This is a genomic window from Arthrobacter zhaoxinii (assembly GCF_025244925.1).
In the GTDB taxonomy this organism is placed as follows: domain Bacteria; phylum Actinomycetota; class Actinomycetes; order Actinomycetales; family Micrococcaceae; genus Arthrobacter_B; species Arthrobacter_B zhaoxinii.
On sequence record NZ_CP104275.1, the window covers coordinates 969195 to 1026865 of the forward strand.

The window sequence follows — 57671 nt, forward strand, 5'->3', positions numbered from 1 at the left end:
AAGCAATAACGTCTGCGGCGCTGATTCCGGCTCCGGCGGCCTTGCGCTGGAGCAGGAGCCGGTGGGCGAGGACAGGATCCGCCAGCCTCGTGACGTCGTCGGGCAGTACGAAATCCCGGCCCTCGAGCGCTGCATATGCCTTGGCCGCACGGAGCAGCTGCAGAAGAGCACGCGGACTGGCGCCCAGGCGCAGATCCGGATGTTCCCGGGTGGCACGGCCCAGGGCGACCGTGTACTCTTTGACCGCAGCCGAAACGTAAATATCCCGGACCCGGGCGATCATTGCCGACGCCTCGCGGATCCCCACCACGGGGGTGATGCCGTCCAGGGGCGAGCCGGCCTGGTGGTGGTCCAGCATGTCCACCTCCGAGCGGGCATCGGGGTAGCCAAGGGAAAGCCGGGCCATGAATCTGTCCCGCTGTGCTTCCGGCAACGGATAGGTCCCCTCCATCTCGATGGGGTTCTGCGTGGCCACCACCATGAAGGGCGCCGAGAGTCGGTGCGTGCCGCCGTCGACGGTCACCTGGTGTTCCTCCATGCATTCCAGCAGGGCGGACTGGGTCTTGGCCGAGGCCCGGTTGATCTCATCGGCGATCACCACGTTGGCGAAGACCGGACCCTGGCGGAATTCGAACCGGTGGCTGTCCTGGTTGTAGATGGACACCCCGGTAACGTCCGACGGCAGCAGATCGGGGGTGAACTGGATGCGGCTGACGGTGCAGTCGATGGTTCGGGCAAGCGTTTTCGCGAGCATCGTCTTGCCGACGCCGGGAACGTCCTCCAGCAGCACGTGCCCCTCGGCAAGCAGGACCGTAAGCACCAGCCGGGCAGCTTCTTCCTTGCCGTCTATGACGGTGTTGACCGCGGCGAGGATACCGTCGGCCGCAGCGGCGAAGGACTCTGCGTCAATGGTGGAGGAGGAGGACTGGAGAGTGGTGGGGGATTGCCGGGAAGGAAAGCCGTTGAGGGACGCTGCGGCGGCAGGGGAGAGCGGAGCGTCCATGGACACCTTCCATGCTCGGCGGTGGCTGCTGCAACACGCGGGGCGCCCGCGGGATAGACAGGCTGGGATACAGGCTGAAATGTCCGTGCGGTGAAGGCAGACAGCGGTTTGTCCCCTCAGGCTACTAGCTCACCTAGGCTTAAGAACATGAGTAATCGAAGTGGATTTGTCCCGGGAAGCATACCGGCGGCCTACCTGCCGCCGGCCGAAGACGCCGGATCCGTCCGGCACAAGGGCAAAGGATATCCGCCGGCGCCTGAGCCGCTGCCGGTGCCCGTCATGGATAACCACACGCATTTCGACTTCCCGGCCGACAACGGCGGAGGCGGTTTTACGGCCGCCCTTGCCGCTGCCCTGGATGCGGCGGAAGCCGCGGGCGTCTCCGGTGCCGTCCAGGTGGGAACCGATCTCGAGTCCTCCCGGTTCACCGCTGCCGCCGTCGATTCCGATCCGCGCCTGCTCGGTGCGGTGGCCATCCATCCCAACGATGCCCCCGTGCTGGCCGGGGAGGGGACGCTGGAGCCGGCGCTTGCCGAGATCGAGGCGCTCGCCGCCCATCCGCGGATCCGGGCCATCGGGGAAACCGGGCTGGACTATTTCCGGACCGGGGAAGACGGCAGGGAACAGCAGCATTATTCCTTCCGCCGGCACATTGACATTGCCAAGCGCCTGGGGCTTGCCCTGCAGATCCACGACCGCGACGCCCACGACGACGTCGTCCGCCTGCTGAAGGAGGAGGGAGCTCCCGGCACGGTGGTCTTCCACTGCTTCTCCGGGGACACCGAGCTGGCACGTATCTGCAACGACAACGGCTGGTACATGTCCTTCTCGGGAACGGTGACTTTCAAGAACTCGCACAATCTCCACGAGGCGCTCGCGGTTGCGGACCGGGAGCTGCTGCTGGTGGAAACGGACGCGCCGTTCCTCACACCCCATCCGCACCGCGGGCGTCCGAATGCGAGTTACATGGTGCCTTACACGGTGCGTTCCATGGCCGCCCGGCTGGGCGCGGACCTGTCGGAGCTGGGAGCGCAGCTTTCGGCAAACACGGTTCGGGCCTACGGATCCTGGGCCGAGGCATAGCCCTCCCTCCACAGGCGCCGGAGGCAGAAGCGCGGAGCAGGTGTGCGGGTAGCTCCGGACAGCGTGTTTGCCACCACATCACGGTTCGGTTACGGTAGGGAACAATTAGCCGGGGTCGGGGAAGGCATCCGGACTATCACTTGCATTTTTTGCGGGACTGTGCCGTTCAGCGGTGCGGACCTGTAAACCCGCAGGGGGCAGCACAAGTCTGCTGCCCTCCACGGGTTGCGTTCCGCCAAGCCTGTGCCTGGCCGCGTTCCATTCACACTGCCCCCGGGCAGCGTGACCTGGACTGCGGATGGCGCTTCAAGTCCCCGTGCCCGGATTCTTTGACCGTTTGGAATCTCGTGGCAAGTTCACTCGCAAAGCGTGGGGTAAAGATCGTCGGCCAGGCAACCGTGATGGTCTGCCTCCTGTTGGGACTGGTCGCCTTTGTCGGCGCCAGCAAATCGGTGGTGCTGACTGTCGACGGCGAAACCCGGAAGGTGCAGACCTTCGACGGCACCGTTGCCGACGTCCTGGAAAAGGCCGATGTCTCCGTCTCCTCCGCTGACCGCGTGACCCCCGAACCGGCGGCCGCGGTGGAGGACGGCACCACCATCGAAGTCGAGCGTGCCCTCGCCGTGGACGTGACGGTGGACGGCAAGGGGACCACGGTCCACACCACGGGGGAGACCGTGGAGGACCTGGTCTCGGAGCTCCGGGTCTCCACCAACTCCGCCGTTTCCGCCCCGCTGGACAGCTCGCTCGAGGGGTTGAACGGCAGCATTTCGATCTCCACTCCCAAGACCGTGTTCGTCACCGTGGACGGGAAAACCCACGAGCGCAGCACCACCGCGGGGACCGTCCGGGACCTGCTGAAGGAATCAGGGGTGAAGCTGGGCGCAGCGGACCAGGTGTCGGCGCCGCGCAGCGCCGGCCTGGTGGACGGCATGGGCCTGAAGGTTACCCGCGTCTCCGCCGGCGTGGAGGAAACGGTCACGGAGCCGGTGCCGTTCACCAGCGCCGAGGTTCCGGACGCCACCCTGGTGGAGGGCGAAAAGAAGGTGACCACTGCCGGAGTGAACGGCGAACGGACACGCATCTTCTCGGTCACCGTGGTGGACGGCAAGGAAATCAGCCGGACCCTCGTCAAGGAAAGCGTCACGAAGGAACCGGTGGCCGAAGCCGTCGCGAAGGGCACCAAGAAGCGCACCGAAGCCAAGCCCGCCACGCCGCCGGCAGCCACCCCGCCGGCTGCCGGAAGAGGCGGGGAAGCACCCGCTTCCGGCACCTGGGCCGCACTGGCGCAGTGTGAATCCGGTGGAAACTGGCATATCAACAGCGGCAACGGCTACTACGGCGGCCTGCAGTTCAGCTCCGGCAGCTGGCTTGGTGCCGGTGGCGGCGCCTACGCACCGGTGGCCAGCGATGCCACTCCGGAGCAGCAGATTGCCGTGGCTGAGAAGCTGCGGGCCAACGGCGGATGGGGCCACTGGCCGTCCTGCGCCTCGAAGCTCGGCCTGCTCTAAGCGGGCTCAGCTCAGCAGGCAGCAATCCGGTGGGCCAGGGCAGCGGCGTGCGCTGCCCGGTCCCCGGCCCCGGCCGAGCGGAAGGACCGTTCGCTGTCCGCCAGATAGGCGGAACCGGCGTCGGCCCGGCCGGTCCGCGCCAGGGCGAGGCCCAGATGGAGGGCGAGTTCGCCCGAATCCTGGGGAGACAGTTCGTCCCGGTGGCTGTAGACGTCCGAGAGCATTCCGACCGCCCGGGAGTGCTCACCCAGCAGGTCCAGCAGGAGGCCCCGGCTGTGGGCCAGTTCCAGCTGTTCGGGACCGGACAGCCCCACCACCGACATCGCCGCCTCGGCATGCTCGATACAGGCAAGTGTCTCGTCGTCGGAAATGCCCGCGGCGAGGCGCATGGCCGCCGTCGCGTTGTTGAACCGGGCCCACAGCTCGACGTCGGTCCCCGGCTGCAGCAGGTCCCCGGCAGCGCGGTGGTGCAGCAGCCCGGTGCGTATGTCACCGCGGCGGAACGCTACGGTGCCCACCGCCCAGAGGGCCTTGCCCCTGGTCCGGCGGCCCACCCCCGACTCCAGCAGCGGCAGGATCAGGGTGCGGCAGTAGCCCCAGGCCTCTTCGATCCGGCCGGCCTCGGCCAGGGCGGCAACTAGTCCCTCGCACGCTTCGAGGAAGGCCGCACCTCCAACCGCTGAGCCCTGCACCTTCGCCACGGCCCTGCGGGCATGGGCAACTGCCGCCTCCAGTTCTCCGGCGCCCTGGTGGGCGGCGGCGAGCAGGGTTTCGGCCTGTGCCGCCCGGGCAGGGTGCTCCGACGCCAGGGGATGGCGGGCCAGGCTGAACGCTTTTCCGATGCTGTCCCGATAGGCGTGGACGGTGCACAGACAGCGGGCGGCCAGATAGGTCAGCTCCCACCAGGCAGGCAGATCTCCCTCAGCCAGCGCAGCTTCCGCCCCTGCTCCCGCCAGGAAACACGCCGTACCGTAGTCCCGCTCGTCCACTGCCTGACGGGCGGAGAGTTCAAGGAAAAGGGCGGTCTCGTCTCCGGTGCGGCCCCCGCCCCGGCTCCCGGTACTGCCGGGGGCAAGCCGCTCGCACAGCAGCCGGACCGCGCCCGGTGCGGGTTCCCTCCGCCCGGTTTCCAGCAGGGAGATTTCCCGCGGCGGAAGGATCCCGTCGCCCAGCTGAGTCTGTGTCAGGCCACGCTGCTGCCGCTCCGACCGCAGCTTGTCACCGAATGATTTACCCATCGTCGATACCGCCGATCCCAGGGGTGCGGCACACTGTCGCCGGTGCCGGCAATGCGGTCGATGCTACCGGCGGGAGTCCGCCCTCGGCAGAGCAGGCCGCTGTTCCGGGCGGCAAAACAGCGAAGTCCCCGGCATCCCCGTAACGTCCGGTGCGTGCGTCGGGGAACCGGGTCCGGGGGACTGTCCCGGAACGACCAGCAGCCGGATGCCCGCACCCGGCTGCTGCGCCCGCTCGGCTAGTATTACTGGGTGAGAGAATCCGAACCCGCCCCCCGAACACCCGTCCCCGCGCTCCTTGGCGCCTCGGATATCCGGGCGCTGGCGGAGGAACTCGGAGTCCGCCCCACCAAGACGCTGGGCCAGAACTTCGTCATTGACGGAAACACCATCCGCCGGATTGTGGCCGCAGCCGATATTGCGCCCGGTGAAACGGTGCTGGAAGTAGGCCCGGGACTGGGGTCGCTCACCCTGGGCCTCCTCGACGCAGCCGAATCAGTGGTGGCTGTGGAGATTGATCCAGTCCTTGCCGGCAAGCTGCCTTCCACCGTGGCCGAACGGCGTCCGGAAGCGGCGGACCGGCTGCACGTTGTCCTCGGCGACGGCATGCGGATTCGGGAACTGCCTAGGGAGCCCACCGCGCTGGTGGCGAACCTGCCCTATAACGTTGCGGTCCCCGTGGTGCTGCACCTGCTGGAGCACTTCCCGTCCCTGCAGCACGGCCTGGTCATGGTGCAGGACGAAGTCGCTGACCGGATGGCCGCCAAACCCGGCTCCAAGACGTACGGCGTACCCTCCGTGAAAGCGGCCTGGTACGCACAGATGCGCAAGGCCGGCGTGATCGGCATGAACGTGTTCTGGCCGGCGCCGAAGATCGCTTCCGGGCTGGTGGGGTTTGTCCGGCATGAACCGCCGCAGACCCGTGCCACCCGCGAAGAGGTGTTTGCCGTCATCGACGCCGCTTTTGCCCAGCGCCGCAAGACGCTGCGCGCCGCCCTGGCCGGCTGGGCGGGCAGCCCCGCGGAGGCGGAGAAGGCGCTGCGTGCAGCAGGGGTGGACCCCAGCGCCCGCGGCGAGGTCCTGGACATTGCCGCTTTCGCCCGCATTGCCGAGGCACGGAAGCCGCTCATTGCCTGAGGAAAAGGAACCCGTTGAGATGTCCGTCGCGCGTTCCGTCCGCGTCCGGACCCCCGGGAAGATCAACGTCTCCCTGAAAGTGGGCCCGCTGCGCCCGGACGGCTACCACAGCGTGGCCAGCGTCTACCTGGCCGTGTCCCTTTTCGAGGAAGTAACGGCCACGGAGCTGCCCGCGGATGAGATTCGGCTGACGCTCAGCGATCCGGAGGGCCGCCTCCCGGAGGCCGGGATTCCGCTGGACGGGGACAACCTTGCCGCCCGTGCCGCCCGGGCGGTTGCGTCCCGGGCGGGCAGGGACCGCGCGGGTGTGCACCTGCACATCACCAAGCGCGTACCGGTGGCCGGCGGGATGGGCGGCGGCTCGGCGGACGCCGCGGCCGCCCTGGTCGCCTGCAACGAACTCTGGAACGCAGGCCTGGGGCCGGCCGATCTGGCGGATCTGGCTGCAGGCCTCGGAGCCGATGTGCCGTTCGCCCTGCTCGGCGGCGCTGCAGCCGGGCTGGGGGTGGGGGACCGCCTCACCCCGGTCCCGGCACCGCAGCAGCTGCACTGGGTCCTGGTGCCGGCTGCCTACGGACTCTCCACCCCGCAGGTCTACGCCGCCGTCGACCGGCTCCGCGACGGGGCCGACGTCGCCGAACCCATGGAAGCGGACCCGACGGTCCTCGCCGCCCTGGCAGACGGGAACACCGCCGCGCTGGCAGGCGTTCTAGGAAATGACCTGCAGGCGGCCGCACTGGAGCTTGCCCCCGGACTCCGGTCCGTGCTGGAGGCGGGGATCCGGCTCGGTGCCCTCGCCGGCATGGTCTCCGGCTCCGGACCTACCCTGGCCTTCCTGGCAGCCGGCGAAGCCGCCGCGTCCGCCCTGGCTGCCGCCCTGCGCGCCGAAGGGTATGACGCCCTGGCCGCCTACGGGCCGGCCGAGGGCGCCGTCGTGCTTCCGGCCGCCGAAACCACCGCACCTCAGACGTACAGAAAGTAGTACCGATTGGCACACCTGCTTGGCGCTGAGAACCTCAGCATTTCCTTTGGCACCCGCACGATCCTGGACGGGGTTTCCCTGGGCCTGGAGGAGGGGGACCGCATTGGCGTCGTCGGCCGCAACGGCGACGGCAAGTCCACCTTGATGCGCCTGCTGGCCGAACGGCAGACGCCCGACGAGGGCCGGGTCACCCGCCGCCGCGACGTCACTGTCGGCTACCTGGACCAGTCCGACGTGCTGGACGGCGACCTGACCGTGGGCCAGGCGATCGTTGGCGACGCCGACGACTATGAGTGGGCGTCCAACGCACGGATCCGCGACGTGATGAGCGGGCTGATCCAGGAAGTGGACTGGAACGCCTCCGTCTCCTCGCTCTCCGGCGGGCAGAAGCGCCGCGTGGCACTGGCCAAGCTGCTCACCGGGGACGACGACGTCGTTATGCTCGACGAGCCCACCAACCACCTCGACGTGGAGGGCGTGGCCTGGCTGGCCCAGCACCTGAAGACCCGCTGGCGGCAGGACGCCGGCGGCCTGCTCGTGGTCACCCACGACCGGTGGTTCCTGGACGAAATCTGCACCCGCACCTGGGAAGTGCATGACGCCGTGATCGACCCGTTCGACGGCGGCTACGCGGCCTACGTGCTGGCCCGCGCCGAGCGCGACCGGATGGCCGGCGTCATCGAAAACAAGCGCCAGCAGCTCGTGAAGAAGGAACTGGCCTGGCTGCGCCGCGGCGCCCCGGCCCGCACCGCCAAGCCCAAGTTCCGGATCGAGGCGGCGAACAACCTGATCGCCGACGTGCCGGAGCCGCGCGACACGCTGTCGCTGAACAAGATGGCCACCGCCCGCCTGGGCAAGGACGTGCTGGACCTCGAGGAGGTGTCGCTGACCCTGGGCGACACCGAGCTGTTCAAGAACGTCACCCTGCGCCTGGCGCCGGGCGAGCGGCTCGGCCTGGTCGGCGTCAACGGCGCCGGCAAGACCACCCTGCTGCGGCTGCTCAACGGCGAAATCGAGCCCACGACCGGCCGGCTCAAGCGCGGCAAGACCGTGCAGACCGCCGTCCTGACCCAGGAGGTCAAGGAGCTGGACGAGGTCGCCGACCTGCGCGTGATAGAGGTCATCGAAAACGAAAAGCGCGTCTTCAGCGTCGGCGGCAAGGACGTCTCCGCCGGGCAGCTGGTGGAGCAGCTGGGCTTCTCCCAGCAGCGCCAGTGGACCCCGGTGCGGGAGCTTTCCGGCGGTGAGCGGCGCCGGCTGCAGCTGCTGCGCCTGCTCGTGGGCGAACCCAACGTGCTGATGCTCGATGAGCCCACCAACGACCTGGACACCGATACCCTGGCCGCGGTCGAGGACGTGCTGGACGGCTGGCCCGGCACGCTCGTGGTGGTCTCGCACGACCGGTACCTGCTCGAGCGCGTCACCGACCACCAGATGGCCCTGCTCGGCGACGGAAAGCTGCGCGGCCTGCCCAACGGCGTCGACCAGTACCTCGAGCTGCGCGGCCAGGCCCTCGCCAAGAACTCCTCGGCCTCGACGGCGGCGCGCGGGTCCTCACAGGCTGCACGTGCCGCAGCGGCCGGAGCCTCCCGGCCAGGCGGTTCTTCCGCAGCCTCTGCGCCCTCCGGCGGCGGGACGACGACGGCGCTGGCCGGCTCCGGTGCGTCCGAAGCGGAAAAGCGGGCGGCCAAGAAGGACCTGACCCGGATTGAGCGCCAGCTCAGCAAGCTGACCGCGCAGGCCGAGAAGATCAACGCACAGATGAACGACGCCACCCAGAAAGCGGGCGGCGCGGACTTTGAACTGATCGGCGAGCTCAACGCCAAGCTGCAGGCCGTGGCAGCCGAGCAGGAGGACTTGGAAATGCAGTGGCTGGAGGCCTCGGAAGTCCTCGAGTAGGAACTGCTTAGCCCAGCAGCATGGGCAGGATGTGCTCGCTCAGCAGCGGCGAGAGGTCGGTGCGTTCCGCTGCAGCCGCCGGCGCGGTCCAGAGAATCTCTTCGATCTCCGCGGCTGCAGCGGGCTGCGGGCTTCCCGCGGGAAGGGTCCAGGCGAACAGGCCGGCGTCTATGAACGTGTTTTCCTCGTTCGCTGCCGGACCGTACCAGCGGCCCAGATCTTCCAGGTCCGCGGCGGCAACGGTGAGTCCGAGTTCCTCGCCGATCTCCCGTGCGGCTGCCTCGGCGAAGGTCTCGCCCGGCTCAAGCTTTCCGCCGGGCTGCATAAAGCGGGAGGTGCCGCGTTTACGGACGAGCAGGATCCGGCCGTCGTCGTCGTGAACCAGGACTGCCGAAAGACGCAGGACGGCGGGACTGGGTCCGTCGCCGCCGGCCGGGGCGGCAGCAGCGGAGCCGAGCACCGGCATGTGGGAGAGCTGCGGATCCTTCTGCAGCCCCGCCAGGCCGTTCCAGGACAGGTTCACCAGGTGCGCCGCCACGGTGGCCTTGTCCGGGGTCCGGGTGTCCAGCCACCACTGGCCGGTCATGGCCACCATGCCCACCAGCATCTGCGCGTACATCCCGCCCACCTCGGCGCTCAGGCCGCGGCTGCCGAACTCCTTGGAGAGGATGTGTTCCGCGTGCCGGGTGATCCGGGACAGCAGGGTGGAAAATGTCCCCTCCGGCTGGGACAGAGGCGCATCCCGGGTGAGGATCCGGAAACCGTCGGTGGAGTTCTCGATATAGTCCAGCAGGGCATACGCAGCCCGTTCCAGCAGCACCCGGGGACCGGCATCAGCGCTGAGCGACTCGGTCATCACCTCAAGCAGGCGGCGGAACTCAATGTCCACCACCTCGTTGTAGAGGCCCTCCTTGGAGCCGAAATGCTCGTAGACCACCGGTTTGGAAACACCGGCCGCGGCCGCAATGTCCTCGATGGTCGCGCCGTCGAGGCCACGCAGGGCAAACAGCCCGCGTGCCACCTCGATGAGCTGGGCGCGTCGCTGGATGCCGGTCATACGCAGGCGCGTGCCGCCCGCGGAAGTCTTTACCACCGGACTAGTGTACCCACGCGGGTCCGTGGCAGACGGAGGGCGTGCCCGGGCGGCCGCGACTCAACTCGCGAACACATCGGCTCCCGTGGCAGACTAAACTCTTGTGTGCGGGGCTAGCCACGCACATGGTCCGCCCTGGTGTAATGGCAGCACCCCGGCCTTTGGAGCCGTGGAGTATAGGTTCGAATCCTATGGGCGGAACGCTGTGCAGTGTGCCTGTGAGGGCCGCCGCGCACCAGAAATACGCCGGCCGTACCACCGAGGAGCGCCATTTTCGTGACCACCAACGATGTCCGAACCAGTGGGGCCTCCACCGGCGCTTTGTCGGCAGTGATCGTCCTTGCAGCCGGCGCCGGCACCCGGATGAAGTCCCGGACCCCGAAGATCCTGCATCCCGTGGGCGGCATCTCGATGCTCGGCCACGCCCTCGCCGCAGCCTCCGAGCTGCACCCCCGTTTCCTGGCCGTCGTCGTGCGCCACGAACGCGACCTTGTCGCCGCGCACGCCGCCGAGCAGGCACCGGCGGCCGTCATCGTGGACCAGGACTCGATTCCCGGTACCGGCCGCGCGGTCCAGGTGGCCCTTTCGGCGCTGGACGCCGCTGCCGGGCTCGAAGGCACCGTCGTGGTGACTTACGGCGACACTCCGCTGCTTGAAGCGCAGACCCTGCGCAACCTGGTGGCCGTGCATGAAACGTCCGGCAACGCCGTGACCGTGCTGACCGCCCGGCTCGCAGACCCGACCGGCTACGGGCGGGTGCTGCGGGCAGAAGACGGCACCGTCACCGGAATCGTTGAGCACAAGGACGCCTCTGACGAGCAGCGGGCCGTTCGCGAGATCAACTCCGGGATTTATGCCTTCGACGCCGCGGTGCTGCGCAGCGCGCTGGAATCGGTCACCACCGCTAACTCGCAGGGCGAAATGTACCTGACCGACGTCCTGGGCATCGCCCGCGCCGCCGGCGGACGCATCAGCGCCGTTGTCACCGATGACACCTGGCAGGTGGAGGGTGTCAATGACCGCGTCCAGCTTGCCGCGCTCAACGCAGAACACAACCGGCGCAACCTGGATAAGTGGATGCGGGCCGGTGTCACCGTCGCGGATCCGGCGACAACCTGGATCGACTCGACGGTGACCCTGGCCGAAGACGTCACGATCCTCCCGGGCACGCAGCTGCACGGCTCCACCAGCATCGCCCGGGACGCCGTCGTCGGACCGGACACCACCCTGACCAACGTCACCGTGGGCGAGGGTGCGCACGTGGTGCGGACCCACGGGAGCGACGCCGTGCTGGGTGCCGGAACCAGCGTCGGACCGTTCGCCTACCTGCGCCCCGGAACCGTGCTGGGGGCCAGGGGCAAGATCGGCACCTTCGTGGAAACCAAGAACGCCGACATCGGCGCCGGGTCAAAGGTTCCCCACCTTTCCTATGTGGGGGACGCCACCATCGGCGAGGAGTCCAACATCGGTGCAGCGTCCGTTTTCGTGAACTACGACGGCGTCAACAAGCACCATACGACCATCGGATCGCATGTGCGCATGGGCAGCGACAACATGTACGTGGCGCCCGTCACGGTGGGCGACGGCGCGTACAGTGGAGCCGGAACGGTGGTCCGCAAGGATGTGCCCGCCGGTGCCCTCGCAATCAACGTCGCGCCTCAGCGCAACCTCGACGGGTGGGTGCTGGACAAGCGTCCCGGGACTGCCGCCGCGGAAGCTGCGGCAGCCGCGGCCACCAACACTTCTTCCTCAGTAACTGATTCCCCCACGCGAGAAAGCGATCATTAATGAGCAGCGAGATCACCGCACAAGGTGAAAAGAAGCTTGTCCTTGCCACTGGCCGGGCACACCCGGAGCTGGCCGAGGAGATCGCACGCTGTCTTGACACGGATCTGCTGCCGCTGGCGTCCTACGACTTCGCCAACGGCGAGATCTACGTCCGTCCCGGCGAGAGTGTCCGCGGCACCGATGCCTTCGTGATCCAGGCCCATCCGGCGCCGATGAACAACTGGCTGATGGAACAGCTGATTACCGTTGATGCGCTGAAGCGGGCCTCCGCCAAGCGGATCACCGTGGTGTCCCCGTTCTATCCGTACGCCCGGCAGGATAAGAAGGGCCGCGGCCGCGAACCGATTTCCGCCCGCCTGATCGCCGACCTGTACAAGACTGCCGGCGCGGACCGCATCATGAGCGTGGACCTGCACACCTCGCAGATCCAGGGCTTCTTTGACGGCCCCGTTGACCACCTGATGGCCATCCCGCTGCTGGCCGACTACATCCGCACCCGCGTCGACGTCTCCAACGTCACGGTGGTGTCCCCGGACACCGGCCGTGTCCGTGTCGCTGAGCAGTGGGCCGAGCGCCTGGGCGGTTCGCCGCTGGCCTTCGTGCACAAGAGCCGCGACCTGACCGTCCCGAACCAGGCAGTGTCCAAGCAGGTCGTGGGCCAGGTGGAAGGCCGCACCTGCGTGCTGATCGACGACATGATCGACACCGGCGGCACCATTGCCGGCGCCGTCCGGGTGCTCAAGGAAGCCGGAGCCAAGGACGTCATCATCGCCGCCACCCACGCCGTGTTCTCGGACCCGGCCGCCCGGACCCTTGCCGAATCCGGTGCCCGCGAAGTCGTGGTGACGAACACGCTGCCGATCCCGGCCGCCAAGCGCTTTGACCAGCTGACCGTGCTTTCGATTGCCCCGCTGATTGCGCGGGCCATCAAGGAGGTCTTCGAAGACGGATCAGTCACGAGCCTCTTCGACGGCAAGGCCTAGCACTTACAGCACCGTCTGAACCCAACCGCCCGCCCGGACCGCACCTCAAGTGCCGTTCGGGCGGGCGGACTTGTGCTGGTAGCATGGAGACCGATGCCTAGGCGAGGGAGCGGCCCGGAGAATTCCGGACGAACTCCGTTATCGACGGTGGCTGGCAACTTCTGATCGTACAAGGGACCGTTATCCGGTCCGTACGGTGCACTGTTCCGAAACCGGCGCCTGAGGCAACCACGGAACACCACTTACAGGAGTAGCAATGTCTGAGCAGAAGCTCGCAGCAACCGCCCGCACCGAGTTCGGCAAGGGTGCAGCCCGCAAGGCCCGCGTCGCCGGCCAGATCCCGGCCGTCATCTACGGTCACGGCGCCGATGTTATGCACATCCTGCTGCCGGCCAAGGCCACCACGCTGGCCGTCCGCACCTCCAACGCCCTGCTGGAAATCGACGTTGACGGCGAGTCCCACCTGGCCCTGGCCCGCGACATCCAGCGCGATCCGATCAAGCAGATCATCGAGCACATCGACCTCCTGACCGTCCGCAAGGGCGAAAAGGTCGAGGTTGAGGTCAACGTCCATGTTGAAGGCGAACTGGCTGCAGGCGACTCCGTCTACAACCAGGAAGCCAACACGGTCCTGGTTGCCGCAGACGCCACCGACCTGCCGGAAACCATCGTGGTCAGCATCGAAGGCCGCAAGGCCGGCGAGCACATCTACGCCTCCGACCTCGTCCTGCCTGCCGGCGTCGAGCTCCTGCTGGATCCCGAGACCATGATCATCAACATCTCCGAGCCCACCGTCCAGGACCTGGGCGCTCCGTCCGATGAGCAGGTTGCTGTTGCAGCTGCTGAAGTCGGCGCCGAAGCGTAACCCACTTCCGGGGTCTGCTCCCGGTAACGGAGCCGTCCGGTTCTTAGTGAAGGAGCAGTACCCGTAGTGAACAGCAACACCTGGCTTGTAGCCGGGCTCGGAAACCCCGGGCCCGGCTACAGCCGTAACCGGCACAATATCGGCCAGATGGTCCTCGACGAGCTGGCCTCCCGGATGGGCGGAAAGTTCAAGACCCACCGGTCGCATGCATCCATTGTCGAAGGACGCCTCGGTATCGGCGGTCCCCGCGTAGTGCTGGCCAAGCCGCTGACCTATATGAACCTCTCCGGCGGGCCCGTCTCGTCCCTTTCCCGCTTTTTCGATATCGACCCGGAGCAGGTCGTGGCGGTTCACGACGAAATCGACATCCCTTTCAACACCGTTAAGCTCAAGCGCGGCGGCGGAGAAGGCGGGCACAACGGCCTCCGGGATATCAGCAAGGCCCTGGGCACCAAGGATTACCTGCGTGTTCGGGTCGGCGTGGGCCGCCCCCCGGGCCGGATGGACACGGCTGACTACGTCCTCAAGGACTTTTCCGGCACCGAGGCCAAGGAGCTGCCGTTCCTCGTGGGTGACGCTGCCGACGCCGTAGAGCTGCTCCTGGCAGAGGGGCTTACGGCCGCCCAGCAGAAGTTCCACGGCACCGGCGCCTGACCGTAGGGACTAGGTACCACCGGTTCGGAATGGGGTAGTTTTCCAGCGTCGGGAATAGCCGGGAGCCATTGTTTCGGTTCCGCTGCCCGGCCTAAAATGGAACCAGCCTTCAGGGCTCCCAAAGCGGGGCCGACGTCGGGAGGCCTCCGAGACTGGGCCACCCCCATCCCGGCGTCGGTCCCTTATTTCCCGCAGTACCGTCTACGGCCCGCCCGTCTGGGTGCAAATACATGTATTTGTATCTAGACGGGCGGTGCTGTTGCACCGTATGCTCCAACCCACTGAGCAGTTGCGAGCCGTGGTGTCCAAATCCGGACCCCATGCGGGCGTTGTGGGGGGCGTGGGCTGGCCGATGGACAATGAGTCACCTGTAGCCGAGCTGATCGGGCGTGCCGAACTGCTCGACGACCTTTGCACTGCGCTGGCAGCCGGCGGTGCCGGAGCTGTCATCCTGGGCCGGCCAGGCGTCGGAAAGACCGCAGTGCTCCGCGCCGCAGCGGATCGGCTGCAGGCCGACTTCCACATCATTCCGATCCGCGGCAGCGCCATCTCCGCGCGGACCCCGTACGGGGCACTGGCCTTGCTGCTAAGCGGCCTGCCCGAAGGCGCGGAGCAGGATCCGCTGCAGCTGCTCCGGGAACTGAACCGCTGCCTCACCGCCCGGGCCGGGCAGGGCCGGATATTGGTCACGGTGGACAATGCGGACCGGCTGGACCGGTTCTCCATCATGGTGCTGTCCCAGCTGCTGCGGCGGGGGACCATTGCCGTGCTGGCGGCCGCCTCGATCCAATGGGAAGCCAACCCTGAACTCGTAGGCCTGTGGAGCGAAGGACTCCTGGAACGAGTCGACCTCGAACTGCTGACCGAGCGGCAGACCCGCCAACTGATGCAGCAGATACTGGGCGGGCCGGTGTCATCCCTTGCCTCCGGAACCATGTGGCGGGAAACCGAGGGCAGTCCGCTGCTGGTCCGGCTCATGACCGCCGCACAGGTCCGCTGCGGAACCCTGGCACGCAGGGAAGCCATCTGGGTCTGTACCGGCGCCTTCGTCCGCACCGGGGAAGTCAGCGAAGTGCTTAACAAGGTGCTGGACCGGCTGGGTGCAGCTGAACGGCGTCTGGTGGAAGTCCTGGCGCTGTGCCGAAGTCTTCCCTTGTCCACCGTCCTGGAAATGCTGCCGGCGCCGGGGGCTGATGCCCTCGAAGAACAGCAGATCATCGCCGTGGCAGGGACGCCGGCGGCAGTCCGGCTCGGAGCGTGGATTCCCGGAACGGTCATAGCGGAAAGCATGGCGCCCGGCCGGAGGCGGAAACTTTGGGAAGACATCTCGGTGCTGATTGCCTCCGAAGAGCTCGACGGCGACGAACTGACGTCCTTCGCGGACTGGACACTGTCCTGCGGGGAAAACCTCTGTCCGGCAGACATCCTTCGTGCAGCACGCGCCGCGAACAGGCGAGCGGATCCCGCCGCGGCGCTCCGGTTCGTCCGGACCGTGCCCGCGGCGGTGCGCAGCCAGGATCTGGTCCTGGAAGAGGTCCGCGCCCTGCACGGCATGGGGCATCTGCAGGAAGCCCTCCGCGTCTTCCGGGACGCGGAGCCCCGGCTGGTCCCGCAGGAGCGTTCCAGCTATGTGCCGTTGGTGCTGCTTCACAGCCGGACACAGGCACGCCTGCCCGGTGCCGGAGACCCGCGTCAGACGTTGGCCGCCGTCGAGGCATCATGCCCGGCGGAAGGAGAGCACCCCGAACTTGCTGCGGCCCTGGTCCTGGCACAGGGCGCATTGGCTGCGGACGGGGGCCGCCTCGGGGAAGCACCGGAGGTTCCGGACCGCCTCGCACGGCTCGCCGCGGACGGCTCGCTGACTCCGGCCACCCGGACGGAGGCGGCCGCGCTGTCCGCCCTTGTGCTTGCCCTGACAGGACGGAACAGCGAGGCACTGCAGGTCCTGGAGCAGCTGGGGCCGCCGGAGAACTATGCCGTCAGTCCCGGGAACGCGGGGGAGGTCTGCACCCGCATTTTCGATGCGTACGTTGTATCAGGTGAGTTGGGCCAGGCTGCTGATTTCGTTCGGTCCTTCAATGAGAGCGGAATCCGGCCCTCCTACCAGGGCAGCGCCGGGGAGCTGGCCGTGGCCGTACTCGCATCATGGCAGGGACAGGACGGTGCAGCGAGGCATGCGCTCACCGGCGGTATCGGGCAGCTCCATGTCCACGATCCGCAGGACATGCTGCCCCTGGCACAGGCCCTGGCGGCTTACGTCCACCGGGATCAGCGCCTTGAAGGTCCCGAAGTGCCGGGCAGGAAACAGGCCCCCGCCCAGCACCCCGGCTACGTTCGGGATTTCCTGAACCGCTATTTTTCCCTCCTGGCCGGTAACGCCGTAAACGACGACGTCTGTGCCCGCCTGCGCGGCGAAGCTGCGTCTGCCAAGGCGAAAGGGTATGCGGCGCCGGCACTGTTGTTTCTTTCAGCAGCAGTGCGGGCAGGTGACAGGCAGGCAGCTGCCGACATCCTCGCGACGGCACACGAGGTGAGCGGAAGGTTCAGTGAGCTGTTGGCGGATTTTGCTGCCGGGCTCCTCCGCAATGATCCGGCCCTGCTGGTCAGCGCGGCTAAGGGTTTCAGCGACCGCTCGCAGTACCTGCTCTCCCGGGATGCTGCCCGGGCGGCGGAGGAGAGGTTGGCAAACGCCGGCACCGCGGAGCGGAAAAAACTGGCCAGAACGGCACGGGCCCTGATTAACGCCAGCCTGAGGCGTATGCACCAAGTCGGGGGCCGCGCAGAAACTCTGGCGGAATTGAGCCAATTCGAGGCAGATCTTGCGCATCGTGCGGTTACGATAGCCACCACCACGCAGATCGCCGGAGAGCTCAACCTGTCTCCGCGGACCATCGAGTGGCACCTGGGAAAGATCTTCGCAAAGCTCCACGTCTCCGGCCGTTCCGAGTTGGCGGAGATTCTGGTCTAGGAACCGACGGGGGAAGAGGATGCACGGGTTCAACCCGCGGCCGCTGATGGGCCGGGATGCTGTCCTTTCCTCCGTGCTCGAGAGCCTGCGCCGGCCCGCCGGACACGGTGCCGTCGTCGCCGGCGAAGCAGGTCTCGGGAAGACCGCCCTGGCGGCGGCTGCCGCACAGGAGCTGCAGGATTCGATGCCCGTCCACTGGGTCTATTCCAGCCCGGCCCTGAAGACCGTGCCGTACGGGGCGCTGGCTGCCCTCCTGCCGGACCTCGCGCCGGGGCAGACCGGGTCACCGCTGGCGGTCATGCGTGCCCTGATATCCCGGTTGTCGGACCCGGCGGGCGGCGGACTGCCCGCCGTACAGCAGCACCCCGAACCCCTGGTCATCGTCGACGATGCACACGACATCGACGGGCCCAGCCTCGACCTGCTCGCCCAGCTGCTGGACGCCGGACACATCCGGATCCTTGTGCTGACCCGGTCCTTTCCGGACATATCCGGGGTCCTTCCGCATACGTGGGACGGGCAGCTGACCCGCCACCTCCTGCTGCCGCTGGACGAGCGGGAAGTGCTGCGGCTGTGCCAGCAGGAGCTCCAGGGCCAAATCAGCACGACCGCAGCCGTTGAGCTGGCCCGCCTTGCCGGCGGAAACCCGATGTACCTGCTGGCGCTGCTTGACGAAGCGGTGCGCCGCGGCTTCCTGGTCCAGCGGCATGGCATCTGGGTCGTGACCAACAGCGAGGTCCCGGTGGGCGGACGCGTGGGTGACCTCGTTAAGACACAGATACGCGGCCTGGACCTGCCGGACCGCACCGCTTTGGAAATCATCTGCCTTGCCGAACCGCTGCCGCTGCCGGCTGCCTTCCGGCTGGGCCTGCATGACTCGGTGGACCGCCTCACGGATGCGCTGCTGGTGAAGATGAAGATATCAGGGGATGTCCACCGGGTCCTGCGTCCGATGCACCCGATCTATGGAGAAGTCGTCCGCGGCATGGTTCCGGCGGCACGGAGCGCCCGTCTCCTTGATCAGCTGCGGCACGTCATGGAAGGGGCGGAGGCGGGGGAGGAGGGACTGCTCCGCCGCATCTCGTGGGCAGTGGCCCTGGGGGCGGAGGTCCCGGAGCATGAGCTGCTGTCTGCGGCGGAAACCGCGAACAACCGCTCCGATCCCCGGCTGGCCCTCCGGCTGGCAGCTGCCGTGGGAAACGGAGAACTTCGGATACCGGCACAAATCCAGGAGGCGCGCGCACTGCTGCTGCTCGGGGAACTCGGCCCGTCAGCTGCAGCGTTGGAAGGAACACTCGAGCAGGCACCCGATCTGCACGCCGTGAAGCAGGCGATGACGGTGCACGTCCAGCTCGCCCTGACGGCCGCTGAGGGCACCGGCTGGGAAGTTCCGCTGGCCCGCGAATGGACCCGGGCAACGGACCGGCTGTCCGGCCACGAACCTCCCCAGGCGGTGGAGCGGGCCCGCTGCGGCGCTCAGATGCTCGGCATCCTGCACCGGGTCAGGGAGGGCGACTATGTCTGGGCAGAACTGGAACTGGCCCGGGTGCTTCGTTCCGCAAGGACGAACATGGACCATGAGGCGGTCCTCTTTGCCGAGGCACTGACGGCCGAGGTTCTGGTGGCAACGGGACGGGCGCAGACCGCACTCGAACACAGTACGGCTGCCATGAGGATGCTGCAGGAAGGCACCGGGGAATTGCAGCTTATGGGTTCGTTCGTCCTGCACCGGCACCTTGCCGTGCTGCTATGGCTCGGCGAATGGGAACAGCTTAAGCACTCCGTCGGTTCTGCGGATTCACCTGTTCAACGGGCCCTCCTGCATTCCGGCGGCGTGGTGGACTTTGCGCTGGGTTTGAGCCGCCTGCGGTCCAGTGCCCTCGAAGACGCCCTCAAGGACTTTTCCGCTGCGGCGGAAGCTGCGGCAATCGCTGATCCCGAGGGAATCCTTCCCCTGTCGCTGGCTTTGGGTTCCTTTGCCGCCGGCAGTCTCGGCCAGCGGGACCTCGCCGGGCGGCTGCTGGAGGAGGCAGGACGGGTATCCCCGCGGGGGCCGGAGCCGAGCCGGGTCCTGGCCGACGGGATCCTGGCGGGCGGGTGTTTTGCACGGGATTCCGACGACGCCTCTCTGCAGAAACTGCGGGACTTGGCTGCGCAGGCGCAGGAACGGTCCTTCACTTCGGTGGAATTCACCCTTCGGCACCTTTCCATGCGGCTGGGCTGCTTCGACGACGCCGGACGCCTGCTGAAGGTCACGGAAGGATTCGAAGGACCGCAGGCAGGTGTACTTAACCGGGTGGCCCGCGCCGTCGTCGACCAGGACAGCGCGGCGCTTCTCGCCCTGGCCGCCGACCCCGATCCGGAACTGGACCTGCTCCTGGCCAGGCAGTGCCTGGCCGAGGCGCAGCGCGTGGCCCGCAGGAGTAATGACAAGGCCACACTGAACCGGATCCAGCGCCTGGCGGGCCGGCATGGAAGCCGCAGCCGAGGCTCCCTTCCCGGGCTGACCCGCCGGGAACTCGATGTTGCCGCACTGGTCGCGGCCGGACGTCGCAACGCCGACATCGCCGGCACGCTGAACCTCTCCGTCCGTACCGTCGAAGGACACATTTACCGGACGTACGAAAAACTCGGCATCAGCCGCAGGGAAGAACTCAAGGCAATGTTTCCTCTGCTGAACCAGCCATCCGCAGGAGCGCGGAACCGGCCTATGGCCGCCGAGTAGTTTTCGCTGGAAACACCAGTAGGTTTTACTCGGGCGCCGCCATTGCAGGGTTCGTAGCGTTGTAGCCGTTACCCACGGTTCCGTGTGCGGTTGCGGCAGGGGCTTAGCCCGCAGCCTGCGGCGCACGGGAATCTCGGGTCCCACATACGGAGCCGGCGGCGTCGATGCCCTCTGAGACCGGGGCGTCCCCCCAGCCGCCGCCGGCTCCTTCCCGAACGCCTATGCGCCGACGCTACGAATGCCGGCATCAACAGCACCGCGCACCCGGTGAAGGAGCCGTTCGATGGAAGCTGCCGGACGCCGCGAAAGCCTTGAAGGCAGCCAGCCGCCTCCCCGTTCCGCATCGGTGCCGGCCCAAGTTCAAAATGCGGCGGCAGGAGCTCTCCAGGCGCTGTCTGAAGACAAAAGTGTTCTGGTCACCGGGGCCGCAGGGACAGGAAAATCCACTGTCATGGCCAGTATCCTGGCGGGCCTCGGCGACGGCTACTCGGTGCTGCAGCTGCGCGGGACTGCCTCATGGGCGGGAAAACCCTTCAACGGACTCATGTGGCTCCTGAGCGAGCTGCCGCCGGAGTCCCTGTCCGATCCGGTGTATGTGCTCCAGTTCCTTCGAAAGGTGTTCCGGGAGAAGGCAGCCGGCCGCCGGCTGGTTCTCGCCGTCGAAAATCCGGCGGACCTGGACGCCGCCACGGCGGCCGTTCTCCTGCAGCTGTGCAGGGCCGGGTCGGCGCTCCTGCTGGCCACAGCCCGTGACCTGTCGGCCTGCAGCGGGGAGCTCGTCCGGTGGTGGGCTGAAGGCTCGGTACACCGGGAGACCCTGGAGCCGCTGCGTTCCGGCGCCACCCGGGTGCTGCTGGAGGAACTGGCGGGCGGGCAGGTCTCCCTTCGGCTTGTGGCCCAGGTGCAGAGAAGGAGCCGGGGAAATCCGCTGCTTTCGTCCATGTTTCTCCGGGAACAACTGAACGCCGGGACGGTGCTGAAACGGCACGGAACCTTTGTGTGGACGGGGGCGGTGTCATATTCCGGAGCCCTGGCCGACCGGGTGGCGGCGGAAACCGTCGCCCTGTCCCCGGCGGAACGCTATGCGGCGGACGTCCTGGCGGTCACCGGGTCCCTGCCCCCGCTCCTGCTCCTGCAGGTGGCCGATCCGGTCGCCGTGGAAAGGCTCGAGCAGGATCTGCTGATCGTCTCCGGTCCAGCCGGTACCGTCCAGCTCAAGGATCCGCTGCTCGAGGAGGCGGCAGCAGCACTGGTCCCGCCGGGCCGTGCCGCCGAAATCCGGTCCCGGCTTGCCGGCGTCGTCAGCTGGGTCCCCGGTTCCGGCCCGCAGGCGCAGGCGGCGGCCCGCAGGAGGGCGGCTGCCGCCGCGGTACGGGAGGCGGCGGATCTATCCCGCCGCGGCCGGTGGGAGGAAGCTGCCGCAGCCGCCCGGGGATGCCTGCAGGCAGCGGATGAACAGGGAGTCGAGGACAGCGGTGGGCCGGACCTGCTGTCGGACCTTTTCCACGTCTTCCTGCAGTGCGGTGAGCTGCGCGAGGCTGAGGACCTCCTGTCGCGGTTGGATAAGGCAACCGCGGGTACGGAGCTTCACGGAGGCAACGACCTATGCGCGGGCACCGTCCTGGCTCTCGGCGGGCGTGCCGACCGTGCCCTGGACTATCTGCGGCGGGCCATTGCACAATTCGAAGCAGACGGAACCGCCCGGCTGCTTCCGCTGGCGCATTCCGCCGCAGCCTATGCCTGCGTCCTGCTTGACGACGTTGACGGCGCCTACGGATACCTCACTGCGGCGGTCGATCCCGGTCCGGCCGGAAAGGATCTTTCGGCTGCCTCTGATTCGGCGGAAACCGCCCAGTGGGCCGCGCTCACCCGACGCCTTACCTGGCTGTGCGCTGTCCGCGGCGTGACCGGCGGACCGGGACCTGCCGCGGACGGAGCGGATCTGGACCTGCCCGGAGCTCTGCTGGTGCTGGCCACCGCCGCCCTGCACGGCCAACCGGGAGCAGCCGAAGAGCTCGGCGAAACGGCAACAGGCTGCAGCGGGGACGCTGCGCAGTTGTACCTGGAGCTCGCTGGGGCGCTCACTGCGTCGCAGCCCGAAGGACTCTGCCTGGCAGCAGAGCGGGCGTATCAGCTGGGTCACTACCTGATGGCGTACGAGGCAGCCCGCAGTGCGGTCCAACTCTCCCGGGGGCAGGCAGACCGCGCACGGCTGCGCGCTGCGATCCGAATCGAGAACGCCAGTTACCGGATGCTCCGGACAGCCAATTCGGTGTCGGACCGGCTGCCGGAACTGTCCGATTTCGAGCGGAGGCTGGCACTGGGCGCAGCCGCCGGGACCAGTAGTTCCGACCTGGCTGCGGCGCTGCATCTCTCACCCAGAACGGTCGACTGGCATCTCGGCCGCATCTTCCAGACGCTACGCGTTTCCGGCCGCGCGGAACTGCGCGAGTGCCTCGAAATGGAACACCAGCACGAGTGAGATCCGGTATTTCTTTCCACGGACACCCTGTTGCAGGTGGTTTAGGCCGGTAATTACGTAGCCCGGCACGGCCATCCACGGGTCATTTCCAAGTAACCGCGTAGCGGAACTAGGGTGCTCTACTCGTGTAACGCCGGGAAGGCGTTCCTACGCTGGTGCACAGCAGGAGCGCCTTGACCGGCCGCCGGTGGATGGAAATCCCCGGGGGTGCAACCGAGTCCTGCTAATAAACCTGAACCTGAACAGAAGAACCTGAACCGACAGAAACCGGGTCTCCCAAGTGCAGCCACATGATGATCAGCAATCCCTGCTCCGCAGCGCCGGCAGTACCTCCGGCTCCGGCCTTCCGGCGGCGATGACTCCTGCCGGGGCACCCGGCACTGCCGGCCAGGCGGCCCACCCGGCCATGATCGGCAGGGCAGGAGTCGTTGAAGAGATTCTGCGGAACCTCGCCGGGGCAACACCGGGAACCGGCTGCCTGCTCGTGGGTGAACCCGGGATCGGCAAGACCGCAGTCATGCAGCACGTACTCCGGCACCTGCAGGAGGACACCTACATTGTGCAGGTGCGCGGCTCGGAATTCGCCGGCCGGACACCATTCGGCGCCCTGACGTTCCTGCTCTCCGACCTGGATCCCGAGCTTTCCGAGCACCCGGTGATGATCCTGCGCGGACTGACCCGGCTGGTGACGGAGCGCGCCGGCGGGCGTCCCGTCCTCCTGGCCGTGGACAACGCCGAGGAACTGGACGAATTTTCCGCCATGGTGCTCACCCAGATGGTGCTCAACCGCAGTGCAGGCATGCTCGTCGCCTTCCGCGACTTCAGCTCGGCTCCGGCGGAATTCGCCGGTCTGTGGCGCGACGGCGTCCTCGCGCGGGTGGACCTGGAACCCCTGAGCGTTCCGGAAGCCGGCGCCTACCTCGGCTCCCTGCTGGGCGGCGCGGTTTCCCGTGCCGCCGCCGTCGCCATCAACGACTACGCCGGCGGCAACCCACACCTGCTGGCGCTGGCACAAACGGACTTCCGGGATGCCGGGCGGCTTCGGCAGCACAACGGCAGCTGGATCCTGGCCCCCGGGGAGGACATCCGCGGCGGACGGGTGGCCGGTGCGGTGATGGGCAACCTGGCGCACCTTTCACCCGCCCAGACCCGGTTGCTTCAGCTGCTGTCCATGGCGGAGTCGCTGCCGCTGCCCCTGGTACTCGCACGGCTCGGCAACACGGACCTGGACGCACTCCAGGAACAGGGAATCGTCGCCCTGGATACCCGTCCGGTGCCGGATGTACTGATCTCCAGCCCCGTGGTGGCGCGGTCGGTCCGGGCAGGACTGACGTCGGCGCAGCAGCGTCAGCTCTTTGAAGAGCTGGCCCCTTCGCTCAATACCGGGCTGGTCCTCGATCCGCTTGTCCTGGCCCGCTGGCTCGACAGCATCGGTGAAGTCCCGGGCCGGGACCTGGCGGTGGGGGCGGCAGGTAAAGCCACAGCACTGGGCTTTCCGGAAACAGCCGTCCGGCTGATTTCGGCAGCTTTCAGCGGGACCGAAAACTCCGGGGCGGTCATCGAGCTAGCCCGCGCACGCACGGCACAGGGCGAATACGGTGCAGCACTCGGCGTACTCACCCGCTTCCGGGGCAGCGACGCGGTCCCGTCTGCCGGCGACCGGATCCGCCTGATGCTCGCCGAATGCCGGGTCCTGTGCATTGAGGCAACCGGGCTGCGGGATCCGCGCTCAGCCGAAGCCGCAGCAGAGCCCGCCCGGATGCGGCACACCGACCTCTTTGAACAGGCGGAACGGGAAATCGCGGAGCTGGACGGCACAGAGGGGGCGGACACCGCCGGTCTGATGCGCGAACTGGCCCTCGCCCGCGCCGAATGCCACTCGGCCCACGGCCGGTTCCTGGTGAACGCCTCCTACCTGGCCGGCCTTGAATTCCCGGATGCGGACTTCCGGATCCAGCGTGCGGCCTGGCTGAGCGAAGCCTGGAGCATGACCAACCGCCAGGACGACGCCGTCGAACTGGCGGGGACGGTGGAACGGATGCTTGAGGGAACGAGCGCCGATGTCCACCCCGGAGTTGTCGGCAGGCTGCTGCACACCTATCTGATCACGGGGGCGCTTTCCGCCTGTGAGCGGCTGCTGGCCGGAACCCCCGGTATGGAGGGCACACACGCCGAATTGGCTGAGGGGTTGCTGCATGCCTTCGCCGGCAGGCCGGAACCGGCGCTCGCTGCACTGACCCCCGCGGTAGATCAGCTGATGGTCAGCGGACCCGCTGCCTTCCTGCCGCTTGCGGCAGCGGCAGCGGCGTACTGCCACGCCGTGGAGGAGCGAAGCGAGGACGCCCGCCGCTATCTGCAGGTGCAGCGCTCAGCGGCCGACGGCGGACCCTGGGCCGTGCGCCGCGGCGCCCGGCACTTCGCCGCCCTGGCGGAGGCAACACTCGGCGGGGAGACCGGCAGTGCCCGCTTTGTTTCGCTCGCTGCTCAGGACCACCGGCGCGGCGCCTACGCGTACGAGCTCCTTGCACGGTTGACGGCTATGCGCCTCGGTGATGCGGAAAGCCTGGACGATGTGCTTTCCGCTGCCGCAAACCAGCAGGGGGACTTCGCGGCGTTGTGTGAGCTCTATGCCAAGGGCCTGGGCAACGGCGACGCCCAGATGCTCCTGCGGGCATCGGAGCTGGCCGCCGGAGCCGGCCACGTCCTGCTGGCCCGCGAAATCTCCGAGCACGCCCTGGGCATCGCCTCCGGTGCCGGAGACCGGGCCACCGTCCGGTTCATCCACCGGAGCCGAAGAACCGCGGCGCCGGACGCGCCGGCAGAGGCCGCCGACGAGTTCCTCGGCGCCCTCACCGCCCGGGAACGCTCGATCGCCAGAAAAGCCGTGGCCGGCACCAGCAATAAGAAGATCGCAGAGGAACTCGGGATTTCGGTTCGAACCGTTGAAGGACATTTGTACCAGGTGTATTCGAAGCTCCACGTCGGCAGCCGGCGGGAGCTGGCACGCACCATTGCGGAGCAGGCAGGGGCAAAGAAATGACGTACTGGGGGCAGGGCAGCCAACTCTTCGGGCGGGACCGGGAACTCACCGAGGTGACCAGCCGGCTGCTGGACCCCGGGCTGCGGGGCGTCGTCCTGCTTGGAGCTGAGGGAATCGGCAAGTCCTCCCTTGCTGCCCACGCCGCTGAGCACCTGAGTTCGATGATGGCTCCGTACTATGTGAGCGGAAGCCCCGTGTTGTCCCGCATGCAGTACGGCATCCTCTCCACGTATCTGGGGTCCACCACCGCCGCCGACATGGAGTCTCCGCTGGCTGTCCTCCGGACGGTGCGGGCCCACTTCCAGCGGCTGACGGAAACCAGCGGCATGCAGACCCTTTTGGTGGTGGACAATGCCCAGCACCTCGACGAAGCCAGTGCCCATCTGCTGACCCAGCTCGCCATGTCCGGGGAGCTTCGGCTCATGGTGATTTCCCGGGCGCGGGCACCCAGAATCCACGAACTGCTCTCGCTGGCCCGGGACGGACTGCTCGCCCGGGTGGATCTGGGGCCGTTGTCCGCGCAGGCTGTCCACGAGTTCTGCGTCAGCGCTCTCGGCGGGCCGGTGCTCCAGGCCTCCAGCACGGTGCTGCATCGGATGTCCCGCGGCAACCCCCTGTATGTGAAGGAGCTGCTGACCCGGGCACGGCTGCAGCAGCGGTTGGTGGAAAGGAACGGTGCCTGGTTCCTCACAGGGGAATCGGACTCCGCGGACACGCCGCTGGCCGACCTGATCAAGACGATGCTCGCTTCCCGCAGTCCCGCGGAGCGCAGTGTGCTGGAGACGACGGCGCTCGCCGTGCGCCTGCCGCGGTCGGTGGTTTCGGCGGTTTCCGACGACGAAGCCGTGCGGTCGCTGGTGATCGACGGTCTCCTGGAGATCCTGCCGGACCGGGATGAATCAGCACATCTTGTGCAGCCGCTGCACGAGGAAATCATCCGGAGCCTGGTCCCGGCGGCCCGAAGCGCAGAAATCCGTGCAAAAGTCCTGAGCCGCTACGACCCGGGAACGCTGATCGATCCAAAGGAACCTTCCGGCCTCGATATCCTGCTCCGCCATGCCGAGTGGGCGCTGGACTGCGGCGAACAGCTCCCGCCCGAAGACCTGCTCGCGGCGGCACGCGCGGCCAACGACATGGGGGACGCAGCACGCGGAATGCGGTTCGCGGCCGCGGTCCGCCCGCTGCCCTTCCGGCGCGAAGCGGAGGTGGAACTTGCCGTCGCCTATGCCCGGCAGGGCAGCTACGGGCGGGCACGCACCCAGTTGGAAGCCCTGAAGACCGGGACGGACGACGCCGGCGCCTGGACACAACTCAGCATGCGGCGGGCGGTATTTACGGGCGCACTGATGCTCCGCCAGACCAATGCTGAGGGGCGGACGTTGACTGCCCTGTCCGAGAGATGGGTTGAAGCGGCAACAGCGCTGGCAGTCCGGGCAGATGCTTCCGCAGGAACTCCGGCCGGAGTGCGTGCGGGGGCGGAATTGCTTGCTGCCGCTGCGCTTCTCCTGGACGGCAGCTACACCGAGGCCCGCAGCTGCCTGGCCGGGCTCGCTACGCAGGAAGCTCCGGACCCCGAACAGGCCCTTGTTTTCCACGGCCTCTATGCAGAAGTCCTCACGGCGTGCGGCGACGTGGAAGCAGCGCTGCAGCAGGCGCAGGCCGCCGCAGACCTGCTCGACGCCAGCTCCGGACAGCTGTGGAGCTATTCCGGGTTCGTGTTCGTGCGGCATGCCTTCGCCCTGCTCCATGCCGGCCGGTTTACCCAGTTGGAGCAGCTTGCCGCCCGGGTCCATTCCGGACCGCGGCACCTGTTGACCGCCATGGGCGGGACGCTGGGGGTTATTGAGGGCGCCCTTGAAATCCACCGGGGGAGGCTGCATGAAGGCCTGAGGCGCCTGCGGCCTGCGGTGGAATCACTGCGGGACTGGGATCCCGAGCTGATGCTTCCTTACGCGCAGGGACTCGCAGGCTACGCATCGGCAGTGGTCGGCGACGGTACGCCTGCCGCCGGATCCGGCTCCCGGATGACTGCGCCGGGATACACCGGTCCCCGGCATCTGTGGCTTACCGCCCAGGCATACGCCGCTGCAGCGGAGGCATCGCAGTCCACCGAGGGTCCAACCCCCGACAGGCTTGCCGCGCTTGCCGCTGAAGCACGGGCCGCAGGACTGCACAGCAGCGAAAAGGACATTCTCGAACTGTGCCTTGCCGTCGGGGACCTGGCCCAGGTGGGCCGCCTGGCCGAACTAACCGCGGACTTCGACGGCGGGGAGGCCCGGGCGCTGCATACCTATGCCGCCGCCGTGGCTTCGGGTAACCCGGACCGGATGGTCGCGGCCGCCGAGGACGCCATCCGTGCGCAGAAGTACCTGGTAGCCGTGGAGAGCATCGGCCATGCCATCCGGTTCTACGGCAACCACGGAAACCTGCGCCGGCAGCGCGCGCTGATCCAGCAGCTGCGGCGCCGCCGCGAGGAACTGGCCGGTGTGACCGTCTCTTACCTCAGCCCGTCACTGCACCTGGTCCGCCTGACCCGGCGTGAACATGAAATTGTGGATCTGCTTCTCTCCGGCGCCACGACCAAGGACATTGCCGTGCATTTCACCCTCTCCCAGCGGACGGTGGAGGGGCACGTCTACCGGATCTACGTGAAGCTGGGAATCAGCCGCAGGGCGGACCTCGACGCGGCCTACCGTGCCCTGGAACCGGGACCTCGGACGGCGTCCCTGCTCTAGGCAATCCTGCACTGGCGGGAGTGCACTCCCGCCAGTGCACTCCCACCCCACGCGTAGCAATGCAGGTAGACGCCCTCCGGCGCAGAGCCCGTCCATCCCTCCAACCGAGTACCCGGTACTCGTGCCCGCAGCAAACGGTCCTCCTAGATTGATGCCCGTTGGATAACTGTTGGTTTGGAAAAGGAAGCACGGTCTCGTTATGGGTGCTGATATTCACGCCCGGCTTCTGCCGGGTGGCTCGGCGTTGGATGCGTTCCCTCCGGCGGCCGGCGCCGACATTGACGGCATGCAGCTGACCACTGATCCCCGGCCCCTGACGGCCGGGCCGCTCCGGACACTTCCGGCTGAGGCGGATACGGTGACGGCCGATAGGCGCGTAGCCGCTCCGGCCGCACTGCCGGCGCAGTCCTTCGTCTTTCCCAGCTTCACCACCCGGCGGCCGTTCGCCAGGACCGGCCACCCCAGAAGTGCTGCTGTTGCCTGGAACCGTAAATACGCGCGGATCATCACCGCTGCGGATGCACTGGTGGTGTTCGCGGCGGCACTGGCCGGGCACCTGGTGTGGTTCGGCCTGGCGCCGGCACCGCTGAAGATCGGCTCATTCACCACCACGTACCTCGTCGTCTCCGCCGTGGTCGGCTGTGCCTGGATGCTGGCCCTGCACGTCTACCGCAGCCGCGATCCTCGAATCACCGGCATCGGAACCGACGAATACAAACGCGTCATCAACGCCAGCGTAGTCCTGCTGGGCAGCCTGGCACTGGCCACGGTGGTCTTCCAATTCGATGTGTCCAGAGGGTACTTCGGACTGGTTTTCCCCACCGGGGTCGGCGGCCTGATCTGCTCCCGGTGGCTTCTGCGCCAGTGGCTGCAGGCCCAGCGGCAACGTGGACGGTACCTCTCCAAAGTCGTGGTGCTGGGGCGCCCCCGGGACGTGCGGTATGTCGTCCACCAAATCAACGCCAAGTCCCGTGCCGCCTACCAGGTGGTGGGCGTGGTTTTGACGGGCAAGAAACGGGAATATCTCGACGTGGACGGGACGCGTCTGCCGGTGGTCGCCGACGAACGCAAAGTGGTTGACGCCGCGGCCCGGCTCCGTGTCGATGCCGTGATTGTTGCCGGCCCGACCAAAGGCGGAAGCCGTTACGTCCAGGAACTCGGCTGGGAGCTGGAAGAATCGTCGACCCAGCTGATCCTGACCACCGGCCTGACGAACGTGGCCGGACCGCGGATCCATTCCCGCCCGGTGGAGGGCCTGCCCCTGATGCATGTGGAGCTGCCCCAGTACGCGGGGGGCAAGCATGTCCTGAAGCGGGGACTGGACATTGTCCTCTCCGGTGCAGCCCTGGTGGCCCTGGTTCCCGTCTTTCTTCTTCTGGCCGTGCTGGTCCGCCGGGACAGCCCGGGACCGGCGCTTTTCCGGCAGGAGCGGGTGGGCCGCGGCGGAGAAGTCTTCGAGATGCTCAAGTTCCGGTCCATGGTGCAGACCGCCGAGGATGACCTGGCCGGCCTGCTGGACCGAAACGAGGGCTCGGGGGTGCTGTTCAAAATGCAGCAGGATCCCCGTGTCACCCGCGTGGGCCGCTGGATGCGGAAGTACTCCCTCGATGAACTGCCGCAGCTGTGGAACGTTTTCCTGGGCCATATGTCCCTGGTCGGCCCCCGCCCCCCGCTGCCCCGCGAAGTGGCCCAGTACGGCAACCGGGTGCACCGCCGCCTGTACATCAAGCCAGGGCTCACCGGCATGTGGCAGATCAACGGCCGGTCGGAACTCAACTGGAAAGACGGTGTCCGGCTGGATCTGTACTACGTCGAAAACTGGTCGCTTGCCGGCGACCTCATCATTCTCTGGCGCACGGTGCAGATGCTCCGCCGGCCAGTGGGCGCGTACTAGCAAGTTCCCTTCCGGCTTCGGCTGGTCTCACCACTAAGAAAGCGGAAACCATGAAGAACACAGTAGACGCCGGTGATGGCCGGGGGCCCTCTATCTCCCCGCACAGCGGACCGGAGCGGACCTGCACGAGGTTGACGGACCAGGTTCCAGAGCAAAGGGCTTAGCTATGCGTATCCAGATGCATGATTTTTCCGGTCATCTCTTCCCAGCTGAACTGTCGCGTGAACTGGTGGCCCGTGGGCACTTCGTGGACCACGTGTATTCGACCCAGTACGCCAGCGGGAAAGGGACGCTGGAACGGACAGCGGATGATTCGGAAAGGCTCAGGTTTTCACCGCTGACCGCTGAGCAGCCGTTCCAGAAGTACAGCCCGCTGGGGCGGGTCCGTTTCGAACGGTCCTATGCAGCGGTGTGGCAGGAACACGTCCGGGCTACTGCACCTGACTGCGTTGTGGCCTGCAACATGCCGTTGTTCGCCCTGGACGCCTTCCGGCGGACCGCCGCCCGCCGGAAACAGCCCTGGCTGCTCTGGCACCAGGACCTCTTCAGCAACGCCATTTCCGAGGAGCTCAGCCGGCGGCTGCCCGGGCCGGCTGCCCTTGGCGGCCGTGACCTGGTGCGCCGCATGGAGGCGGGGGTGGTGCGCTCAGCCACGCAGGTGGTGGCGATCGGTGAGGAGTTCCGCCAGGCCTACCGGCTCTGGGGATTGACCACGGACCACGTAACGGTGATCCCGAACTGGGCGCCGCTGGATGAGATCACGCCGCGTCCACGGGAAAACGCCTGGTCGGCACAGCATCTGCCGGCCGGGGAGGAACTGCGGCTGCTGTACGCAGGAACCCTGGGCCGTAAGCATAATCCGTTGCTGTTGGCCGGGCTGCTGCGGTCGGCGCTGGCCGCAGGTCTGCCTGCACGGCTGATCGTGGCCTCGGAAGGGGACGGGATCGAGATGCTGCGGGAGGACCTTTGCCGGGAACCACAGCTTCCGGTCACGCTGCTGCCGTTCCAGCCGGCAGCAGAGTTGCCGGATATGTTGGGGTCAGCTGACGTTTTGGTAACCATCCTGGAGCCCGGGGCCTCCCGCTTCTCCATTCCCAGCAAGGTCCTCTCTTCCCTCGCTGCCGGCCGGCCGGTGCTGGGACTGATGCCCGAAGACAACCCTGCTGCCGCTGACATCCGGGCTGCAGACGGGTTTGTGGGTCCGCCCACTGACTTCGGGATCGCCGGAGGCGTGGGATGGCTGCGCCGGTTGCACCGGGATCCGGCGGCTGCCCAGGCGGTGGGAGATAAGGGGCGTGCCCTGGCGGAGACCAGGTTTGGCATCGGGCCCATCACTGACCGCTTCGAAGCGGTGCTGCGGACCACGGTTCCCGGGATTCCGGAGCCGGAGGGGCAGCCGGAGGCCGGTGCCGCGCCTCGGCTTCGCCCCGCTCATGCTGCCTCTCCGCGGGGCTTTTTGCGGAAGGTGTCCTGATGCTTCGGCACGAGCTGCCCCCGGGGTCCCCTGAGGACAGTTCGCGGCAGCAGGACGGCCAGGGGCCGGAGGACAACGGGGGAACCCGGCCGCCGCGTCGTCATCCTCCGGTGATTGATCTTTCCCAAGCGCCCGGGACAGGTGAATCATGGGGCCGGCCACGGGCAGTGGTGTACCTCTGGTCCGCCTGCGAACTGCTGTTCGTGTCGAACCCGTGGCAGATCAGTTCGCGCCTGCGCGTAGCGGTGCTCCGGGCGTTCGGTGCAGAGATCGCCGACGGCGTCATCTTCCGTCCGCAGACACGAGTGAAGTTCCCCTGGAAACTGCACATCGGAGAACGCAGCTGGATCGGCGACGGCGTTTGGTTCCACAACCAGGACCACATATATGTGGGCGCTGACGTCGTGATTTCCCAGGAAACGTTCCTCACCACGGGCAGTCACCGCGTGCGCAGCGACATGGGACTGATTACCAGTCCCATCCGGATTGGTGACGGTGCCTGGATCACCTCCCGCTGCATCGTGCTCGGCGGCGCCAGGATCGGCGAATCCGCGGTTGTGCAGCCGATGACAACGGTCAAAGGTGTCGTGGGCGCCAACCGTGTGTTCGGAACGCCGCTGCCGCCGGTGGAACTGGGCGACCGGTTCGCTCCGGAGAAAGAGCCCCGCGAAGCTGATGTCCGGACAGCCGATGCCGATGAAGCCGAGCCTCGGGAGCGGGCATGAACGGGGCGGGGAGGAACGGCCGGGAGCATCCGTGCCTACGGAGCAGGCTCCTCAATGATGTCCTCGAGGAGAGGGAAGATCTTCGAGGCGAGGTAGGCATGGCCCTCATCCGTGGGATGGATCCCGTCCGCGCCGATCAGCCCGTCTTCGGAACCGGCAAACCAGCCCTCGGCAAGGGCATCAATGTAGACGACATTCCCATCGGACGCGGCCCGGGCCATCGCCTCATTGTTGGCGGAGATGAAGTCAGGAACGTCGGCGTCCACCCACACGGGTCCGACAACAACAACCTTCGCCTCGGGAGCAATGTTCTGGATGTCGGAGTAGAGCGACTGTGCAGCGTCGTACATCGTGGTGTCGTCCTGCCGGCCGTCGTTGCGGCTGCCGAAGACCAGCACCACATCAGCGGTGGGGCGCAGCCGGAGCGTGGCGGCCTCCCGGAAAACCAAGTCGGTGGTGCCGCGGGCCAGATAGCCGGATCCCGGCTGGGCAATCACATTCAGCTCGACGCGGGAGCCCTGGTCATAGAAGCGGGTGCCGACCACCTTGGTCCAGTTGGCGGCACCGTTGCCGCCCTCGGCGGAGCCGCCCACATAGGAGTCACCCAGGATATCGATCTGGGGAACCTTCTCCGCGGGTTGTGTCGTGCGGGCAGGGCCAGGAGCGCCGTTCGCCTCCTGCGACTGGGACATCGCGTAAAAAGTCAGCAACCCGGCGGCGATGACGAGGCCCATGAACCCAAGGATCTGGGGCCACCGGCGGATGGAATGTGAAGTTCGGCGATTATCGCGTCGAGTTGGCATTCCTAAATATTAGCCGAGCGGCGTCTCCGGATAAATGCTTATCGCAAACAACATAATACTTATTTCAGGGGGGAAACTACGTGAACAAAATACCTGTTACCGTGTTGATTCAAACCAAAAACGAGGAAAGGGGAATTGTTACCTGCCTAGCCGGTCTCAAAGAATTTGACGAGGTTATTGTTGTTGATTCCAACAGCACCGACCGCACCGCTGAGCTGGCCAAGGAAGCCGGCGCTTCGGTCATCAACTTCACATGGGACGGCAGATTCCCGCAGAAAAAGCAGTGGATGATCACACAGGTGGACACCCGGAACGAGTGGTTGCTCGTCATGGACGCAGATGAGTTTCCCACGCCGGAACTGGCCGCCGAACTCCGGTCCATAGCCGAAGACCCTGCCGAAGTCCGGGTGGCGTTTGACGTGCCGGTGGCCTATCACTTTGCGGGTGCGGAGCTGAAGCACGGACACCGCGTGGTGAAGCGGACTTTCCTCCGGCAGGGGATGAACTCCTACCCCAACATCGATCTGCTGCATTTTCCCGGTATCGGCGAACAGGAAGCGCACTACCAGCCGGAAGCGCACGGTCCCGTGGGAAGGACCACCGGCAAACTGGCCCACAATGACCTGGATCCGGTCCGGACATGGTTTGACCGGCACAACCTCTATTCGGATTGGGAAGCCTCAATCCGCACCCATGCCGAAACCCGGGGCAGCGTCCGCGCGTCCAAGACCAGCCAGGGGCGCCGGTTCGATGCGCTCCCGCTGAAACCGCTGGTGTTCTTTCTTTACAGCTATGTGCTGCGCCGGGGGTTCCTGGACGGCAGGCCAGGGTTCGACTATGCGCTGGGCCTGTCCATGTACTACTGGCAGATTGGGCTGAAATCGCGGGAACTGCAGCGGGAGCAGACGGCGGACCATGGATAACACAGCAGATACTCAGCACCGCCGCCTCAGCATCCTGCAGGTCGGGGGACTGGCAGGCCCGGGTGCGGCCGCGGGAGGAGTCTGGGCGGTTGCCCGGACCCAGAGGGCAGCCCTGGCGGGACTTGGCGAAACCGTCGAACTGGTGGGCGGCTGGCTGGGCAGGGTACCGAAGACCGATAACACTGCGAACGGCGAGGACCCGGTGACGCTGTTCCGGGTTCGGCGGCCGTTCCCCGGCGCCCGCCTGCGCGGACTGGTGAGTCTGCGCCTTCCCCGTTACGTGGCGGCACGCGCCGCATCATCGGACGTGGTCCAGGTTCATTTGTGCCGCGATTTCATCACCACCGCGGCTACGGTGCTGCTGAGCCGGGGAAACACTCCGGTCATTGCACAGTCCCACGGGATGCTGGTTCCCTCGCGCTCGCTGCCGGTGCGGATCTACGACACCGCCATCACGCGGTGGCTGGTCCGCATTCCGCGGCTCTGGCTGACGCTGACTGAGGATGAGGAACGCGGCCTGCAACAACTGGGCGTCGATTCTGTGCGGATGCGCCGGGTGGTTAATGCAACGGTTGCCTCCGACCACATGTGGTCGGATCCCGAGCAGCAGGTGTTCCTGTTCGCTGCGCGGCTGGCTCCCCGGAAACAGCCCGCGGTGTTTGTCCAGGCGGCTCTGGAAGCGCTCGACCGTGGACTGGACGCGCACTTTATCCTTGCCGGCCCTGACCAGGGGGAGGCCGCCCGGGTTCGGGCCATGATCGCCGCCTCGGCACATGCGGAACGATTCGAGGTGTCAGGGGAACTGACTCCGGCGCAGGTGCAGAGCGCCATGGCCGCCTGCACGGCGTATGTCCTGCCGGCCTTAAACGAGCCGTATCCCATGTCGGTAATCGAGGCAGCGGCTGCGGGAACACCGCTGATCGTGACTTCCGAATGCGGTCTTGCGGATGACCTCTATGAGGGTGATGCTGCAGTGCTGGCGGAGCCGACAGCAGATGCCTTCTGCCGGGCCATGCTGAATGTCGGCGCTGACCCGGACCGCCGGATTGAGCTGGGAGCAAACGCGCGCCGGGTGCATCAGCGGCTGTGGTCTGCTGAACGGCTGGCCGAGGAGCTCCGCAAACTCTGTTTGGAGGCTCTCGAAGAGACGGCCGGAAGTAGTTGGGAAACCATCAAGCCTGCCGAACCCGTCCAGCAGAACGGAGGCCGGCTATGAGGACCAATCAGCTAGGACGTCGGCCTGCCCCCGTTTCCGACGGCCCCGGGGCTGACACGCGTCCCGGCGTACGCACCGCCGTCGCGCTTGTGGCCTTTCTGCTTTTCGCCGTGGTCTTTCCGTTGGAGATCCGGGATGCCGGAGCCGTCTATTTCACCGACGCCGACTTCCTGATCCGCTATGCCGTGGCGCTCTATGCGGCCGTGAAGCTTGCACTGCTGCTGTGGCACAGCGACATACGCCCCATGGCAGCGGTGTTTTGGATTTTCGTCTACACCGGCATGGGACTTGCACCGTTGGCGCAGCTGACCACCGGCCGTTCCACAGCCGTGGCCGTGCAGGTGGACGACGTTGCACTGACAACAACCAGCCTGCTCACACTGGTGGGATGCGTCTGTTTTGACGCCGCCTACCACCTGAGGCTGCGCAAGCACGGACGCGAACCGCAGCTGCGGTTCCGGACGCTGCGCAGCATGGACGTGCTGCGCATTTTCTCGGTAGCGGCAGTGGTGGCCGCACTGGTTTACGTCGTCCAGGCAGGCGGCCTGTCGGTCTTCTTCCTCAGCCGCCAGGAAGCAGGCCATGCGCTGGATGAAATCAGCCCTGACAGCGGGCATGCCCTGCGCGCCATCATTTCCTCTGCCGGGTCAGTCGGCTGCCTTACGGCGCTGATCTTCTACCTGCATGTCTGGCGCACCCGCGACCGCGCACTGGCTGCAGTGGACGGTCTCCTTATGGCGGCGCTTCTGGCGATGAACATTGTGGTCAACAATCCCGTATCGAATTCCCGTTACTGGACGCTCGCGGTGCTCTTTGGCCTGATGCTGCCCCTGATCCGCGGGCGGAAGAACTTGTTCAACGCTGCGGTGGTCGGGGGAGTCATAGCGTCCATCGTCATTTTTCCCTTGTCGGACATTACCCGCCGTGCGGGCGGACAGGGGACGCCGGTGAACCTCGACTCGGTCTGGATCGTTATTGCCACTAAGGATTACGACCAGTTCACCATGCTCGCCAACACCTTGGCCTATACCGATAACAACGGCTTCTCTTGGGGCCTGCAAGCCCTGGGGCCGCTCCTGTTCTGGGTGCCGCGCGTCATCTGGGCCAATAAACCGCTGGACACCGGCGTTGAGGTGGGCCAATGGATGAACAGCGTCAACCTCAACCTTTCGGCACCGCTGTGGGCCGAAGCCTGGATCAACTTCGGGCTGCCGGGCCTGATCCTGGTGTTCGCCGCGCTGGGCATGCTGTCACGGCGCCTGGACTCGGGGTTCAGGGCAGAAATCCTGAGCAAGGGTGCGGTCGGATACCTGGGCATTTCCATTCTCGCCGGGTACCTGTTCATTCTCCTGCGCGGGTCGCTGCTGCAGTCCATGGGCCGGCTCATGATCCTGGTACTTTCGGTCGCGATCCTGACCGCCGTCACAAACCGCCGAGAAAGGCTCCAGCCATGAGTCAAACCCTCCCGCAGACTCGGGCCACCTTTCGTGAGTCGTTCAACCAGCTGAAGCAGGCACAGAAAACCCGCAAGGGAGCCCCGCTGTACCTGCTGTACGTCAACCGACCGGCGGGCCGGGCCGTGGCAGCGGCCCTAAGGCACACGAGGCTGACGCCCAACCATGTCACCCTGGCCGGTGCGGTGTGTACCTACGGCTCGCTGGTTTGGCTAGCCTTCGGAGCCGCGGCCAACCTATCGTCGGCACTGGTGGGAGCGCTGCTGGTGGTGGGATACATCCTTGATTCGGCCGACGGACAGCTGGCGCGTCTGCAGGGCACCAGTTCCGCCTTCGGCGAGTGGCTCGACCATGCACTGGACAACGGCCGGATTACGGTCATGCACGTGGCTGCCTTTTGCTTCCTCGCGCGCACCACCGACTACGACCACATTCAGCTGGCCGCCGTGTGTGGACTGTTTTTGCTCTCCAGCTCCTGCATTTTCTTCGGCGGTGCCCTGCTGGATCAGCTGCGCAAGAATCCCCGTGCGCCGAGGGGTGCTGATGCACGGCCTTCGGGGACCGCCGCTGCACCGTCGATGCCTGCTGCCGCGTTTGCCGCAGCCGCAGGCGGGGACACGAACCGGGACTCTGGCCGGGCGGAAAACCGCCGCGCAAACCGGGCTGACAACCGCCGGATGCTGATGCGGTCAGCTGTAACCCTGCCGGTGGATTACGGCATGACCTGCCTGGCGTTTCTGCTGCTGCCCTGGCCCCGGGTGTTCCTGGCGGCCTATCTGGTGCTGGCGGCAGCACACGTGCTGATGGCCGCGGCGTTCCTGCCGAAATGGCGTTCCGAGCTCCTGGCGCTGGGTTAGGTGGGGGGATTCCGCCGGCTGGTCACCTTCGCGGACCAGGGCGTTTCCAGTGTTTCCAATTTTGTGGCGGTGGCGGTGGCAGCCAATGTGGCAGGTGCCTCCGAGTTTGGCCAGTTTTCACTGGCCTATGCCGGCCTGCTGTTGTTTCTGGGGGGCCAGCGGGCCCTGGTGGGGGAGACCCTGCTGGTGCGGTATTCCCAAACCGGCAAACTGACCCGGGATGTTGCCTCGGCCAGCCTGGGGGCCACCCTGCTGGTGGCGTTGCCTGCCGTCATGCTCCTGCTGGCCGGGGCGGTCCTCTCCGGTGCAGAGAACTCCCTCGTATGGCTGGTGATGGCGGCGGCGTCGCCGTTTGTGCTGCTGCAGGACAGCATCCGATACCTGTTCATCTGCCAGGGGCGGCCGGCGCTGGCACTCCTGATCGACGGACTCTGGGCGGGAGGGTCCATCAGTGCGATGCTGTTGGCTGCTCAGTCCGGCAGCGCGCTGTGGGTAGTCCTGGCGTGGTGGGGTGCAGGTGCTGCCGCCGCGCTCGCGGCCGGTCTCATCATTGCCCGCAGCGTCCCGGCTGTTCCTGCCGGCGTCCGCTGGCTGCTGCTCAACAGGGACTTTGCTTTCCGCTACCTTGCTGAATTTGCAGCGCTCAATGCCTCCACGTTTGGTGTGCTGTATTTTCTCGTGTTTCCGCTGGGTGCGGCGGGGGTGGGGGCGCTTAGGGCAGCGCAACTGCTCTTTTCTCCCTTGAACACGGTGTTCAGTGCGATCAAGACAGCCGTTATTCCCGAGCTGGTCCGGACTCGGGGAACCGGTGCGTTCCGCAGCAGGCTGCTCGAGACCTTCGTTCTTGTACTAGTCCTGTGTGTGGGGTGGGGCGCGGCCGTTCTGATGCTGCCGGCATCCGCCGGCGAGTTTGTGCTGGGGGAGACCTGGCACAATGCCTCAGAGCTGCGCTGGCCGTACGCGGTTCAGTACCTGGCCATGGTCCCGTATACGGTTCTTCTCGCTTACTTCCGGGCCGTCCAGGTCAACCGGCTGTCCACGCTGATGCGCGGGGTTCTGGCTGTCCTGACTCTTGTCCTGCCGCTGGCCCTGGCCCTGGGCGGATCTGCCGCCGCCTCGGCGTGGGGCTTCACCGGTGCGGTCGCTATTGCTGCGGTATGCGGGCTGGTTGCGGTACGCGTGGCCCGAGTCCGTTCCGCGCGGCCTGCGGCGGGCGCTCTCGAACCTGTGGATTAGCCGCGGACAGGAAAAGCCTTCCGGGTGGTGCGCTTCTGAAGCTGCACACCACCCGGAAGGCTTTTGTTGTTCCCCGTTGTCCGGGACGGCTTCCAGAACGGACCCGACCCGTAGCGAGCCGGGTCCTTGCCCGGGTTATCCCTTGCTCAGTGCCCTGCTGTTCTGGCTGTCCCGGACAATCGCGGCTTCTGCTTCGGCCACGGGAGAGGCCGGACCGCCGTCGTTGTCGCGGATGACGGGCAGCGGCGTGACGCCGTAATCGGAGAGGTAGGCGGAGTTGGCATCCGGGCCGGACCGCGGAATGCGGTTGAGGACCGCTCCCACCACATTCGCGTTCACCAGGCTTAGCTGCTCCACAGCCTTGGAGAGGTTGTGCTGGCTGACCCGGGTTGCTCCCACGACCAGCAGGATGCCGTCGGTGTGGCGGGTGAGGATCGCGGTATCGGCCACCGGCAGCACCGGCGGAGCATCCAGAATCACCGTGTCGTATTCGGCTTCGAGTTCTTTGACCAGTTTCTGCATGGCATCGGAGCCGAGCAGCTCGGTGGGATTCGGCGGCAGCGGTCCGGAAGTCAGCACCGACAGGCCGCCGGTGCCCCAGTGCTGGGTTGCCTCAGCCAGGCTGGTGCGCCCGATCAGCACGGTGGTTAGGCCAACGCTGCCTTCCAAGCCGGTGGCACTGGACACCGAAGGAAGCCGCAGATCGGCGTCGACCAGGATTACCCGCTGCCCGCTTTGCGCGATGCTCAGGGCCAGGTTCAGGGCCACGGTACTCTTGCCCTCACCCGCCTGCGAAGACGTGATCACCAGCGACTTCATCTGCTGGCTGACGGCTGCAAACTCCAGATTGGTCCGCAGTTGCCGGAAGGCCTCGGTTCCCGCGCCACCCAGGATGGTCGGGCGGCTGGTGTGCCGCGTGGATTCGGTAATCCCGCCGAGCAGCGGCAGGTCGGTGGACTTGCGCAGATCGGCCTCCGTGCGCACATGGCGGTCCAGGACATGGCGGAGGATCGCCACAACCAGCCCGAGGGCGAGGCCGTACAACAGCCCCAACGCCAGGTTCAACGGTGTCTTGGGACTGGAAGCGGACGACGGCGGCTGGGCCGTGTCTACCGACGTGAGGCGCATGGGGGAGGGCAGTCCGTTGGTGGGCCGCTCCAGATCAGCAACTGAGGTGATCAGGCTGGCCACCACGCCGTTGGCGATATCCGCCGCACGCTGGGGTGAGGAATCCACCGCCTGGATCTCGATTAGGACGGTGTTGCGGGAGGTCCCTGCCTTGACCTTGGTGGCCAGCTCCTGGGGCGTCATGTCCAAATCAAGGTTCTCAATGACCGGGTTCAGGACCTGGGGCATGCTGACCAGCTCCACGTAGGACCCGACCCGGTTCAGGGAGAAGACGCTGCCCTGCTGGAGTTCGGCGGAGGTTTCAACATTCTGGGTGGAGACAAACAGGTTGCTAGTGGCGGTATAGGTTTTGGGCATCAGTACGGAAATAGCTCCGGCGCTGATCAACCCGATGAGTGCAAATGAGACTATGAGCATCCAATTGCGGCGAAGGATGAGTATTTGTTCGCGCATATCCATTGGTTACCCCTTCCCGTGGATAGGCAGATGATGGAAACAGAAAAAGAAGCTGCAGGTGGACGTCATGAACGGAACCACGTGTAGCACTGGTCCGATTCCACACGTGCAGCGTCAGCGCCGATAGTGACCGGAGCGGACCCGTCGTGAGACCCGAGGAGTTCCCCGGAGCCGGTGTAGACCGTGATGAGACAGCCCTCGGGCTGCCCGTAGGCCCGGTAGATCCCGGGCGCAATCGAGGGTTGCTCGCCGTGGGGCGCAGCCTCTCCCACCGAGAAGACTCCATCGGGGAAGCCCAGCTTGGCCGCGTCCAGGACGGGCAGGAGCTCAGGGCACAGTGCGGCGACGGCGTCGGCGGTGTCCTGCGCCGGGCTCATGATGAGCTCGCTGAGGACCGACTCTTCGTCAATCGCCCTGGCGCTGAGCAGCTGATCGCAGCGTTCCTGGCCAACCTGCAGTACAGCGTTGGGATCACCGCCTTCGGGCACCTTGTCCTGAAGGTACTGCTCCTGCTCCGCCTCGAATGTCGGTTCCGGTGCCGGCTGGGGCGACTGCACCACGGCATCGGGCGCCGTCCCGGTCCCCTCGGCAGCGGACGTTTCGGGCGCGCTGGTCGGAACAGCGGTTCTGCTGCTTCCCGGTGCAGCCGACGACGACGGCGCGCCGGATGAAGCGGACGATAACGGTGAAGCTGACGGCGGCGCTGCTTCGGGTGAGCTGTCGGGGGAACTGCATCCTGTTGCCATACCCAGCATCGGCAACAGCAGCATTCCCAGGAGTGGTGGCTTGAGACCGGTTTTCATGGAGTGTGCCTTCTATCGAATGAACTAGCAGAAAAGAGTGCTGCCCCCTTGCAGGGGCACGGGTTAGGGGCCGAAGACCAGTGTCAGGACCGGCCGGCGGCTGGAGGACGCTTCCTTTGTGTAAAACCAGGCATTGTCGGTGCCTGCGCCGGTAATCGCCAGGTCAACGGACTCGGACAGTGCGGCTGAGACAGCTGCGGGATCCAGGTCCACGGAGTAGGCGGTGTTCGTCGCCGTCGGCGAGACGGTGCCCAGCACCGCGCTGCCCAACGCCGGCCGGGTGTTGTAGGTGGTGCCCGCTTCCGTCCAAGCCCCGGTAACCGTTTGGACACTGTGCCGGTCAACGGAATTGCTGAGGGGATCGGAGGTCGTGTACACCCGCAGGCTGGCCGAAATCAGTCGCATTCCTGCCGGCACGGCGGTGCCGGGAGTAAACCTCAGGTACGAGGTATAGGCCTGCGAGCCACGTGAAGCCATGGATGCAGACGTTCCATAAGCCGCATTGGGAGCACTCTGGTTCACATAGGTGTCTGCGGTCGGGGACAGGGACAGGGTCACCGGTTCGGCCGGAGGAGCGCCGGCGACAGCGGCGCTCGCCTCGTCGGACGCCGCGCCGGCATTCCCGGCGGCATCGATGGCCACCACCCGGTAGTAGTAGGTTCCCGGTTCCAGATCCGCATCACTGTAGGAGAGCGCCGAACCGGGGGAGGTGGTCAGCAGGCTGCTGTCCGACGGCGTGAAACCCCTCGTCACCGACCGGTGGATCCGGTACCCGGTGACGCCCACATTGTCGGTGGCTGCATTCCAAGTGAGCGTGGCCGTGGTGCTGCTGACCGTGGCCGACGCACCGGACACGCCGCTGGGTGCGGTGGTGTCGGGAGCCGGTTCCGGCTCAGCGGGACTTCCCCCGCCTGCGGTGTAGTGCTCGGTTACCTGGGCGGTGCTGAGGGCCACGGGGTAGGCCGCGAATTCGTCGATGGACCCGGCCAGGTAATTGCTGGTGGGCCGTTCGGGCCAGTTGTTCAGGCTGTCGCCGCCCACCCGCCAGGAGCCGGTGTAGGTTTGTGCGGCGGCTGTCGGACTGGTGGCCACGGCAATGCCGTCCACGTACAGCGTGAACCCCGAAGCGGTCTGGACTGCCGTTGCGTGGTGCCACGCGTTGTCGTTGTAGGCCTTGGCGGTGCTGACGCTGACCGGGGTGTTGGCCGCATTGAGGACACCGTAGGCCAGTGTCCCGCCGGTGGTCATATACAGGTGGCGGTCCACGATCCCGCTGGAGTTCCGGTCGCCGTGGCGATTGGGCTGGCCGGAAGCGAAACCGAAGATCTTGCCGCCGCGCACCGTGTCGGTTTTGAACCAGACCTCGGCGGTGTAGGTGGTGGGAGCAGCGTACCGCTGCTGTCCGGAGACCTGGTCGTCGACACCGTCAAACACGCCTGCCGTGCTGCCGGGTACGGCACCATCGGTGCCGGCCAGGAGGGGACCGCCGTAGGCAATGCCCCGGTTGTTGCCCGTGGAGGTGTCTGCCGGAGCGGTGGCGCGGCTGTCGTCGAGCCGCCAGTATGTGGAGGCACCGTCACGGAGCACCGAAGCAGGGTAGGGCTGGGTGGCCGTGGCAGTGGTGACGGAAACCTGCGCGGAGAGGGCGCTTGTGCTGGAGCCGTCGCCTGCCCGCACCCGGTAGGAGTAGGCAGTGCCCGGCACCGCCGTGCGGTCGGTGAAGGACAGCTGGGGTGTGTTGAACCAGGTGGAGTTGCCGGTCACGGTGCCGAGTGCGGTGCTACTGCCGTTGCGGTAGATGCTGTAGGTGAGGGCGGAGTCGTCATTGTCCACGCTTTGGGTCCAGCGGATCTGGTTCTGGCCGGCGGCGAAGCTGACTGCGCTGACGTTGGCCGGCGTGCCGGGAGCGGCGGATGCCGGCCCGGGACCGAAGCGGGTCAGGCTCTGCTGGGCGGTGCCGTTGGTGGTGGTGAATTCACCGGCAACCCACAGGACATCGCCGCTGCCCGTGCCGGTGGTCTCCAGTGCCCGCGGGCCCAGGGCTTCCCCGGTGCCGTCATTGGTGTCGGGGCTCCAGCCGAGGAACGGGTACGGATCGTTGATGTCCTGGGCGGAGAGGTGCTTGCGGGTGCCGTCGGGGAAGCCATCCATGCTGGAGCAGTCGTGGACGTGGTGCCCGGAGTAGAGCACGTCCTTGTAGGGCAGCACCGCCTGGGTGGCGCCCTGGCAGGTGTCTTTCCAGATCTGCTCGTAATTGTTGTCCAGGGAAAGCCGGGCCCGGCCGTCGAAGGACCTTGATCCCAGGCCCTCACCGGCGACGTAGAAGCTGGTGCCGTCGCTCGTCACGTCCTTGATCACGGCCGTGGCGGGGATGTAGCTGGCTGAGGGATACGTGCGAACATTGGCACCGGAGGCCTTGTCCACCACGGCCATCGCCCGCGATTCGGCGCCGTTGACCGTGCTGAAGTCCCCGGAAACCAGAACCACGTTCCTGCCCGCCGGGACGTCGAGGGCACGGCCCACGCCGTCAGCCGCGGGCGCCCACGGAAGCAGGCTGCCCGTGGTGCCAACGGCTGCGAAGCGGTTGCGGGCGGTGCCGTTGACAGTGGTGAAGTCGCCGCCGAAGTAAACGGCGTCGGCGGTGGCGGCGACGGTCCGCACCGTGCTGTTCACCGTGCCGGGCCGGAAGGAGGTGTCCACCGTGCAGTTCGGAAGGTTGATGGCGGCCAGCCGGTTCGCGGCGACGCCGTTGACCGTGGTGAAATTTCCGCCCACGTAAAGCCTGCGGCCATCGGGGGAAACATCCATGGCCCGCACCGTGGCGCCCGTTCCGCCGGTGAAGGACAGTGCGCATGAGGTGGGTGTGCCCGTGTAGGCATCAAAGGCTGCGAAGTTGACTGCTGCCCGGGACTGGCTGTTGCCGGCCGCGGTGCCGGGGGGCCGCACCTGGGTGAAGGTGCCGCCGACGTACATCACGCCGTTGGCCTCCGCCATGGCCCACGCAATGCCGTTCGTCTGCCAGGTGGGGAGCGCGGCGGCGGAGAAAGCCACGCCCGGGGACAGAGCGGTGGCCGGAGCGGCAACGCCAATCAAGGTCGCTGCTGCCACAGCCGCAACCGAAAACATTGCCGCAATCTTTTTATGCACGGCATACCGCCTCAAGAAGTGGGGACGGGCCCGCGGCCCGAAACTGTTTGGAAGCGTAGCTCCGGGATTCTGCGTGTCACACGGTGGCGTTTACGCGAATCGGCGCCGTGAATACCCGTGCTTCGGGTGCCTTTACTCGTGTTTGTCAGGGCCCTACGTGATTGTCCCCAATTCGCTTTACTGGTCCCGAAAATAATCCAAAGATGAATTGATATTTAGCGGACCATATCTGGGGGTAGTACAAAATGACAGTTCGGATTGGCTATGCCTCGGGCGTTTATGATCTCTTTCACGTAGGCCATCTGAATTTGTTGAAGCATGCCCGCAGCCAATGCGACTATCTGATCGCAGGCGTCGCCTCCACTGACATGACCCAGCGGCTCAAGGGAACCACTCCGGTGATCCCCCTTGCCGAGCGGCTGGAGATCGTGCGCAGTGTCCGCTATGTCGACGACGTGGTGATTGATGAGCACCTGAATAAGGCCGACACATGGCGTGAAGTGGGATTCAACGTGTTTTTCAAGGGCGACGACTGGCGGGGCACCGAAAAAGGCGACCGCCTGGAACGCGACATGGCTCAAATAGGAGTGCAGGTGGTGTATTTCCCCTACACAGTGACCACCTCATCCACCGTGCTGCGCCGTGCTCTGACCCTCCTGGAGGGCGGCCGCACCGGGGACGCAGCCCTGAAAGCATGAACTCCCGGCGCGCTTTCGGGCAGCCGCTGCGCCCGGCCTCCGGGCTGTCCCGCCGTGAAATGCTGGTCCTGGGCGCCGCGGGGCTTGCCCTGGCCGGCTGCACCGGAAGGGCTGATGCGGACGGCGAGGCGACCGGCACGCCCGAGCCGGAACCGGTCCACACCATCGAGTCCATGCTGGCTGCTGCCCCGTTCCTGGTGGCCCACCGTGGATCCTGGGACAACTGGCCCGAGCACACCATGACGGCTTACCGCGAGTCGGTCAACGCCGGCGCCGTGGCCCTTGAGATCTCAGTCAGCGCCACCTCGGACGGAAAGCTGATCTGCCACCATGACCTCAGCACGGAACGCACCACCGGCCGCAATCTGGTGATCAAGGACTCCACCTATGCCGAGGTGTCAGAGCTGGTGGTTGACGCCCGTGCCTGGCTGGGTCCCAAGGCGGGGACGGAGAAAATTCCGCTGCTCAAGGATGTTCTTGATGCCTTTGCCGCCACCCATGTGCTCTTCATCGATGACAAGCAGGGCACCAACGCCACAGCTTTGCTGGACCTGATGGACACCTATCCGGAGTCGCGCAGCCACTTCATCTGGAAGCAGTCAGCGGAAGCAGCGCAGATCGATGCGGTGTCCGAGCGCGGGTACTCCAGCTGGGGGTACTTCACTGTGGAACAGCTGGATCTCGTACCGGAACTGGCCGACAAGTTCACCTACCTGGGCGTCCATCATTCGGCTTCCGACGCCGCACTGGCGGAGGTAGTGTCCACCGGTAAGCCTGTCATCTGCTGGGAGGTGCACACCCGGGAGCTCCGCGACCGGCTGCTGGCGCTGGGCGTGTCCGGGCTGATGTGCGCGAATCTTCCGTATCTGTCCACTGACGAGCCGATGGCGACGTCCGACAGCTTCGGCGACGGGATCCGGGCAGCCGGCGACCTGCCGTGGATGGTCAGCCAGGGGTGGGGCTTCCAGCCCGAACTGAAGACTTCCGGGACCCTGCTTATGTCCGCCGCAGCCAACAGCAGCTACCGGATGGGTTCGCTGGGGCCGCTGCGGCAGCAGATCTACAGTATCCAGTTCGACATGCGCTGGCCGGACGCGCTGCCTGCCGATGACGCACTGCACGCCGGCATCGCCTTCGGCCAGGACGACGACCGCCCATACCGGGTCCTGATACCCAGCGACGTGGGCGGCTACCACCTGGTGGTGCGGCTCACCGGGGAAATGACGCTGCTGCTGCGCAGCCCGGGCGAGTCCGGCGGGCTCCGCTTGGGCACTGTGGATACACAGCCGGTCAAGGTCGGGGAGTGGATGTCGTTCAAGATCGATATTGACCCGGACAGTATCCGCTACTCGCGGCTCGACGGCGCGGGCTGGGCGGGCAGCACCTCAAACCGCAAGTACCGCGGAGGCTATTTCAGCCTGGCCCGCAATTATTCGGAGGACTGCCCGGTGGAATTCCGCGGTGTGAAGGTCATCTAGTCCGACCCCGCCGTGTGCCTGCACGCAGGCCCCGGCCGGTCGCGGCCACCGCTACGCCCAGCAGTGCACCCACGCCGTTGTTCAGCACGTCCTGAAGATTGCCCTGCCGCAGGGGCAGGAACAGTTCCTGGAACACTTCGGCGCCCGCAGCCGTGCCCAGGCACAGCAGCAGCGCCAGCCACCAACGCCGTGGGGGCAGCAGGAGCGCGGCCAGAAGTCCCAGCGGGACAAAGAGCAGCACATTGGCAGCTGCTTCCGCGGCAGCGTAGTCCACCCAGCCCGGGAGCCCGTACTCCTGCAGCCGGCGGATGGCGCGCAGCACCTTCCCGTAGACGGGCCGGTCCACTGGCCCCGGGGTCAGGAGGATGCCGCCCATGCAGGCCAGGACCACCGCGGCAGCCAACCCGAGCACCGCGCGCCGGACCGATCGGCCGCGGCTGCCCTGTGCAGGGGGCGGACTGCACGTGGCCATGCGCCGGCTACCCAAGTCGGCGCCCCCGGGAAATCCTTCCGGCACGGACTACCTGCGTCCCTGCTGGTTGTGGGCGGCAACCTGGGCGGCGGTCAGGGCCGTGGGATAGACAGCAAATTCGTCAATGGCGCCCTTGAAATGCCGGCTGGTGGGAGCATTGGGCCAGCTGGACGGGATTGAATCTCCGCCGATCCGCCAGGATCCCAGACTGACCGTGTTCGCGGAAACCGTATTGGAGGCAACCTTCACACCGTCGACATACAGGACCATTCCGGCCGGGCCCTGGGTGGCCACCACATGGTGCCATGCGTCGTCGTTATACCTGGCGGGCGAGGTGACAACCACCCGGGTGCCGGACCAGGTGCCGAACACGAGGTTGCCGGCGTCGTTCATGTAAACGTGGCGGTCATAGACGCTGCTGTAGCCGAGGAAGGTTCCGTTGCGGCGGGGCTGCGCATTGCCGAAACCCAGGATCTTCCCGCCGGTGGTGGTGTCGGTCTTGAACCAGGCCTCGGCGCTGAACACCGTCGGGGCGCTGACGCGCTGCTGGCCGTAGATCATGTCGTCGACGCCGTCGAAACTGGCCGCCCGGTTGTTGTCGCTGCGCAGGGCTCCGACGGATCCCGAGGGTTTCGCCCCGAGGTTGGGCAGGCCCATCTTGTTGCCGTTGGAGGAATCGGCTGCCGCTGCCAGGGAGTCACCCAGCCGCCAGTAGGTGGTGGCGCCGTCGGCCCGGACCAGGGCTGGATACGCGGCGGCCGAGGTAGCCGTGGTGATCTGCACCTGCGCGGACAGGGCACCGCTGCGGCCGCTGGGATCGGTTGCCTGCACGCGGTAGGTGTAGGCAGTGCCCGGCACCGCAGTGGTGTCGGTGAAGGAGGCCTGCGGCAGGTCCCACCAGCGCGACGACGAGTTGACGGTGGCCAGCGGAGTGGCGGACCCGTTGCGGTAGACCCGATAGGTGAGCTCGGAATCGTCAGGGTCGGAGGTGGACTGCCACCGGATGGTGTTCTGGCCGGAGGCCCGCGACTCTGCGCTGACAAACTGCGGCACGCCGGGACCCGCGGTGCCGGGGCCGGGACCGAACCTGGTCAGGCTCTGCTGCGCGGCGCCGTTGACGGTGGTGAATTCCCCGCCGGTCCACAGGATGTCCCTGCCGCTTCCGGCGCTGGTGTGCGCCAGGGTGCGCGGGCCGATTTTTTCACCTTGGCCGTCATTGGTGATCGGATTCCACTGGTACATGGGCGAGGGCCCGTTGATGCTCTGTGCGCTTAGGTGCACCCGTGGTCCGTCGGGAAACGAGTTCATGCTGGAGCAATCGTGGGCGTGGTGTGCCGCGTAGAGGGTCGTGCCGTAGACGGCGACGGCCTGCGTGGCACCGAGGCAGGTGTCCCGCCAGACCTGGTTGTAGGTGGTGAGGTCCAGCCGGGCGCGGCCGTCAAACACCCCGCCGCCGGTGCCCTCATTGCCGATGTAGAAACTGGTGGCGTCGGAGTCGATGGACTTTACCGTGGAGGTTTTTGGAATAAAGAAGTTGGGGTACGTGCGGATGTTGCCGCCCGTGGTGTTGTTCAGGACCGCCAGGGCCTTGGAATCGGCACCGTTCATGGTGAGGAAATCCCCGCCGGCCAGCACGATGTTCCGTCCGGCCGGGACGTGCAGCGCCCGCACCGGCTGGTCGGCCGACGGCGCCCAGGGCAGCAGTGTGCCGGTGGTGCTCACGGCGGCCAGCCTGTTCCGCGCCGCACTCCCCACCGTTTTGAAGTCCCCGCCGAAGTACACTGCGGAGGCCGTTGCCTCGATGGCACGGACGGTCGTGTTGACCGCCGCCGGCTTGAAGTTGGTGTTCACGGTGCAGGAGGGCAGGTTCACGGCTGCGAGCTTGGTGGTTCCCACGCCGTTCACTGCTGTGAAACTTCCCCCGATGTACAGCGTCCTGCCGTCAGGGGAAACGTCCAGGGCCCGCACCGTGGCGCTGCCCCCGGTGACCGAAAGGGAGCAGCCGGCCGGGTTCCCGGTATAGGCATCAAGAGCGGCAAAGTTCACGGCGCTCACGGACCCGGCACCGCCGGCGGCGACTTTGGGCGGGCGGATGGCGGTGAACGTGCCTCCGACATACATGACCCCGTTGGACTCGGCCATTGCCCAGACAATGCCGTTGGTCTGCCAGGTGGGCAGGTCCGAGGCGGCGAACGACACTCCGGGGGAGAGGGCGGACGACGGAGCGGCCACCCCGATCAGAGTGCCGGCCGCGAGTATGGTTCCGGTGAGGATGGCAATGAGTTTTCTGCGCACGATGATCAGACCCCTGGCTTGTGTTTCCCCCGGTACGCCTCGTTGAGACGTCCCCCCCCTGACGCCCGCTGCAGGACGTTTCCCCACCGGAATGTAGTGCCTGCGGCTGCACCCCGGAATGCGTACCGGTACGCGCATTCCCCGGACCGCCTACGTAGTGCTGCAGGATCCTGACCTGGGGAGCGGGCGGTGCCGGGATGAGGAGAACTAAGGCCCGGCTCAGATGCGCTCCGAGGGCGGCAATGGGATGATTAGCAAAGAGTTCCGTTGCGTAATGGTGCAGATCACCCTGATGCGCACATCCGACGGCCAGCCAAGGAGATTTTTCCGTGCCTGTGGTTTCCACGCCCGATACCCTCCGGCCCGCTCACGGGCCCATGGACAACGCCGAAGTGCTGCGCATCCGCAACGACTTCCCCATCCTGAACCAGCAGGTCAACGGCAGGCCCCTGGTCTACCTCGATTCGGGTGCCACGTCCCAGAACCCGCTGAGTGTCATTGAAGCCGAGCAGGAGTTCTACGAGCAGCGGAATTCCGCCGTCCACCGCGGCGCCCACACCCTTGCCGTTGCGGCGACCGAGGTGTACGAGGATGCGCGGGCCAAGGTAGCCGGGTTCGTGGGCGCGGGCCCCACTGAGATTGTCTGGACCTCCAACGCCACCGAGGCACTGAACCTGGTGGCCTACGCCTTCTCCAACGCCGCCGTCGGCCGCGGCGGGGAAGCGGCCCGCCGCTTTGCGCTGGGTGAAGGCGACGAAATCGTGGTGACGGAAATGGAGCACCACGCCAACCTGATTCCGTGGCAGGAACTGGCGGCGCGCACCGGAGCGACTCTGCGGTTCATTCCCGTGGACGACGACGGCGCGCTGCGGCTGGAGGAGGCCGAACGCATCATTACCGGGCGCACCCGGATCGTGGCGTTCACCCACGCCTCCAACGTGCTCGGAACCATCAACCCGGTTCGGGCACTGGTCGACATGGCGCACCGGCAGGGGGCGCTGGTGGTGCTGGACGCCTGCCAGTCCGTGCCGCACCTGCCCGTGGATGTGAAGGCCCTGGACGTGGACTTCGCCGCGTTCTCCGGGCACAAGATGCTTGGCCCCACCGGCATCGGCGCCCTCTACGGCCGGGCCGAACTGCTGGACGCGATGCCCACCTTCCTGACCGGCGGCTCCATGATCACCACCGTGACCATGGACAGGGCCGAATACCTGCCCGCGCCGCAGCGCTTCGAAGCCGGAACCCAGCGCATTTCCCAGGCCATGGCCCTGGGCACTGCCGTCGATTACCTGCACGAAACCGGGATGGACCGCATCCACGCCTGGGAAACCACGCTCGGCCAGCGGCTGGTGCGGGGACTGGAGCAGATCGACGGAATCCGCGTCCTGGGCCCGAAGGCCGGTGAGGAGCGGATCGGCCTGGCGGCGTTCGACGTTGACGGCGTCCACTCCCATGACGTGGGGCAGTTCCTGGACGACCAGGGGATCGCGGTGCGGGTGGGCCACCACTGTGCGCAGCCGCTGCACCGCCGGCTCGGTCTGGTCTCCACCACCCGCGCCAGCACCTACCTCTACAACACCACCGACGACGTCGATGCGTTCCTTGCCGCGGTTGCCGGCGTCCGTCCCTTCTTTGGAGTGAAGTAATGAGCTCGGACCTGCAGCAGCTCTACCAGCAGATCATCCTGGAACACGCCAAGCGCCGCCGCGGCGACGGACTGGTCGAGGCCCCGGCCGGGGCTGCAGCGGGGGAGTCCCACCAGCTCAACCCCACGTGCGGAGACGAGATCACGCTGCGCGCCGTCGTCGACGGTTCCACTGTGGACGGCATCAGCTGGGAGGGGCAGGGCTGCTCGATTTCGATGGCGTCGGCGTCGGTGCTGACCGAGATGGCGGCAGGCATGGAGCGGCGTCAGGTGTCCGACCTGGTGGAGGAGTTCCGGACGCTGATGCGTTCCCGGGGCAGCATCGAGCCGGACGAGGAAGTCCTCGGCGACGCCGCGGCCTTCGCGGGCGTGGCCCGCTACCCGGCGCGGGTCAAGTGCGCCATGCTCGCCTGGGTTGCCTTGGAAGAGGCACTGGCGGACGCGGTACCGGCCGCCTCATAGGAGGAATCCCCGGGCGGACCCTAGGTGACGTTGAGGCCGGCTGTAGGTAATGAGCAGGGCAGGGCGGGTAGCTAACACTCTTACGTGACGGCCAGGGCTGGGATTGGCTTCGTGTATCTCGCCGCCCACCATCGGGGGAGCGGCACAGCTACTCGGGGGGATATTGTGCCTAAGCGCGCGGTCATTTCAGGTATCACGGGGCAGGACGGCTCGTACCTTGCGGAACTTCTGCTGAAGAAGGGGTATGAGGTACACGGGCTCATCCGTCGGGCCTCCACGTTCAATACCGCCCGGGTGGACCACCTCTACGTGGATCCGCACGACCCCGAGGCAAAGCTCTTTCTGCACTACGGGGACCTCAGCGACGGGTCGCGCCTGGTGACGCTGCTGGCCAGCCTGCGGCCGGACGAAGTCTACAACCTGGCCGCGCAGTCCCACGTCCGGGTCTCGTTCGACGAGCCCGAGCACACGGCCGACACCACCGGCATGGGTACCGTGCGGCTCCTTGAAGCCGTGCGGCTCGCGGGAATCGACACCAGGTTCTACCAGGCGTCATCGTCGGAGATGTTCGGCGCTACTCCACCGCCGCAGAACGAGGACACTCCGTTCTATCCCCGGTCGCCCTACGGCGCCGCGAAGGTTTACAGCTACTGGATCACGAGAAACTACCGTGAGGCCTATGGCATGTTCGCGGTGAACGGAATTCTTTTCAACCACGAATCCCCGCGCCGCGGCGAAACGTTCGTCACCCGCAAAATCACGCGGGCCGTAGCCGCCATTAAGGCCGGGCAACAGCAGGATCTTTACATGGGCAATCTGGACGCTATTCGTGACTGGGGCTACGCCGCTGAATACGTGGAGGGCATGTGGCGCATGCTGCAGGCCGACGAGCCCGAGGATTTCGTGCTGGCCACCGGCGGCAACTACACCGTCCGGGATTTCCTCACCATCGCCTTCGAACATGCCGGCCTCAACTGGGAAGAGCACGTGAAGTTCGACGAACGGTACCTCCGCCCCACGGAAGTCGACGCACTCGTTGGCGATGCGTCCAAGGCACAGGAGCAGCTCGGGTGGAAAGCGACTATCCACACTCCCGATCTCGCCCGTCTCATGGTGGACGCCGATACCGAAATACTCAAGCACTCGGGCCGCAGCTGGATCGATACCGTGAACCTCGATTCCTGGAATGACTGACATGGCTGAGAGCTTTACGGCAGACAGTACGGGCTTCAAGCCGGGCGTCCTGGACCGCGCCGCACCCTTCTATGTTGCTGGACACCGCGGCCTCGTCGGCTCGGCTATCTGGCGCAGACTCGAATCCGCCGGTTTCACGGATCTTAGAGGCCGGACTTCCAGCGAACTGGATCTGAAGGACCGCGCAGCCGTCTTCTCATACTTCGCCGAGGTCAACCCCCGGTACGTGGTCCTGGCGGCAGCAAAAGTGGGCGGAATCCTCGCCAACAACACGTACCCGGTGGACTTCCTGACCGAGAACCTGCAGATCCAGATCAATGTGCTGGACGCCGCCCGCGAACAGGGAGTGGAGCGCCTCCTGTTCCTGGGCTCATCCTGCATCTACCCCAGGCTTGCACAGCAGCCCATTTCCGAGGATTCGCTTCTCACGGGGCATCTCGAGCCGACCAACGACGCCTATGCGATTGCCAAGATCGCCGGCATCATGCACGTTCAGGCCGTCAGGCGGCAATACGGGCTGCCGTGGATTTCGGCGATGCCTACCAACCTTTACGGCCCGGGGGACAATTTTTCGTCAGAAGGATCCCACGTTCTTCCGGCGCTCATCCGCCGCTATGACGAGGCCGCACGGCAGGGTTTGGGCAGCGTGACCAACTGGGGAACAGGGGCGCCCCGGCGGGAATTCCTGCATGTGGACGATATGGCAGCTGCCTGTCTTCACCTGCTGGAGCACTATGACGGACCGCAGCAGGTGAACGTAGGAACGGGGTCAGACGTCACCATCAAGGAACTCGCCGAACTAGTCGCCGAGGCCGTGGGCTACAACGGAGCCATGGAGTGGGATACCTCGAAACCCGACGGCACCCCGCAAAAGCTGCTGGATGTTTCCAAATTGACCGATGCCGGCTGGACCGCACAGATCCCCTTGAACGAGGGAATCCGGGACACGGTGTCCTGGTACCGGAACAATTTGGCCGCGCTGCGCGGTTAGATCCGGTACGCGCTTCCTGCCACTGCGGCTAGGGCCGGCCCATGCTCCGGTAGTTCCATCCGGCTGCCCGCCAGGCTGCGGGATCCAGGACGTTGCGGCCGTCGATGATGTTCCGGTCCGCGACGAGGGCGCCGGTGGCCTCCGGGTCGAGGGACCGGTATTCCTTCCACTCGGTCAGGAGTACCACGGCATGGGCTCCCAGCAGGGCGTTCTCCGTGACCAGCTCGTAGTTCAGTTCGGGGAAGCGGCCCTTGGCGTTCTGCAGTGCCTCGGGGTCGGTTACGGTCACGGTGGCGCCCTGGAGCTGCAGCTGCGCGGCGGCGCTGAGTGCGGGGGAGTCCCGGACGTCGTCGCTCTCCGGCTTGAATGCCGCGCCCAGGATGGTGACCCGCTTGCCCAGCAGGGAACCGCCGCAGATTTCGCGGGTCATTTCCACCACCTTGGAGCGGCGGCGCATGTTGATGGCGTCCACCTCGCGGAGGAAGGTCAGCGCCTGGTCTGCTCCCAGTTCCCCGGCGCGGGCCATGAAGGCGCGGATGTCCTTGGGCAGGCAGCCGCCGCCGAAGCCGACGCCGGCGTTGAGGAAGCTGCGTCCGATGCGCTCGTCCATGCCGATGGCGTCCGCGAGGGCAGTGACGTCTGCTCCGGAGGCCTCGCAGACCTCCGCCATGGCGTTGATGAAGCTGATCTTGGTGGCGAGGAAGGAGTTCGCGGCGGTCTTGACCAGTTCCGCCGTGGCGTAGTCCACCACCATGCGCGGGGTTCCGGTGGAGAGGGGAGCGGCATAGACCTCGTCCAGGGCGGCGACGGCGGCCGCCGCGGCAGCATTGTCCGGCACACCGTAGACAAAGCGGTCGGGGGAGAGGGTGTCCTGCACGGCGTGGCCTTCGCGCAGGAACTCAGGGTTCCAGACGAGGACGGCGCCGGGGGCGTCGTCGGTCAGCTGGTCGGCCAGGCGCGCAGCGGTGCCCACCGGGACGGTGGACTTGCCCACCACTACGTTGCCGGAAACCAGATACGGCGCCAGACCGGCGAAGGCGGCGTCCACGTACCGCAGGTCCGCTGCGTATTCACCCTTCCGCTGGGGTGTGCCGACGCAGACAAAGTGGACGTCGGCGCCGGCAGCGCGAGCCATCTCAGTGCTGAACTCCAGGCGTCCGCTGGTGAGCCCTTCGGCAAGCAGATCAGGCAGGCGCGGTTCAAAGAACGGTGCCCGCCCGGCCGCGAGGTCCCCGATCCTGGCGGTGTCGACGTCGATCCCCACAACGTCATGCCCCAGCTTGGCCATGGAAACCGCGTGAACGGCGCCCAGGTAGCCGCAGCCAATAACGGAAATACGCACTGTTCCCCTATGTTCATCGCGGTTATTCGGGCCGCAACAACCTTATCCTGCTGTGCAGTCCGGGCAGGGTCAGGGTGCTGATACGGGCAGTTCCACCCGGAAGGTGCTGCCGACGCCGATCGCCGAGCTGAACGAGATCCGCCCGCCGTGTGCCTCGACAATCGATTTGGTGATGACCAGGCCCAGGCCCACACCGGGAATGGCGGCCTTCTTTACCTGGCCGGTGCGGAAAAATTTGGTGAACACATCCTGCTGGTCCGCCTCGCTCATGCCGATGCCGGTGTCCTCGACCTCCAGGACCAGATTCGCCCCTTCGCGGCGGGACCGGACGGTCACCTTGCCACCGTCGGGGGAGTACTTGATGGCGTTGGAAAGCAGGTTATCCAGTACCTGGGAGATCCGGTCCGGATCCACCAGGGCGTGCAGGTCTTCTTCGCAGTCACAGCCCAGGGCTACGCCGATCGGCGTGGCCCTGGGGGTAGCGGAATCCAGGGCAATCCGCACCAGCTCGGCGACGTCGGTTTCCGAGCGCTGAAGGTGCATCGTCCCGGAGGCCGTGGTCAGCAGATCCGACACCAGCAGCAGCAGCCGCTCGGCGTTGCGCTGCGCCACCTGCAGGGCGTTCAGCAGGCGCGCCGGCAGGTCGGAGGTGTCCTCGTCGTCGAGCACCAGGTCCAGGTATCCGATGATGGAGGTCAGCGGTGTCCGCAGTTCGTGGGAGACGCTGGAGACGAAATCCTCTCGGGCATTGAGCGCATTGACCATTTCCGTGACGTCACTGTAGGCCAGTACCGAGCCGGCAAACTGCCCGTTGTCCCGCATGGCACGGGCGCAGACCGTCAGGGCGCGCTGCCGGTCGCCGGTTCCGACCCAGACGATGACGTCTGAAAAGGACTCCTCGCGCATGGCCCGCTGGGACGGACGCTGCTCAAGGGGTACCGGTGTCAGCTGGTCGAGACCGTATATCTGTGCGTCGAGGTCTGTGTCCGCCGCCTCCGTAAGCCCGGCCAGTGCGTGGTTTGACCGCTGCCGGCTGTTCATGAGGATCGTCCGGCCGGCAGCATCGACAGCGGTGACGCCCACATCGACCGTTTCCAGCACTGCATCCAGCAGCTGGGAGCGAAGCCCGGTCTCTCTCAGGCTGGCCTGAAGCTCGGTTTCGGTCGCCTCCAGCCGCTGCTGCTGGGCAGTTGTATCGGCTTCAACCGTGGAAACCACCACACCGATGGCCAGCATGATGAACGGGATCAGCATCGGCCCCGCCAAGTCGGTCACGCTGGGCCATCCGTCTGCCCGGGTAAACAGCGGAGTCCACAGCACCAGAGTGCTGCCCAGAAAGCCGAGCAGCCAGCCGGTCCGTGGAGCGGCACCGGACCAGGACATCCAGAACACCGGGAACACACAGAGGAAGCTGAGTCCGGTCACCACGAGACGCCCGTCGTGATAGAGGCCGCCCACCACGGCGAAGTCCAGTACCGGAATCGTCCAGTACGCCAAGGGAGGGAGCCGCTCCCAAGGCACCGCCAGGCAGGCAGCAGTCAGCAGAGCGAGCAGGATCAGAGCGAAGCGGAAATTGATGCCGCTGTAAATCTGCGGACCCACAACCGCAGTGATAGGCAGGGCCACGGCAACAGAAATCAGGAGGGGCAGCTGACTGATCAGAAGCCGCATGCGCAAATGTAGTTGATAAAACTGTTTGCGGATCCCCAATAGCGCCGCAACGCGGCCTTCGAGACTCGACATAAAAAGGGGAACCCCCGGATTTCTGTAGTGGTAGGTCAGAGTATAGGGGTGCTCCTGTAAGATACCGAACAAGGGGAGCGGGGAATCATAAGGTCTCGCAGGACAGGAAAAAATAGAACATGGAAATTCAACGCGTAGCCGTCATTATCGAAGACGACGCGGATATCCGCGATCTTCTTAACGCGGTTTTGCAGCAGTCCGGTTTCAAAGTCTTTACTGCGCCGAACGGTTCCGAAGGAGTTGAAGCTGTCCGGCTGCACAGCCCTACGGTAGTCACGTTGGATCTGGGCCTTCCGGACATCGACGGTTTTGAGGTTATCCGCCAGCTGCGGCAGTTCAGCGATGCCTACATCGTGATGCTTACTGCCCGCGCCGAGGAACTGGATACCCTTATGGGCCTGGAAGCCGGCGCGGATGACTACATCACCAAGCCCTTCCGCCCGCGGGAACTGCGGGCACGGATCTCTGCGATGCTCCGACGTCCCCGAGGCGAAGCAGCCAATGACACCGATGTGCCCTCTTCCGGCGGTATGCCTTCCGTGCTCCCCGGCAGCCAGGGGACCACACTGACGGCCCCGGCCCCCGCGCCCGAAGCAGCCCCCGGCACGCTAGCCCACAATGGTCTGACCCTGAACCCGGGGACACGAACCACTGAGATCGAAGGCAACAGCGTAGAGCTCACCCGCACCGAGTTCGACCTGCTGCAGGCCCTTCTGGAGGGCGGGCGGCTGGTGCGGACCAAGACGGACCTGGTCCGTCGGCTGCGCGGCGAGGAATACGACACCGGATCGTTTATCAGCGACGCGGATGAGCGGACTGTGGAAGTGCATGTGGGCAACCTGCGGCGCAAACTCGGAGATGACTCGAAGTCCCCGCGCTGGCTCGAAACAGTGCGCGGCGTCGGTTACCGTTTGGCCCCGCAGGCCTGACCTGTCCAACCGGGTTCCCGTCCCAGGTTCTCCTACCAGGGGCGGGGACTCCGCTGTGCAGGCGGGCCGCGTTCCTAGACGACGGCGGGAACGCCGGCCGGGAGCTCGACGGTAAAAGCGGTG

General features: G+C 66.4%; 41 protein-coding genes and 1 tRNA gene (2 of these 42 cut by a window edge). 30 read left to right on the forward strand and 12 right to left on the reverse strand.

Going from position 1 to position 57671, the window contains the following annotated elements:
• Positions 1-1003: the 5' portion of an AAA family ATPase gene (locus tag N2K95_RS04560; RefSeq protein ID WP_260653114.1), read on the reverse strand. 62 nt of this gene lie to the left of the window's left edge; the window shows 1003 of its 1065 coding nt (coding positions 1-1003); the start codon lies at positions 1001-1003; its stop codon lies off the left edge, out of view.
• 147 nt (positions 1004-1150) lie between these two features.
• Between N2K95_RS04560 and N2K95_RS04565 the strand changes: the two genes are divergently transcribed.
• Together N2K95_RS04565 and N2K95_RS16250 are read left to right on the forward strand one after the other, a co-directional pair.
• Positions 1151-2086: a TatD family hydrolase gene (locus N2K95_RS04565; RefSeq protein ID WP_260653115.1), complete on the forward strand. Its 936-nt coding sequence runs from the start codon at positions 1151-1153 to the stop codon at positions 2084-2086.
• Positions 2087-2433: 347 nt separating this feature from the next.
• On the forward strand, positions 2434-3597 hold the full coding sequence (locus N2K95_RS16250; RefSeq protein WP_313771180.1) for a transglycosylase family protein: 1164 nt from the start codon (positions 2434-2436) through the stop codon (positions 3595-3597).
• Positions 3598-3608: 11 nt separating this feature from the next.
• Here the strand turns inward: N2K95_RS16250 and N2K95_RS04580 are convergent, their stop codons facing one another.
• Entirely contained in the window at positions 3609-4835 is a 1227-nt protein-coding gene (locus N2K95_RS04580; protein WP_260653116.1) for a helix-turn-helix transcriptional regulator, read from the reverse strand.
• 249 nt (positions 4836-5084) lie between these two features.
• Here N2K95_RS04580 and rsmA point away from each other — a divergent pair, with 249 nt between their 5' ends.
• Genes rsmA through N2K95_RS04595 form a run of 3 tightly spaced genes read left to right on the forward strand, consistent with a single transcriptional unit; the run spans position 5085 to position 8850 of the window.
• On the forward strand, positions 5085-5969 hold the full coding sequence (gene rsmA, locus N2K95_RS04585) for a 16S rRNA (adenine(1518)-N(6)/adenine(1519)-N(6))-dimethyltransferase RsmA (protein ID WP_260653117.1): 885 nt from the start codon (positions 5085-5087) through the stop codon (positions 5967-5969).
• A gap of 19 nt (positions 5970-5988) precedes the next feature.
• Entirely contained in the window at positions 5989-6951 is a 963-nt protein-coding gene (locus N2K95_RS04590; RefSeq protein WP_260653118.1) for a 4-(cytidine 5'-diphospho)-2-C-methyl-D-erythritol kinase, read from the forward strand.
• A 6-nt stretch (positions 6952-6957) separates the two neighbouring features.
• Entirely contained in the window at positions 6958-8850 is a 1893-nt protein-coding gene (locus N2K95_RS04595) for an ABC-F family ATP-binding cassette domain-containing protein (RefSeq protein ID WP_260653119.1), read from the forward strand.
• A 7-nt stretch (positions 8851-8857) separates the two neighbouring features.
• Here the strand turns inward: N2K95_RS04595 and N2K95_RS16255 are convergent, their stop codons facing one another.
• The gene (locus N2K95_RS16255) at positions 8858-9943 is read right to left on the reverse strand and encodes a TetR family transcriptional regulator (RefSeq protein WP_313771181.1); all 1086 of its coding nucleotides are present in this window, start codon (positions 9941-9943) and stop codon (positions 8858-8860) included.
• Positions 9944-10072: 129 nt separating this feature from the next.
• Between N2K95_RS16255 and N2K95_RS04610 the strand changes: the two genes are divergently transcribed.
• The 13 genes from N2K95_RS04610 (at position 10073) to N2K95_RS04670 (ending at position 32276) form a co-directional block, all read left to right on the forward strand.
• Positions 10073-10144 (forward strand) — tRNA-Gln (locus tag N2K95_RS04610).
• A 162-nt stretch (positions 10145-10306) separates the two neighbouring features.
• Positions 10307-11731, forward strand: a complete 1425-nt coding sequence (gene glmU, locus N2K95_RS04615; RefSeq protein ID WP_260653725.1) for a bifunctional UDP-N-acetylglucosamine diphosphorylase/glucosamine-1-phosphate N-acetyltransferase GlmU — start codon at positions 10307-10309, stop codon at positions 11729-11731.
• Positions 11731-12714: a ribose-phosphate diphosphokinase gene (locus N2K95_RS04620; RefSeq protein ID WP_230024813.1), complete on the forward strand. Its 984-nt coding sequence runs from the start codon at positions 11731-11733 to the stop codon at positions 12712-12714. The genes glmU and N2K95_RS04620 overlap by 1 nt, the downstream gene beginning before the upstream one ends.
• A 256-nt stretch (positions 12715-12970) precedes the next feature.
• On the forward strand, positions 12971-13579 hold the full coding sequence (locus N2K95_RS04625; RefSeq protein ID WP_260653120.1) for a 50S ribosomal protein L25/general stress protein Ctc: 609 nt from the start codon (positions 12971-12973) through the stop codon (positions 13577-13579).
• 66 nt (positions 13580-13645) lie between these two features.
• Positions 13646-14233 carry an aminoacyl-tRNA hydrolase gene (pth, locus tag N2K95_RS04630; protein ID WP_255793269.1) on the forward strand — a complete coding sequence of 196 codons (588 nt, stop codon included), beginning with the start codon at positions 13646-13648 and terminating at the stop codon, positions 14231-14233.
• Positions 14234-14585: 352 nt separating this feature from the next.
• Positions 14586-17201, forward strand: a complete 2616-nt coding sequence (locus N2K95_RS04635; protein WP_260653121.1) for a helix-turn-helix transcriptional regulator — start codon at positions 14586-14588, stop codon at positions 17199-17201.
• A gap of 19 nt (positions 17202-17220) precedes the next feature.
• Positions 17221-19926: a helix-turn-helix domain-containing protein gene (locus N2K95_RS04640; RefSeq protein WP_260653122.1), complete on the forward strand. Its 2706-nt coding sequence runs from the start codon at positions 17221-17223 to the stop codon at positions 19924-19926.
• 451 nt (positions 19927-20377) lie between these two features.
• Positions 20378-22408: a helix-turn-helix transcriptional regulator gene (locus N2K95_RS04645; RefSeq protein ID WP_260653123.1), complete on the forward strand. Its 2031-nt coding sequence runs from the start codon at positions 20378-20380 to the stop codon at positions 22406-22408.
• A gap of 280 nt (positions 22409-22688) precedes the next feature.
• Entirely contained in the window at positions 22689-25448 is a 2760-nt protein-coding gene (locus N2K95_RS04650) for a helix-turn-helix transcriptional regulator (protein ID WP_260653124.1), read from the forward strand.
• Positions 25445-28183 carry a helix-turn-helix transcriptional regulator gene (locus N2K95_RS04655; protein WP_260653125.1) on the forward strand — a complete coding sequence of 913 codons (2739 nt, stop codon included), beginning with the start codon at positions 25445-25447 and terminating at the stop codon, positions 28181-28183. The genes N2K95_RS04650 and N2K95_RS04655 overlap by 4 nt, the downstream gene beginning before the upstream one ends.
• A gap of 199 nt (positions 28184-28382) precedes the next feature.
• Positions 28383-30077 carry a sugar transferase gene (locus N2K95_RS04660; protein WP_260653126.1) on the forward strand — a complete coding sequence of 565 codons (1695 nt, stop codon included), beginning with the start codon at positions 28383-28385 and terminating at the stop codon, positions 30075-30077.
• A 166-nt stretch (positions 30078-30243) separates the two neighbouring features.
• Positions 30244-31551, forward strand: coding sequence for a glycosyltransferase family 4 protein (locus tag N2K95_RS04665; protein ID WP_260653127.1), 1308 nt, complete (start codon positions 30244-30246; stop codon positions 31549-31551).
• Positions 31551-32276, forward strand: a complete 726-nt coding sequence (locus N2K95_RS04670; protein ID WP_260653128.1) for an LbetaH domain-containing protein — start codon at positions 31551-31553, stop codon at positions 32274-32276. The genes N2K95_RS04665 and N2K95_RS04670 overlap by 1 nt, the downstream gene beginning before the upstream one ends.
• A 35-nt stretch (positions 32277-32311) precedes the next feature.
• Here N2K95_RS04670 and N2K95_RS04675 read toward each other — a convergent pair whose 3' ends face one another.
• Positions 32312-33010, reverse strand: coding sequence for an SGNH/GDSL hydrolase family protein (locus tag N2K95_RS04675; protein WP_260653129.1), 699 nt, complete (start codon positions 33008-33010; stop codon positions 32312-32314).
• A gap of 170 nt (positions 33011-33180) precedes the next feature.
• On the opposite strand from N2K95_RS04675, the gene N2K95_RS04680 reads away from it, so the two are divergent.
• Genes N2K95_RS04680 through N2K95_RS04700 form a run of 5 tightly spaced genes read left to right on the forward strand, consistent with a single transcriptional unit; the run spans position 33181 to position 38765 of the window.
• Positions 33181-34002: a glycosyltransferase family 2 protein gene (locus N2K95_RS04680; RefSeq protein ID WP_260653130.1), complete on the forward strand. Its 822-nt coding sequence runs from the start codon at positions 33181-33183 to the stop codon at positions 34000-34002.
• Entirely contained in the window at positions 33995-35218 is a 1224-nt protein-coding gene (locus tag N2K95_RS04685; RefSeq protein ID WP_260653131.1) for a glycosyltransferase family 4 protein, read from the forward strand. Before N2K95_RS04680 ends, N2K95_RS04685 begins: the two co-directional genes overlap by 8 nt.
• On the forward strand, positions 35215-36672 hold the full coding sequence (locus N2K95_RS04690; RefSeq protein WP_260653132.1) for an O-antigen polysaccharide polymerase Wzy family protein: 1458 nt from the start codon (positions 35215-35217) through the stop codon (positions 36670-36672). Before N2K95_RS04685 ends, N2K95_RS04690 begins: the two co-directional genes overlap by 4 nt.
• A complete protein-coding gene (locus N2K95_RS04695) occupies positions 36669-37529 on the forward strand; it encodes a CDP-alcohol phosphatidyltransferase family protein (protein WP_260653134.1) in 861 nt (286 codons plus the stop codon). The genes N2K95_RS04690 and N2K95_RS04695 overlap by 4 nt, the downstream gene beginning before the upstream one ends.
• The gene (locus tag N2K95_RS04700) at positions 37530-38765 is read left to right on the forward strand and encodes an MATE family efflux transporter (protein ID WP_260653135.1); all 1236 of its coding nucleotides are present in this window, start codon (positions 37530-37532) and stop codon (positions 38763-38765) included.
• Between the two features lie 135 nt (positions 38766-38900).
• On the opposite strand, the gene N2K95_RS04705 is transcribed toward N2K95_RS04700, so the two are convergent.
• The 3 genes from N2K95_RS04705 to N2K95_RS04715 all read right to left on the reverse strand — a co-directional run bounded on the left by N2K95_RS04705 (position 38901) and on the right by N2K95_RS04715 (position 44278).
• Positions 38901-40346, reverse strand: coding sequence for a polysaccharide biosynthesis tyrosine autokinase (locus tag N2K95_RS04705; protein ID WP_255793284.1), 1446 nt, complete (start codon positions 40344-40346; stop codon positions 38901-38903).
• A 68-nt stretch (positions 40347-40414) separates the two neighbouring features.
• Positions 40415-41152: a hypothetical protein gene (locus N2K95_RS04710; protein ID WP_260653136.1), complete on the reverse strand. Its 738-nt coding sequence runs from the start codon at positions 41150-41152 to the stop codon at positions 40415-40417.
• 63 nt (positions 41153-41215) lie between these two features.
• The gene (locus N2K95_RS04715) at positions 41216-44278 is read right to left on the reverse strand and encodes a CBM96 family carbohydrate-binding protein (protein ID WP_260653137.1); all 3063 of its coding nucleotides are present in this window, start codon (positions 44276-44278) and stop codon (positions 41216-41218) included.
• Positions 44279-44544: 266 nt separating this feature from the next.
• Between N2K95_RS04715 and N2K95_RS04720 the strand changes: the two genes are divergently transcribed.
• Positions 44545-44997, forward strand: coding sequence for an adenylyltransferase/cytidyltransferase family protein (locus tag N2K95_RS04720; RefSeq protein WP_260653138.1), 453 nt, complete (start codon positions 44545-44547; stop codon positions 44995-44997).
• On the forward strand, positions 44994-46475 hold the full coding sequence (locus N2K95_RS04725) for a glycerophosphodiester phosphodiesterase (protein ID WP_260653139.1): 1482 nt from the start codon (positions 44994-44996) through the stop codon (positions 46473-46475). Before N2K95_RS04720 ends, N2K95_RS04725 begins: the two co-directional genes overlap by 4 nt.
• Here the strand turns inward: N2K95_RS04725 and N2K95_RS04730 are convergent.
• Together N2K95_RS04730 and N2K95_RS04735 are read right to left on the reverse strand one after the other, a co-directional pair.
• Complete coding sequence (locus N2K95_RS04730) at positions 46468-46947, reverse strand: VanZ family protein (protein WP_260653140.1); 480 nt, start codon at positions 46945-46947, stop codon at positions 46468-46470. The genes N2K95_RS04725 and N2K95_RS04730 overlap by 8 nt on opposite strands.
• A gap of 48 nt (positions 46948-46995) precedes the next feature.
• Positions 46996-49242 carry a LamG-like jellyroll fold domain-containing protein gene (locus tag N2K95_RS04735; RefSeq protein ID WP_260653141.1) on the reverse strand — a complete coding sequence of 749 codons (2247 nt, stop codon included), beginning with the start codon at positions 49240-49242 and terminating at the stop codon, positions 46996-46998.
• Positions 49243-49571: 329 nt separating this feature from the next.
• Between N2K95_RS04735 and N2K95_RS04740 the strand changes: the two genes are divergently transcribed.
• The 4 genes from N2K95_RS04740 to N2K95_RS04755 all read left to right on the forward strand — a co-directional run bounded on the left by N2K95_RS04740 (position 49572) and on the right by N2K95_RS04755 (position 53534).
• Positions 49572-50888 (forward strand): cysteine desulfurase, encoded by a 1317-nt coding sequence (locus N2K95_RS04740; protein ID WP_407080116.1) that lies wholly within the window; start codon positions 49572-49574, stop codon positions 50886-50888.
• A complete protein-coding gene (gene sufU / locus N2K95_RS04745; RefSeq protein WP_260653142.1) occupies positions 50888-51349 on the forward strand; it encodes a Fe-S cluster assembly sulfur transfer protein SufU in 462 nt (153 codons plus the stop codon). The genes N2K95_RS04740 and sufU overlap by 1 nt, the downstream gene beginning before the upstream one ends.
• A 165-nt stretch (positions 51350-51514) precedes the next feature.
• A complete protein-coding gene (gene gmd / locus N2K95_RS04750; RefSeq protein ID WP_260653143.1) occupies positions 51515-52543 on the forward strand; it encodes a GDP-mannose 4,6-dehydratase in 1029 nt (342 codons plus the stop codon).
• Position 52544: 1 nt separating this feature from the next.
• Entirely contained in the window at positions 52545-53534 is a 990-nt protein-coding gene (locus tag N2K95_RS04755; RefSeq protein WP_260653144.1) for a GDP-L-fucose synthase family protein, read from the forward strand.
• 28 nt (positions 53535-53562) lie between these two features.
• Here the strand turns inward: N2K95_RS04755 and N2K95_RS04760 are convergent, their stop codons facing one another.
• Entirely contained in the window at positions 53563-54876 is a 1314-nt protein-coding gene (locus N2K95_RS04760; RefSeq protein WP_260653145.1) for a UDP-glucose dehydrogenase family protein, read from the reverse strand.
• Positions 54877-54945: 69 nt separating this feature from the next.
• On the reverse strand, positions 54946-56502 hold the full coding sequence (locus tag N2K95_RS04765) for a sensor histidine kinase (RefSeq protein WP_260653146.1): 1557 nt from the start codon (positions 56500-56502) through the stop codon (positions 54946-54948).
• A 236-nt stretch (positions 56503-56738) separates the two neighbouring features.
• Here N2K95_RS04765 and N2K95_RS04770 point away from each other — a divergent pair, with 236 nt between their 5' ends.
• Entirely contained in the window at positions 56739-57548 is an 810-nt protein-coding gene (locus tag N2K95_RS04770; RefSeq protein WP_260653147.1) for a response regulator transcription factor, read from the forward strand.
• Between the two features lie 74 nt (positions 57549-57622).
• Here the strand turns inward: N2K95_RS04770 and N2K95_RS04775 are convergent, their stop codons facing one another.
• Positions 57623-57671, reverse strand: the final stretch of a protein-coding gene (locus tag N2K95_RS04775) for a sensor histidine kinase (protein ID WP_260653148.1). 1640 nt of this gene lie beyond the right edge of the window; the window shows 49 of its 1689 coding nt (coding positions 1641-1689); its start codon lies off the right edge, out of view — the gene reads right to left on this strand; it ends in the stop codon at positions 57623-57625.

What these genes read in the sequence shown, in the direction of transcription:
- N2K95_RS04655 (WP_260653125.1), top strand. Translation starts at nt 25,445, where the DNA reads ATGACGTACTGGGGGCAGGGCAGCCAACTCTTCGGGCGGGACCGGGAA.
- N2K95_RS04695 (WP_260653134.1), top strand. Translation starts at nt 36,669, where the DNA reads ATGAGTCAAACCCTCCCGCAGACTCGGGCCACCTTTCGTGAGTCGTTC.
- N2K95_RS04685 (WP_260653131.1), top strand. Translation starts at nt 33,995, where the DNA reads ATGGATAACACAGCAGATACTCAGCACCGCCGCCTCAGCATCCTGCAG.
- N2K95_RS04670 (WP_260653128.1), top strand. Translation starts at nt 31,551, where the DNA reads ATGCTTCGGCACGAGCTGCCCCCGGGGTCCCCTGAGGACAGTTCGCGG.
- N2K95_RS04770 (WP_260653147.1), top strand. Translation starts at nt 56,739, where the DNA reads ATGGAAATTCAACGCGTAGCCGTCATTATCGAAGACGACGCGGATATC.
- N2K95_RS04645 (WP_260653123.1), top strand. Translation starts at nt 20,378, where the DNA reads ATGGCCAGTATCCTGGCGGGCCTCGGCGACGGCTACTCGGTGCTGCAG.
- N2K95_RS04580 (WP_260653116.1), bottom strand. Translation starts at nt 4,835, where the DNA reads ATGGGTAAATCATTCGGTGACAAGCTGCGGTCGGAGCGGCAGCAGCGT.
- N2K95_RS04730 (WP_260653140.1), bottom strand. Translation starts at nt 46,947, where the DNA reads ATGGCCACGTGCAGTCCGCCCCCTGCACAGGGCAGCCGCGGCCGATCG.
- N2K95_RS04665 (WP_260653127.1), top strand. Translation starts at nt 30,244, where the DNA reads ATGCGTATCCAGATGCATGATTTTTCCGGTCATCTCTTCCCAGCTGAA.
- N2K95_RS04635 (WP_260653121.1), top strand. Translation starts at nt 14,586, where the DNA reads ATGGACAATGAGTCACCTGTAGCCGAGCTGATCGGGCGTGCCGAACTG.
- N2K95_RS04690 (WP_260653132.1), top strand. Translation starts at nt 35,215, where the DNA reads ATGAGGACCAATCAGCTAGGACGTCGGCCTGCCCCCGTTTCCGACGGC.
- N2K95_RS04710 (WP_260653136.1), bottom strand. Translation starts at nt 41,152, where the DNA reads ATGAAAACCGGTCTCAAGCCACCACTCCTGGGAATGCTGCTGTTGCCG.
- N2K95_RS04625 (WP_260653120.1), top strand. Translation starts at nt 12,971, where the DNA reads ATGTCTGAGCAGAAGCTCGCAGCAACCGCCCGCACCGAGTTCGGCAAG.
- N2K95_RS04705 (WP_255793284.1), bottom strand. Translation starts at nt 40,346, where the DNA reads ATGCGCGAACAAATACTCATCCTTCGCCGCAATTGGATGCTCATAGTC.
- N2K95_RS04715 (WP_260653137.1), bottom strand. Translation starts at nt 44,278, where the DNA reads ATGTTTTCGGTTGCGGCTGTGGCAGCAGCGACCTTGATTGGCGTTGCC.
- glmU (WP_260653725.1), top strand. Translation starts at nt 10,307, where the DNA reads ATGAAGTCCCGGACCCCGAAGATCCTGCATCCCGTGGGCGGCATCTCG.
- sufU (WP_260653142.1), top strand. Translation starts at nt 50,888, where the DNA reads ATGAGCTCGGACCTGCAGCAGCTCTACCAGCAGATCATCCTGGAACAC.
- N2K95_RS04755 (WP_260653144.1), top strand. Translation starts at nt 52,545, where the DNA reads ATGGCTGAGAGCTTTACGGCAGACAGTACGGGCTTCAAGCCGGGCGTC.
- N2K95_RS04565 (WP_260653115.1), top strand. Translation starts at nt 1,151, where the DNA reads ATGAGTAATCGAAGTGGATTTGTCCCGGGAAGCATACCGGCGGCCTAC.
- N2K95_RS04620 (WP_230024813.1), top strand. Translation starts at nt 11,731, where the DNA reads ATGAGCAGCGAGATCACCGCACAAGGTGAAAAGAAGCTTGTCCTTGCC.
- N2K95_RS04660 (WP_260653126.1), top strand. Translation starts at nt 28,383, where the DNA reads ATGGGTGCTGATATTCACGCCCGGCTTCTGCCGGGTGGCTCGGCGTTG.
- N2K95_RS04720 (WP_260653138.1), top strand. Translation starts at nt 44,545, where the DNA reads ATGACAGTTCGGATTGGCTATGCCTCGGGCGTTTATGATCTCTTTCAC.
- N2K95_RS04675 (WP_260653129.1), bottom strand. Translation starts at nt 33,010, where the DNA reads ATGGGCCTCGTCATCGCCGCCGGGTTGCTGACTTTTTACGCGATGTCC.
- N2K95_RS04590 (WP_260653118.1), top strand. Translation starts at nt 5,989, where the DNA reads ATGTCCGTCGCGCGTTCCGTCCGCGTCCGGACCCCCGGGAAGATCAAC.
- N2K95_RS04725 (WP_260653139.1), top strand. Translation starts at nt 44,994, where the DNA reads ATGAACTCCCGGCGCGCTTTCGGGCAGCCGCTGCGCCCGGCCTCCGGG.
- N2K95_RS04640 (WP_260653122.1), top strand. Translation starts at nt 17,221, where the DNA reads ATGCACGGGTTCAACCCGCGGCCGCTGATGGGCCGGGATGCTGTCCTT.